Source organism: Olleya sp. KJ81-1, from assembly GCF_055808135.1.
Genome location: NZ_CM147854.1, coordinates 1,853,981 through 1,911,651, shown reverse-complemented (window position 1 = coordinate 1,911,651; position 57,671 = coordinate 1,853,981). Strand labels below are relative to the sequence as shown.

General features: G+C 31.8%; 46 protein-coding genes, 1 tRNA gene and 2 pseudogenes (2 of these 49 running past the window's edge). 34 read left to right on the top strand and 15 right to left on the bottom strand.

What is annotated here, in order from left to right; translation table 11 throughout:
- The 6 genes from mrdA to AC0L3M_RS09130 all read right to left on the bottom strand — a co-directional run.
- Positions 1-1,633, bottom strand: partial view of a penicillin-binding protein 2 gene (gene mrdA, locus AC0L3M_RS09155; protein ID WP_292942759.1) — the 5' portion only. 317 nt of this gene lie to the left of the window's left edge; the window shows 1,633 of its 1,950 coding nt (coding positions 1-1,633); the start codon lies at positions 1,631-1,633; the stop codon falls past the left edge of the window.
- Complete coding sequence (locus AC0L3M_RS09150) at positions 1,630-2,136, bottom strand: rod shape-determining protein MreD (protein WP_145003330.1); 507 nt, start codon at positions 2,134-2,136, stop codon at positions 1,630-1,632. Before AC0L3M_RS09150 ends, mrdA begins: the two co-directional genes overlap by 4 nt.
- The gene (gene mreC, locus AC0L3M_RS09145; protein WP_473430537.1) at positions 2,129-2,944 is read right to left on the bottom strand and encodes a rod shape-determining protein MreC; all 816 of its coding nucleotides are present in this window, start codon (positions 2,942-2,944) and stop codon (positions 2,129-2,131) included. The genes AC0L3M_RS09150 and mreC overlap by 8 nt, the downstream gene beginning before the upstream one ends.
- Positions 2,945-2,957: 13 nt before the next feature.
- Entirely contained in the window at positions 2,958-3,986 is a 1,029-nt protein-coding gene (locus AC0L3M_RS09140; RefSeq protein WP_028283484.1) for a rod shape-determining protein, read from the bottom strand.
- 245 nt (positions 3,987-4,231) lie between these two features.
- Positions 4,232-5,761, bottom strand: coding sequence for a bifunctional phosphoribosylaminoimidazolecarboxamide formyltransferase/IMP cyclohydrolase (purH, locus tag AC0L3M_RS09135; RefSeq protein WP_473430536.1), 1,530 nt, complete (start codon positions 5,759-5,761; stop codon positions 4,232-4,234).
- Positions 5,762-5,860: 99 nt separating this feature from the next.
- Complete coding sequence (locus tag AC0L3M_RS09130) at positions 5,861-6,316, bottom strand: GAF domain-containing protein (RefSeq protein ID WP_145003324.1); 456 nt, start codon at positions 6,314-6,316, stop codon at positions 5,861-5,863.
- A gap of 79 nt (positions 6,317-6,395) precedes the next feature.
- Here AC0L3M_RS09130 and xrtF point away from each other — a divergent pair, with 79 nt between their 5' ends.
- From xrtF to AC0L3M_RS09115, 3 genes are all read left to right on the top strand, one after another.
- Complete coding sequence (gene xrtF, locus AC0L3M_RS09125; RefSeq protein WP_473430535.1) at positions 6,396-6,938, top strand: exosortase family protein XrtF; 543 nt, start codon at positions 6,396-6,398, stop codon at positions 6,936-6,938.
- The gene (locus tag AC0L3M_RS09120) at positions 6,939-7,367 is read left to right on the top strand and encodes an exosortase F system-associated membrane protein (RefSeq protein ID WP_473430534.1); all 429 of its coding nucleotides are present in this window, start codon (positions 6,939-6,941) and stop codon (positions 7,365-7,367) included.
- A 198-nt stretch (positions 7,368-7,565) separates the two neighbouring features.
- Entirely contained in the window at positions 7,566-11,519 is a 3,954-nt protein-coding gene (locus AC0L3M_RS09115) for a LamG-like jellyroll fold domain-containing protein (protein ID WP_473430533.1), read from the top strand.
- A 77-nt stretch (positions 11,520-11,596) separates the two neighbouring features.
- Here the strand turns inward: AC0L3M_RS09115 and groL are convergent, their stop codons facing one another.
- The 8 genes and pseudogenes from groL to miaB form a co-directional block, all read right to left on the bottom strand.
- Positions 11,597-13,228, bottom strand: coding sequence for a chaperonin GroEL (gene groL / locus AC0L3M_RS09110; RefSeq protein WP_145003312.1), 1,632 nt, complete (start codon positions 13,226-13,228; stop codon positions 11,597-11,599).
- A gap of 117 nt (positions 13,229-13,345) precedes the next feature.
- Complete coding sequence (locus AC0L3M_RS09105; protein WP_028283491.1) at positions 13,346-13,624, bottom strand: co-chaperone GroES; 279 nt, start codon at positions 13,622-13,624, stop codon at positions 13,346-13,348.
- 142 nt (positions 13,625-13,766) lie between these two features.
- Complete coding sequence (secG, locus tag AC0L3M_RS09100) at positions 13,767-14,123, bottom strand: preprotein translocase subunit SecG (RefSeq protein ID WP_145003309.1); 357 nt, start codon at positions 14,121-14,123, stop codon at positions 13,767-13,769.
- A gap of 13 nt (positions 14,124-14,136) precedes the next feature.
- The gene (locus AC0L3M_RS09095) at positions 14,137-15,057 is read right to left on the bottom strand and encodes a hypothetical protein (protein ID WP_473430532.1); all 921 of its coding nucleotides are present in this window, start codon (positions 15,055-15,057) and stop codon (positions 14,137-14,139) included.
- A 4-nt stretch (positions 15,058-15,061) separates the two neighbouring features.
- A pseudogene (locus tag AC0L3M_RS09090) lies at positions 15,062-15,567 on the bottom strand (LptE family protein).
- Positions 15,568-15,597: 30 nt separating this feature from the next.
- On the bottom strand, positions 15,598-16,866 hold the full coding sequence (locus AC0L3M_RS09085; RefSeq protein WP_292942796.1) for a sigma-54 interaction domain-containing protein: 1,269 nt from the start codon (positions 16,864-16,866) through the stop codon (positions 15,598-15,600).
- Positions 16,867-16,875: 9 nt separating this feature from the next.
- Positions 16,876-17,799 (bottom strand): hypothetical protein, encoded by a 924-nt coding sequence (locus tag AC0L3M_RS09080; RefSeq protein ID WP_473430531.1) that lies wholly within the window; start codon positions 17,797-17,799, stop codon positions 16,876-16,878.
- A gap of 26 nt (positions 17,800-17,825) precedes the next feature.
- Positions 17,826-19,270 (bottom strand): annotated as a pseudogene (miaB, locus tag AC0L3M_RS09075) (tRNA (N6-isopentenyl adenosine(37)-C2)-methylthiotransferase MiaB).
- 154 nt (positions 19,271-19,424) lie between these two features.
- Between miaB and topA the strand changes: the two are divergent.
- The 7 genes from topA (at position 19,425) to AC0L3M_RS09040 (ending at position 29,054) form a co-directional block, all read left to right on the top strand.
- Positions 19,425-21,953 (top strand): type I DNA topoisomerase, encoded by a 2,529-nt coding sequence (gene topA, locus AC0L3M_RS09070; RefSeq protein WP_473430530.1) that lies wholly within the window; start codon positions 19,425-19,427, stop codon positions 21,951-21,953.
- A 9-nt stretch (positions 21,954-21,962) separates the two neighbouring features.
- Complete coding sequence (locus tag AC0L3M_RS09065; RefSeq protein WP_292942808.1) at positions 21,963-23,129, top strand: formimidoylglutamase; 1,167 nt, start codon at positions 21,963-21,965, stop codon at positions 23,127-23,129.
- Positions 23,130-23,296: 167 nt separating this feature from the next.
- Complete coding sequence (gene porK / locus AC0L3M_RS09060; RefSeq protein WP_445933623.1) at positions 23,297-24,658, top strand: T9SS ring complex lipoprotein PorK/GldK; 1,362 nt, start codon at positions 23,297-23,299, stop codon at positions 24,656-24,658.
- Between the two features lie 61 nt (positions 24,659-24,719).
- Complete coding sequence (porL, locus tag AC0L3M_RS09055; RefSeq protein WP_145003282.1) at positions 24,720-25,352, top strand: type IX secretion system motor protein PorL/GldL; 633 nt, start codon at positions 24,720-24,722, stop codon at positions 25,350-25,352.
- Between the two features lie 48 nt (positions 25,353-25,400).
- Positions 25,401-26,966 (top strand): type IX secretion system motor protein PorM/GldM, encoded by a 1,566-nt coding sequence (gene porM, locus AC0L3M_RS09050; RefSeq protein WP_145003279.1) that lies wholly within the window; start codon positions 25,401-25,403, stop codon positions 26,964-26,966.
- 43 nt (positions 26,967-27,009) lie between these two features.
- On the top strand, positions 27,010-27,909 hold the full coding sequence (porN, locus tag AC0L3M_RS09045; protein WP_145003276.1) for a type IX secretion system ring subunit PorN/GldN: 900 nt from the start codon (positions 27,010-27,012) through the stop codon (positions 27,907-27,909).
- Between the two features lie 104 nt (positions 27,910-28,013).
- On the top strand, positions 28,014-29,054 hold the full coding sequence (locus AC0L3M_RS09040) for an NAD(P)/FAD-dependent oxidoreductase (protein WP_473430529.1): 1,041 nt from the start codon (positions 28,014-28,016) through the stop codon (positions 29,052-29,054).
- A gap of 6 nt (positions 29,055-29,060) precedes the next feature.
- Here AC0L3M_RS09040 and AC0L3M_RS09035 read toward each other — a convergent pair whose 3' ends face one another.
- Complete coding sequence (locus AC0L3M_RS09035; protein WP_292942819.1) at positions 29,061-29,459, bottom strand: DUF983 domain-containing protein; 399 nt, start codon at positions 29,457-29,459, stop codon at positions 29,061-29,063.
- A 107-nt stretch (positions 29,460-29,566) separates the two neighbouring features.
- On the opposite strand from AC0L3M_RS09035, the gene AC0L3M_RS09030 reads away from it, so the two are divergent.
- From AC0L3M_RS09030 to AC0L3M_RS08915, 24 genes are all read left to right on the top strand, one after another.
- Entirely contained in the window at positions 29,567-31,471 is a 1,905-nt protein-coding gene (locus AC0L3M_RS09030; protein ID WP_339809175.1) for an ABC-F family ATP-binding cassette domain-containing protein, read from the top strand.
- A gap of 79 nt (positions 31,472-31,550) precedes the next feature.
- Positions 31,551-32,687, top strand: a complete 1,137-nt coding sequence (locus tag AC0L3M_RS09025; RefSeq protein WP_473430528.1) for an efflux RND transporter periplasmic adaptor subunit — start codon at positions 31,551-31,553, stop codon at positions 32,685-32,687.
- Positions 32,687-35,884, top strand: coding sequence for an efflux RND transporter permease subunit (locus AC0L3M_RS09020; protein WP_473430527.1), 3,198 nt, complete (start codon positions 32,687-32,689; stop codon positions 35,882-35,884). Before AC0L3M_RS09025 ends, AC0L3M_RS09020 begins: the two co-directional genes overlap by 1 nt.
- Positions 35,874-37,190: a TolC family protein gene (locus AC0L3M_RS09015; protein WP_342862643.1), complete on the top strand. Its 1,317-nt coding sequence runs from the start codon at positions 35,874-35,876 to the stop codon at positions 37,188-37,190. The genes AC0L3M_RS09020 and AC0L3M_RS09015 overlap by 11 nt, the downstream gene beginning before the upstream one ends.
- 185 nt (positions 37,191-37,375) lie before the next feature.
- Entirely contained in the window at positions 37,376-38,191 is an 816-nt protein-coding gene (locus AC0L3M_RS09010; RefSeq protein WP_473430526.1) for a leucine-rich repeat domain-containing protein, read from the top strand.
- A 71-nt stretch (positions 38,192-38,262) separates the two neighbouring features.
- Positions 38,263-38,445 (top strand): CPXCG motif-containing cysteine-rich protein, encoded by a 183-nt coding sequence (locus AC0L3M_RS09005; protein ID WP_473430525.1) that lies wholly within the window; start codon positions 38,263-38,265, stop codon positions 38,443-38,445.
- A 119-nt stretch (positions 38,446-38,564) separates the two neighbouring features.
- Positions 38,565-38,637 (top strand) — tRNA-Met (locus tag AC0L3M_RS09000).
- A 53-nt stretch (positions 38,638-38,690) separates the two neighbouring features.
- Positions 38,691-40,040 (top strand): tyrosine-type recombinase/integrase, encoded by a 1,350-nt coding sequence (locus AC0L3M_RS08995; protein WP_473430524.1) that lies wholly within the window; start codon positions 38,691-38,693, stop codon positions 40,038-40,040.
- On the top strand, positions 40,041-40,997 hold the full coding sequence (locus AC0L3M_RS08990) for a hypothetical protein (RefSeq protein WP_473430523.1): 957 nt from the start codon (positions 40,041-40,043) through the stop codon (positions 40,995-40,997).
- 195 nt (positions 40,998-41,192) lie between these two features.
- Positions 41,193-41,423, top strand: a complete 231-nt coding sequence (locus tag AC0L3M_RS08985) for a hypothetical protein (protein ID WP_473430522.1) — start codon at positions 41,193-41,195, stop codon at positions 41,421-41,423.
- Positions 41,413-42,450, top strand: a complete 1,038-nt coding sequence (locus AC0L3M_RS08980) for an AAA family ATPase (protein ID WP_473430521.1) — start codon at positions 41,413-41,415, stop codon at positions 42,448-42,450. The genes AC0L3M_RS08985 and AC0L3M_RS08980 overlap by 11 nt, the downstream gene beginning before the upstream one ends.
- Positions 42,451-42,453: 3 nt before the next feature.
- Positions 42,454-42,660 carry a hypothetical protein gene (locus AC0L3M_RS08975; RefSeq protein ID WP_473430520.1) on the top strand — a complete coding sequence of 69 codons (207 nt, stop codon included), beginning with the start codon at positions 42,454-42,456 and terminating at the stop codon, positions 42,658-42,660.
- 56 nt (positions 42,661-42,716) lie between these two features.
- Positions 42,717-43,580 (top strand): DUF6371 domain-containing protein, encoded by an 864-nt coding sequence (locus AC0L3M_RS08970; protein WP_473430519.1) that lies wholly within the window; start codon positions 42,717-42,719, stop codon positions 43,578-43,580.
- A gap of 1,931 nt (positions 43,581-45,511) precedes the next feature.
- The gene (locus AC0L3M_RS08965; RefSeq protein ID WP_473430518.1) at positions 45,512-46,639 is read left to right on the top strand and encodes a hypothetical protein; all 1,128 of its coding nucleotides are present in this window, start codon (positions 45,512-45,514) and stop codon (positions 46,637-46,639) included.
- Between the two features lie 23 nt (positions 46,640-46,662).
- Positions 46,663-47,520 (top strand): sensor histidine kinase, encoded by an 858-nt coding sequence (locus tag AC0L3M_RS08960; RefSeq protein WP_473430517.1) that lies wholly within the window; start codon positions 46,663-46,665, stop codon positions 47,518-47,520.
- Between the two features lie 113 nt (positions 47,521-47,633).
- On the top strand, positions 47,634-48,251 hold the full coding sequence (locus tag AC0L3M_RS08955; protein ID WP_473430516.1) for a LytR/AlgR family response regulator transcription factor: 618 nt from the start codon (positions 47,634-47,636) through the stop codon (positions 48,249-48,251).
- Positions 48,252-48,262: 11 nt separating this feature from the next.
- Positions 48,263-48,379 carry a hypothetical protein gene (locus tag AC0L3M_RS08950; protein WP_473430515.1) on the top strand — a complete coding sequence of 39 codons (117 nt, stop codon included), beginning with the start codon at positions 48,263-48,265 and terminating at the stop codon, positions 48,377-48,379.
- A 278-nt stretch (positions 48,380-48,657) separates the two neighbouring features.
- On the top strand, positions 48,658-50,625 hold the full coding sequence (locus tag AC0L3M_RS08945; RefSeq protein ID WP_473430514.1) for a T9SS type A sorting domain-containing protein: 1,968 nt from the start codon (positions 48,658-48,660) through the stop codon (positions 50,623-50,625).
- A 121-nt stretch (positions 50,626-50,746) separates the two neighbouring features.
- Entirely contained in the window at positions 50,747-52,900 is a 2,154-nt protein-coding gene (locus AC0L3M_RS08940; RefSeq protein ID WP_473430513.1) for a hypothetical protein, read from the top strand.
- A gap of 81 nt (positions 52,901-52,981) precedes the next feature.
- Entirely contained in the window at positions 52,982-55,549 is a 2,568-nt protein-coding gene (locus tag AC0L3M_RS08935; RefSeq protein ID WP_473430512.1) for a hypothetical protein, read from the top strand.
- 11 nt (positions 55,550-55,560) lie between these two features.
- Entirely contained in the window at positions 55,561-56,055 is a 495-nt protein-coding gene (locus AC0L3M_RS08930; protein WP_473430511.1) for a hypothetical protein, read from the top strand.
- Positions 56,056-56,394: 339 nt separating this feature from the next.
- On the top strand, positions 56,395-56,616 hold the full coding sequence (locus AC0L3M_RS08925) for a hypothetical protein (RefSeq protein WP_473430510.1): 222 nt from the start codon (positions 56,395-56,397) through the stop codon (positions 56,614-56,616).
- The gene (locus AC0L3M_RS08920; RefSeq protein WP_473430509.1) at positions 56,585-57,028 is read left to right on the top strand and encodes a hypothetical protein; all 444 of its coding nucleotides are present in this window, start codon (positions 56,585-56,587) and stop codon (positions 57,026-57,028) included. Before AC0L3M_RS08925 ends, AC0L3M_RS08920 begins: the two co-directional genes overlap by 32 nt.
- A 443-nt stretch (positions 57,029-57,471) precedes the next feature.
- Positions 57,472-57,671: the 5' end (the start) of a sensor histidine kinase gene (locus AC0L3M_RS08915; RefSeq protein WP_473430508.1), read on the top strand. Its footprint extends 730 nt past the window's final position; the window shows 200 of its 930 coding nt (coding positions 1-200); it begins with the start codon at positions 57,472-57,474; the stop codon falls past the right edge of the window.

The window sequence follows — 57,671 nt, the reverse complement described above, 5'->3', positions numbered from 1 at the left end:
ATATGGAATGATCGGTAAGCTGAGTTTTTACGCCATCAATTTTCGCATAATTTTCCGCAGTCCCAGTTTTCCCGCAAATTTCTATACCTTCCACTTGAAGACTTGCTGCTGTACCCTTGTTATAAACATCAAACATACCTTGTACAACAGGCTCAAAATGTTTTCTGTCAATGGTAGTATATCTTGGTGTTCTATACTTTTCGTCAATTGGTTCTCCTTCAATTTCTTTAATAATATGAGGCGTTATAAAATAGCCACGATTAGCTATTGCTGCAACCATATTTGCAAGTTGTATAGGTGTTGCTTCGACTTCACCTTGACCAATTGCGTTAGAGGTCATAAAGGTAGAGCTCCATCTATTTTTGCCATACCATTTGTCGTAAAATTTACTATCAGGAATGCGTCCTTTTCTACCAACAACTAAATCATATCCAAGGTAATCACCTAAACCAAAACTTTTAGCATGGTTACTCCATGCGTCCATTCCTGTGGCTGCATTTGGGTATTTTTCTACGATACGTCTGTAGACATTCACAAAATAAGCATTACAAGATTCGTAGATCCCTAAATTCATATCAACAGGACTTCTATGACTGTGGCATCCATGTAATTTTCTACCGTTATAATAATAACCCATTCTGCAGCTAAATTGTTCGGTTGGGTTAACAACACCTTCCTGCAATCCTATAAGTGCGTTAATAACTTTAAAAGGAGAACCTGGTGCATATTGTGCCTGTAATCCTCTATCAAAAGTTGGATTAGCTATGGAGTCATTATAAAGTTTTGTAAAGTTTTTTGATCGATCTCTACCGACCAATATATTAGGGTCGTAACTAGGTCCAGACACTAAAGCTAAAATTTCGCCTGTTTTAGGATCTAAGGCAATAATACCTCCTCTTTTATTAGTCATTAATAACTCGCCATAGGCTTGTAAAGTAGCATCAATAGTTATTTTTATGTCTTTACCTGCTTCTGGTAACGTGTCATGGATACCGTCTTGGTAAGGTCCAAGGTTTCTATTAAATCTGTCTTTTTGTATAAATTTAATTCCCTTTTGTCCACGTAAAGTCGTCTCGTAAGAAGCTTCAACACCTTGTTTACCAATTAAGTCTCCAGATTGGTAATAGCTGTCGTTTTGTATGTTTCTATTGTTAACTTCTCCAATGTCTCCTAAAACATTGGCTCCAATAGCTGTTTCGTATTTTCTTAAATTTCTTTTTTGAATATAAAACCCTTCGTACTTGCGCATTTTTTCTTGTAATACAGCATAGTCCTCTTTGGATAAATGCGATACAAATACGTATGGTAATCGTGGCGAATATCTATAAGCTTTATTATATTTTTCAATAAAAGTTTGCTTGTCTATTTTTAAAAGATTGCAAAACTCAATAGTATCTAAAGGTTTAACCTCTCTTGGAATTACCATGACATCGTATGATGGTTGGTTGGATACTAAAAGTTTACCATTTCTGTCATATACAAAACCACGCTTAGGATAGTCAAAAACTTTTCTAATCGCATTATCTTCGTATAAATTTGTAGAGGTTGCTTTGTATACTTGTAAGTAAAACAAGCGTCCAGTAAAAACAAGGCCTACAATTATTACAGAAAGAAGAAGAAATAATTTTCTCATTTAGATTTTGTGCTAAATATAGAAGTTATCAAAATACATAGCGTTATTGTGAATATACTAGAGAATAACGTGTGTTGAAGGACTAAAATTATTTTTGATATGTTAAATATTTCGAATAAAAAATAAGTAAAATGATGAATAAATGTTAGTATCGTTATATACGTTAGTCTTTGACCAAAATCAATGTTATTAAATTTTAGGGCTTGATGCTCATAAACTGCTCCAAAACTAAACTTTAAAACTGCAGGTCTTATAAAAGCAACTACCAAAGCAGCTGTAGCATTTACTCCACCAGAATCCATAAAAATATCAATTATTAGACCCATTAAAAAACTAATAAATAAAAACAAAATGCGATTGTTTTTAACAGGATATAAAACGATAAAAAGGATATAGATGTAAGGGTTTATATAACCTAAAAAGTTTATTTTACTAAATAAAAGTACTTGCAGTAATATAAGAACAACAAATCTTACAGTATGTATAGATAGTAGGTTATTCATTAGATTGAAGTAAATTATTAATTAGTTTTTTATCCTTATTTTCTATCACACTAACATGCTCAAGATTAGTCATGTCATTAAATAATAGTACTTCTACTTCGTAGTAATTTTTGGTAGCATCTAGTTTAAAACCTTCAACTTGACCTACTAAAATTCCTTTAGGAAAAATGGAAGAGCGTCCAGAGGTTATAATAGTATCACCTTTGTTAAGTTTTGCATTTTTTTGAATATCTGATAACTGAATATATCTTGGTGATTTACCATTCCAGCTTAAAGTACCAAACTGATTTGATTTTTTTAACTGACCGCTAATTTTATTAGTCGTGTTTAAAATTGATACTACAGTTGCATATTTACTATTAGTATTACCAATAATACCAATAATACCTTTAGACGAAATTACCCCTAAATCTGGTTTGATACTGTCTTTACTACCTTTATTGATAGTTATAAAATTGTTTTGTAACGCGTAGCTATTTTTAATAATCTTTGCGGTTGTAAACTTATATTTAGTGTTGTAGGAGTTCGAGTCTATAAAGGTCTCAGACTTTTCCGCTTGATTATTTAATATAGATCGTAAACGTGTATTTTCCTCATGCAGTTTGTCATTTTCTTCCTTTAAATGAAAATAACTACTAACCGAGTTTCCTATATTATAAACACCACCAGTTACATTATTAGCCGAGTTTATAAACTTACTTTTATGATAAGAATGCGATTGTATTGTCAGTCCTACTGAAACGCAAAGCAACAACAAGAAAAACAAAAACGATTTGTTTCTAAGTATAAAATTTACAATTTGTTGCATTCAGTTTCTGTTACTACTTTATCAATACACTTTTGTATTTCGGAATATTTTTAAGTGTGATTCCTGTACCTCTAACAACAGCACGCAAAGGGTCTTCTGCAATATAAACAGGTAAATCTGTTTTTTGCGACAGACGCTTATCTAAACCACGTAACATAGATCCACCACCAGCAAGATAAATACCAGTATTGTATATATCAGCAGCTAACTCTGGAGGAGTTTGAGATAAAGTCTCCATAACAGCATCCTCAATACGTAAAATGGATTTGTCTAAAGCCTTAGCAATCTCTCTATAACTAATTTGTACTTGCTTAGGTTTACCAGTTAAAAGGTCACGTCCTTGAACGCTCATATCCTCTGGCGGAAGGTCTAAATCCTCAGTAGCAGCACCAATTTGTATTTTAATTTTTTCAGCAGTACGCTCTCCAACATATAAGTTATGTTGTGTGCGCATGTAATAAATAATATCGTTAGTAAAAACATCACCTGCAATTTTTACAGATTTGTCACAAACAATACCTCCTAAAGCAATGACTGCAATTTCAGTAGTACCACCACCAATATCCACAATCATATTCCCTTTTGGTTGCATAATATCTACACCAATACCAATAGCAGCAGCCATAGGCTCATGTATTAAGTAAACTTCTTTACCATTTACACGTTCGGCACTTTCTTTTACCGCACGCATTTCTACCTCAGTAATTCCAGACGGAATACAAATAACCATACGTAAAGCAGGCGTAAATAATTTCTTTTTTAACGCAGGAATATTTTTAATAAACAAACTTATCATTTGCTCAGACGCATCAAAATCTGCAATTACACCATCTTTTAAAGGCCTAATAGTTTTAATGTTTTCATGCGTTTTACCTTGCATCATGTTGGCTTCTTGTCCAACAGCAATGATTTTTCCGCTAATACGGTCACGTGCAACTATGGAAGGAGCATCGACAACGACTTTGTCGTTATGAATAATTAAAGTGTTGGCAGTACCTAAATCTATAGCGATTTCTTCTGTCAGGAAATCAAAAAATCCCATGTGTTATTTGTAATTATAAGGCGTTATTAAAAAGATGCAGTAAAAGTAATAAAAGTATGGTAATATAAGGATTTAATACCTTACAAATTTTATTAATCGTCACACAATTAGAAGATACGATAAAAAACAAGTTTTGGACGTTTAACGCTTTCGCGGAAATTGAGCCAAATGGTATAAAAAAAGCTTCAGTGTTTAAACTGAAGCTTTTAGCTATTTGATATGCTTTCGTTTTAAAATAAAACTAATTAATGTTTAAAATGACGTGTACCAGTCATAACCATTGCAATATTATTTTCATTACAATAATCAATGCTTAATTGATCCTTGATAGATCCTCCAGGTTGGATTACACTAGTGATTCCTGCGTTACCAGCTATTTCTACACAATCCGGAAACGGAAAAAATGCATCACTAGCCATGACGCTATCTTTTAAATCAAAGTTAAAAGACATAGCTTTGTGTATGGCTTGATTTAAAGCATCAACACGACTAGTTTGACCAGTTCCGCTAGCACATAATTGTCTGTTTTTTACTAAAACAATAGTATTTGATTTTGTGTGCTTACATATTTTTGATGCAAAAATTAAATCATCAATAGCATCGCTAGAAGGTTTGCTATTTGTTACATAAGTTAAATCTTCAATTTGGTCTGTTTTATTATTTTTATCTTGTACTAAAACTCCGTTTAGACAAGTTCTAACTGTTGTTGGAGCAAAATCAGTGTCTTTTAAAACAAGTAAGATTCTGTTTTTCTTACCTTTTAAAATTGCTTCAGCTTCCGCAGTAAAAGAAGGTGCAATTACAACTTCACAAAATAATTTATGAATCTCTGAAGCACAAGCCTCATCAATTTCAGTATTACTAATTAAAACACCACCAAAAGCAGATACTGGATCACCAGCTAATGCATCTAAATACGCATTTAATACTGTGTCACGTTGTGCAAATCCACATGCGTTGTTGTGTTTTAGTACAGCAAATGTAGGTTGTTCACCTTTAAATTCTTGAATTAAATTTACTGCAGCATCTACGTCTAAAAGGTTATTATAGCTTAATTCTTTACCATGTAGTTGTGTAAAAAGTGCATCAAAGTCTCCGTAAAAAAATCCTTTTTGGTGTGGGTTTTCTCCGTAACGTAATACTTTACCGTTTGTTTCACTTAATTTTAAAGCAGGAATAGTTTGGTCTGCATTAAAGTAGTTAAATATTGCAGAGTCGTAATGCGATGACACGTTAAATGCTTTGGCAGCAAATGCTTTTCTGTCAGCTTCAGATAAATCTCCTTTTTTCTCAGTAATTAATTCTAAAAATTCAGCATAATCGTCTACAGAAGATACGCAAATGACGTCTGCATAGTTTTTAGCAGCAGCACGAATTAAAGAAATCCCTCCAATATCAATTTTTTCGATAATATCTTGGTTAGAAGCACCAGAAGCTACTGTTTTTTCAAAAGGATATAAATCAACTATAACGACATCTATTTGTGGAATGTCAAAGTCTTTCATTTCTTTAACATCACCATCATGGTTTTGTCTATTTAAAATTCCTCCAAATACTTTAGGATGTAATGTCTTTACGCGACCACCTAAAATAGAAGGGTATGATGTCACATCCTCTACAGGAACGACGTCAATACCAAGGTTTTTAATAAAAGTTTCGGTTCCACCAGTAGAGTAGATGGTTACACCTTGTTTATTTAGCTCTTTAACGATAGGTTCTAATCCATCTTTGCTAAATACTGAGATTAATGCAGATTTAATTGTTTTGTTGCTCATTATAGTTGTGTTAATAAGCAAGCAAATTTAGGTAAAAGGAAATTGTTTTAGTTGAAAAACTTGAGTGGTTTTTCAACTAAAACAAGTAGTTATTAACATCTAAAGTATTTCTGAAACTTTACTACAAACAAACTCTAAAAAGCGCTCGTCAGCTTCTGTAAAAGGATCAGGTGTATTGGAGTCGATGTCTATCTGTCCTATATTTTCTCCATTTACAAAAATAGGAACAACAATTTCTGCTTTAACAGTTATACTACAAGCAATGTAATTGTCTTGTGCTGCAACATCAGGTACTACAAAATTTTGATTACTAACTGCGACTTGACCACAAATACCTTTACCAAAAGGGATAATGGTATGGTCTGTTGGTGCACCAACGTATGGTCCTAGTTTAAGTTCGTTTTTATCTCCATTTTTAAAGTAAAAACCTACCCAATTATAATAGGAAACGTTGTCATCTAGTAGTTGGCAAATTTGTAATAATTTTTCGTCTCTAGTATTATTTGTATTGGAAACAATAGTTTCAATTTGAGGTTTTAAAGTTTCGAAAGCCATTTATTTGAAAATTTTGGTAAAAGTATTTAAAAAGACGTAATTTTAACCATTATAAAAACTTAAAATTTATTCTTTTTTATTGAAAGATTTAATTGTAAAATATCGACTAGTAATCAAGTTTATACTTACTTTTTTGTTGGTATACGGATTTTTATCTCTGGCATATAACTTTTATTTAGACGTCTCAAAAGGTAGTTTGTATTATCCCGATTACATTACTAATTTGGTCGCTAACCAATCTAAAAACTTACTAGAAAATTTTGGATATTCAACACAAGTTATTCCGCATCCAAATGAACCATCTATGAAGTTAATACTGGAAGGTAAGTATTTGGCTAGGGTAATAGAGGGTTGCAATGGTATGAGTATAATTATTCTATTTGTTTCGTTTATTGTCGCTTTTTCAGGAAAAATTAAAGTAACAATTTTGTATTTATTATCAGGTAGTGTCTTATTGTATGTAGTTAATCTTTTACGCATCGTTATATTGTCTATTGGATTATACCATTATCCTTGGCGTAAGGAAGAGTTACATACAGTTATTTTTCCTGCTATAATTTATGGAATGGTTTTTTTACTGTGGATGTTTTGGGTTAATCGGTTTTCCAATATCAATAAGTAGATGAAAAAATGGTATAAATATGGTATTGTAGCTTTTTTGTTTATCCTTTTGGCATTAATAAGATGGTTTGAGAATGAGTTGTTTTATGATCCATATTTATCATTTTTCCATAATGATTATCTATACATGGATTCTCCAAGACAAGAGGTATTTAAGTTAGTGGTTAATACCTCGTTTAGATATTTTTTAAATACTTTAATTTCTCTGCTTATATTATATGTTTTTTTTAAGGAAAAAAGTTTAATAACATTTGCTAGTATAATTTATTTAGTGTCGTTTATAGTTTTGATAATGTGTTATTTGTATTTTGTTTTAGATCCAAAACAAGAAAACTATTATATCTTTTTTAACCTTCGTCGTTTTTTAATACAACCTATTATTCTTTTATTGCTATTTCCTGCTTTTTATTACAATAAATTACGTCAATAATTTAAGGTTACAGTACTCTAATGTGCTTGTATCCAGTGTTTTTTATCGTTAGAATAATCATTTTCTTACATTTGGTCGGTTATAGGTGTCTTTTGGCGATTAAATGGTTTCAGTCTAAGTCGGTAAACCTACTTTTGCTTTAGTATCATTTACTTTGCCCGAGTAATGATATATCCCTCAAATTTAAAATCTTAACCTATGAAGAAAACTACTTTGTTTTTCAGTGCGCTTTTGTGTGCGATGTTATTTTTGTCTTTTACAGCCCAAGCTCAAGAATCAGATTTTGACAGTGACGGAATTGTTGATCGATTAGATGTCGATGATGATAACGACGGAATTAGAGATACTGTTGAGTGTCCCACTATTCCTGGAGCTGCTAATGCACAAGGTGATAAAATTTCTTGGGAATTAAATAATATTCAAGTCTACACAATTGGAGCCAATACAAATGGTTTAGGTTATCAAGAGTCTGGTTTTCAAAAAGAAGTATATGATAGAGGTCAGCCTTTAACGGTATTAAATGGTGCTTCGGATTATTCTTTTACGCAAACTACAGCAGGTACAGCTACAACTACTTTAGGGACATTTGCAAATGGTACGTTAGATTTTGAACATAATTACATTTACAGACCTACACCAATTCACCAATTTAGAACAACTACATCTACAGGATTTACCTCAGGAAGTGGACCCTCAAATGGTTTGTATGTTTATCCAGAAGTAGGATCTCAAACTGGAGATTACTATACTGTAAATATTAATTTTACTGAACCTGTAGCTTCTTTTAGTTTTGATTTTGTTGATATATACGATACTAATGCAGATGCTGCAGTAATGAATTATGAAGTTTATGCAGACGGAAACTTAATAGCATATTTTAGTAATGCGTATATTGGAGATGATGCTACAGGAAACATTAATCTATATGATGCTAACGGTACTTTTAGAGGATCTGTTTTAGCAGGACAAGATATTGAAAATACGATAGGATTTGTAACGCATGAACTTGTTAGTCATGTTGCTATAAAGCATATTGCAATTTCTGGTGGTTTAGCAACAGCAACGCATGATCCTCATGGTTTAGACGGATTAGCATACAGTTTTTTATGTCAACCACAATTTGATATAGATGTTGATAATGATGGTATTCCTGACAATGTTGAAGCACAGCCAACGTCAGGATATATAGCTCCAAGTGGAGTTGTAAATACAAGTGGAGCGAATAGCGGTTTGTATAATAATTATGGTTCTGGATTTACACCTGTTAATACAGATGGGACAGATTTACCAGATTATTTAGATACAGATACTGATAATGACGGAATTTTAGATATTAACGAAAACGGTCAGGCTAGCTCATTATCTAACATTGATACTGATAAAGATGGTTTAGATAATAATTTTGATTTTGTAACTGTAGGATACGACTCTAATGACGAAGTGACTACAGGAGATATTCCAAACCTTGTGTCTTCTTTTGGAGATTTTGATAATGATGCAGCAACTGGAGGTGATTTAGATTATAGAGATAGCAATACGGCTATTATTGGGTCTAATACCATAGATTTTGATGGTGTTGATGATTATTTAGATGCGCCTAATTTTATTAGTAATTGGACAGAAGCTACAATGATGGCTTGGGTTAAAATTGAAGGGAATAATACTGCGTTGCCTAACCTATTTAGCATAGTAGGACAAGAAAATATGCGTTTATACATAAGTAATGGTAGAGTGCCTAACTTTATAGTGTACACACAGGATCAAGTTACTGTGTCTGATGATTTTCCAAATAATAGTTTTACTGTAGAGCCAGATACTGCATTAAACTTAAAAATACAAAGTGATGTTTGGTATCATATTGCAGGTGTTTTTGATGCAGCAACGTCTTCTATTAAACTATACGTTAATGGTGAGTTAGTTGGTACTGAAACAGATCCATTATTAAATTCAGAGTTACTAACTAAAAATTTTAATGGAACTTCTCATACTTATTCAAATAGACCTTTTACTGTTGGAAGATATCCAACCAATACTAGTCTAGCAGGTTTTGGACATTTAGATGGTAATATTGATGAGGTTAGAGTCTTTAAAAAAGCGTTAACTACAGATCAATTACAGAGTATGATTTATCAAGAAATTGAAAATAACTCTGGAACAATACAAGGAGCAATTATTGAAAAAGATATTATTGATTTTACAACGTCAGCACCAATACAATGGACTGCATTAGAAGCATATTATCCAATGACAAATATTGTTAATGGTTTAGCTTATGACGAATCTAACGCATTACGTCATTTAAAATTAAATAATATCACAACAGTACAGGAGCAAACAGCGCCTATGCCTTATCAGTCATCTGATAATGGAGCTTGGACAAATGAAAGCACTTGGTTACATGGTGATGTTTGGGATATCGAAAATTTACCAAATAAAGATTGGTCAATAGTTCATATTAAAAACCGAGTGACTACAAATGCGTCACACACACATTTAGGTTTAATAATAGATAATAACCAAAGACTTGTAGTTAATGGTGATAATGAAATTAAAAACACTTGGTATCTAGAATTGAATGGAGTTTTAAATTTGAAAAATGAATCTCAGTTAGTGCAAACTAGATTAAGTGAATTAAAGGTAACAAGTTCTGGTAAGATAATAAGACGTCAGCAAGGGACTAATAATGTTTACAGATATAACTATTGGAGTTCTCCTGTAGGCGTACAAAGTACAGTAGCTAATAATACAGATTTCTCTTTAAATATGTTAAGTGATGCTAATGGAGCAATACAGTTTACTACAGGTTATACACCTCCAGTTACTACTCCTGCAACTTTAAGTACGTATTGGTTATATACTTATAAAAACGGATTTAATTATTATCAATGGACTCCATTGGATGAAAACTCTGGTATTGAAGCAGGAGTAGGTTATTCACAAAAAGGAACAGGAGTAGGGACTACTGATTTTGAATATTTTTTCGAAGGAAAACCAAATAATGGAGATATTTTAATTAGTGTAAATGATGCAGGTGGACCTGGATCTGTTGGAGGAACTTCTAAAACACAGTATTTATTAGGTAATCCATATCCATCTGCTATCGATGCAAATGCTTTTATAGATGATAATGAGGGTTTAATTAATGGAGCAGTCTACCTTTGGGAACAATGGGCTGGTAATAGCCATATTTTAAATCAATATGAAGGTGGTTATGCTATTTTAAATAAATTAACAGGAGTTAGAGCATATCAATTTGTAGGTTTAGATGGTGCAGATACAGGTGTGCAAAGCGGAACTAAAACTCCAAAGCGTTACATTCCAGTTGCTCAGGGTTTTATGGCTGAAATTGTAGGAAGTGGAAATGTAGAATTTAACAACGATCAACGTGTGTTTAAAACGGAAGTTTCTGGTGAATCTCAATTTTTAAGATCTAGCTCAAATACAACGCAAAATAATGATGCTTCAGAAATGCAAATTATGAGATTAGAATTTGAAACATCTAATCATTTAATTAGAGAATTAGTTTTAGGATTTGGGGATAATACTGGAGATGATGTTTTTGATTACGGTTATGATGCTAGAGCAAATGATTTTTTTGCAAATGATTTATTGTCTACATTAAATAACGAAAAATATGCTATTCAAGCATATTCCACAATTCAATCTGATAAAGAAGTAGCATTAGTTTTAAATAGTGATGCAACTGTAACTTATTCTATTAGAATGACTGAGGTAGAAAACATTGATGATGATCAAGTAATCTATTTATATGATACTTTAGAAGGTGTGTATCACGATTTAAGAACAGGAGATTATAACTTTAGTGCAACAGCTGGAGAAGATGCTACTCGTTTTAAAATTGTATTTAACTCAGGTGAATCTTTATCAAACGAAGACTTTGAAGCTGCTAACGATATTTCAATTTTTGTAAATAATAATCTAAGCCAACTACATATTAAAGGTTTGAGTCAAGATATAAAAGGTTTAAACTTAATTAATATGCTAGGTCAAAACGTAATGAAAATGACTAACGTAAGTGCAAACCAAGTAAGTTCTGGAGTTAAGCTTAGTAACTTAAGTACTGGAGTTTACATTGTAGATGTTACTTTAAAAGATGGAAGAACATTATCTAAAAAAGTTACGATTAACTAATTTAGATTTAAATATATAAAAAAGCCTCAACATTTGTTGAGGCTTTTTTTGTATTTTAATAATAGGTTTAGAATGTATTACATCATTCCTGGCATACCTCCACCCATAGGCATTCCGCCTCCAGCGCTTTCTTCTTTAATATCAATTAAAGCGCACTCAGTAGTTAAGATCATTCCAGCAACAGAAGCAGCATTTTCTAATGCAATTCTTGTTACTTTTTTAGGATCTATAATACCAGCTTTAAGCATGTCTACGTAAGTTTCTGTCTTAGCATCGTATCCAAAGTCTTTTTTACCTTCCATAACCTTAGAAACAACAACGCTACCTTCTCCACCAGCATTTTCAACTATAGTACGTAAAGGCGCTTCAATAGCACGCGCTACAATTTGTATTCCTGTAGTTTCGTCTAAGTTTTCAGTAGTAATCTTTTCTAGAACAGATTTTGCTCTAACTAAAGCAACACCACCTCCAGCAACAATACCTTCTTCCACAGCAGCACGAGTTGCGTGTAAAGCATCATCTACACGGTCTTTTTTCTCTTTCATTTCAACTTCACTAGCTGCACCAACATAAAGTACTGCAACACCACCTGCTAACTTAGCTAGACGTTCTTGTAGTTTCTCTTTATCGTAGTCACTAGTTGTTGTTTCAATCTGAGCTTTAATTTGATTAACTCTGTTTTTAATTAAGCTTTTGTCTCCAGCTCCATTAACAACAGTTGTGTTGTCTTTGTCAATTGTAACACGTTCTGCAGTACCTAACATTTCTAAAGTAGTATTTTCAAGAGTAAAACCTCTCTCTTCAGATACCACTGTTCCACCTGTTAAAATAGCAATATCTTCTAACATTGCTTTTCTGCGGTCTCCAAACCCTGGAGCTTTAACTGCAGCAATTTTAAGAGAGCCACGTAATTTATTAACTACTAAAGTCGCTAAAGCTTCTCCATCAACATCTTCTGCAATAATTAATAAAGGTTTACCTGATTGAGCAACTGGCTCTAATACTGGTAATAAATCCTTCATTGTAGATACTTTTTTATCGTATAATAAAATGTATGGATTTTCTAAATCAGTAATCATTTTGTCACTGTTAGTCACAAAATAAGGAGATAAATAACCTCTGTCAAACTGCATACCTTCTACAATATCGACGTACGTTTCCGTTCCTTTAGCTTCTTCTACAGTGATAACACCTTCTTTTCCAACTTTGCCAAATGCTTTAGCAATTAAATCTCCAATAACATCATCGTTATTTGCAGATATAGAGGCAACTTGTTTTATTTTTTCAGAAGAGTTTCCTACTTCTTTAGATTGTTTACCTAAATCAGTTACTATAGCTTCTACTGCTTTGTCAATTCCACGTTTTAAATCCATTGGATTGGCACCTGCAGCAACGTTTTTTAAACCTTCTTTTACTATAGCTTGTGCTAATACAGTAGCGGTAGTTGTTCCGTCTCCTGCTAAATCATTAGTTTTTGAAGCTACTTCTTTTACCATTTGAGCTCCCATGTTTTCTAATGGGTCTTCTAATTCTATTTCTTTAGCAACACTTACTCCATCTTTAGTAACGACAGGAGCACCAAAAGATCGGCTAATAATAACGTTTCTTCCTTTTGGTCCTAAAGTAACTTTTACTGCATTTGCTAATGCATCTACACCACGCTTTAATCCATCACGTGCTTCTACATCAAATTTTATATCTTTTGCCATTTTTATTTTATTTTACTTATAGTTTGAAGAATTATCTATGAACTATAAGATTGATTAATTGTAATAATTTTGTTTTGAAAACATTTAAGAACGCTTTGTCCTAAATTTTAAGCTATATTAGATAATAGCCATAATGTCTTCTTCACGCATCATTAAATACTCTTTTCCGTCTAATTTGATTTCAGATCCTGAATATTTTCCATAAAGTACTGTGTCTCCAACTTTAACCGTTAAAGGTTCGTCTTTTTTACCGTTTCCAATAGCAACGATAGTTCCTTTATGTTGTTTTTCTTGAGCTGTGTCTGGTATGTATAAACCAGAAGCTGTTTGTGTTTCCGCAGGAAGTGCTTCAACTAGCACACGGTCTGCAAGTGGTTTAATGTTTAATTTACTCATAATATATATGTTTAATTAATTAGAATATTTGTGCTTAACAATAAGCTAAAAATGTGCCAATAGAAGACAACTGACAAACTTGCAGAAACAAAAAATGCCAACTGATTAAGTTGGCATTTTAAAGTATATTTTTGAAAAAGGATTATTCTCCAGCTTCAGGTGTAATTTCTTTTGTTGCTTCATCTGCAGTTGGAGCAGGAGTAGTAGGTGTTGGTAACTCTATATTGTCACTTTCTAAAATTTTAGATTCTCCAGCAGTTCCATTTCTGTCAATACCTAAGCTAGAAGCTAAGATTAATGCTAATAAGATAGTTGCTAATGTCCAAGTACTTTTGTCTAAAAAGTCTGTTGTTTTTTTGACACCACCTAATTGTTGTGTTCCACCACCTCCAAAAGAAGAAGATAATCCTCCACCTTTAGGGTTTTGTACCATTATTACGACTACTAGTAGAAATGCTACTATCACGATTAGGACTAAAAAGATTGCAAATGTGCTCATTATAATATGTTATTTATTCTTGTAATTTTTCTATTGCTTTAATTTGGTCTGCAAAGAAACCACTTTTTTCTGGATATTTCAAACTTAAAATTTTATAAGATTGAATCGCTTTTTTATAGTTTTTTTGTTCCACGTAAATACGTGCTAAAGTTTCGGTCATTAATGACTCTGGTTGAATCATTTGTTCTTTAGCTATATTGTGGTTTGTAATGTTTGATTTTTTTGCTTCTAACTTTGGGTTTTTAGTAATAAACTTATCAATTAACTCAAACTTTTTAGCACGCTCAATTTCATTTATATCATTACTCTTTTCTGTTTCAGCGGTAGCATTAGTTGTTTTTTTATCAACTGTTTCTCTTTCAATGGGCTTGTATTGCGCTAAATTTAACCATTCGTTAAAACTATGTGTTTCTGATTTTTCAAATTGTAGAGGCGTTCCTATTTTAAGGATAGCTTCTGCTTTTTCAGTATCGTTATTAGTTTTGACGGTATCTAAATTGCTGTCTTCAAATTTATTATTTTCAGTTTTTGGCTGAAATAATTCTGGATTTATAGTATGTCTAGCGTCTTCAATATGTTGATTAAGCGCAGCGTCATGGCTTGTTATATTGCTTGCAGAAATGTCTTCTGTAACGACTTCTATGCTATTGATGTAGTCTAAATTGTGTTTTATATATTCTGAAACTTCATTTTGATTAAAAGTTTCAGAGGTAATAAAGTCAAATAAAATACTTCGGTCTGTGGTGTAAGCAGCTGTAGTTTTTAACGCTTGATTGTATTTAAAACTTTCTTTGTTTTTTAAACCTTTAAGGTAAATGGCTCTAGCCGATTGAAAATACGGAAACTCTTTAATAATACTATCAAGCAGGTCTGTCTGATCCGTATTTATTAGCTGAGGTTGTTGAAGTATTTTGGATAATTCTTGGCTAGTCATTTGTTTACCAATTAGCAAGTGATGCGTTAAAAATATCTTGTGTTAGACGTTCAAAAATTTCTTCAAAAGCAGTGGTTTTTATTGCGCCTGATAATAGCTCGCTACCTGTATAATCATAGTAAAAAGAGAATTTTTTTCAAAATCATTTTCGTCATCTTTTTTATTATAATATCTAACATTTACACCAATAGTTAATCTGTTTTGTGCTGCAGTACTGTTTGCTGTTGCAGTAGTTGGAGAAATACGATATTCTGTAATTTCGCCTTCGTACACTAAATCTCCATTTGAGTTAACTAGGCTTAAACTGGTTTGATTTAGTATTAAGTCTTGTAAAGCTATGGTGAAATCTCTTTCTAATCCTGGCTCTACCAAAGGTGCGTTATTTTGAAAATAATTAACCTGAAACGTTTTAGCATCTCCTAGGTCTTGTACACCTGTAAATGAATATGCACCACAACCAAACACGGTTGCAATAATGGTTAGTAATAAAATATATTTAAGTGGTTTCATGTAATTATTGTTTTGCTTTAAAACGTTAGATTATAAATCAAATTGTTTGATTTTACGATAAAGTGTACGTTCGCTAATACCTAACTCTTCTGCAGCCAGTTTGCGTTTTCCGTTGTGACGCTCTAAAGATTTTTTTATTAATTCTAGTTCTTTGTCATGCAATGACAAGGTTTCTTCTTCTTCAATTTCTTCTGCAAAGTGGTATTTATCTTGAGCAGTATCTATAGGATTAGAATTAGAAATCCCAGAATTTTGTGCTATAGATAATACTTCCATGTCTTCTACATGCTCATCAAACTCGGCTTCACTTTCATTTTCGCCATAAATTTTCTGAATTAATGTTTCATTGTTTTTCTGAACATCTTTTGCGTTACCGGTTTTCATTAATTCCATGGTCAGCTTTTTTAAGTCGTTTAAATCGGCTTTCATGTCAAATAATACTTTGTATAGTATCTCACGCTCGCTACTAAAATCACCTTCAGACTTGGCATTATTAATAACTGCTGGAAGATTATTTCCGCTTGGCAAATAACTATCTAAAACTTGTGCTGTAATGGTCCTGTTTTGTTCTAAAACAGAAACTTGTTCTGCAACATTACGCAGTTGTCTTATATTTCCGCTCCAGCGATATTTTAATAATAAATTTATGGCATCATCCGATAACTTGATGGTTGGCATTTTATATTTTAATGCAAAATCACTAGCAAATTTGCGGAATAATATATGGATGTCTTCTTGTCGCTCTCGTAAAGGCGGAAGATTGATGTCTACTGTACTTAAACGGTAAAATAGGTCTTCTCTAAATTTTTCTTTTTTAATAGCATCAAACATATTTACGTTTGTTGCTGCAACAATCCTTACATTGGTTTTTTGTACTTTACTGGATCCAACTTTTATAAACTCACCATTTTCTAAAACACGTAAAAGACGTACTTGTGTAGTTAGGGGTAACTCTCCAACTTCATCTAAAAAAATGGTTCCTCCATCTGCAACTTCAAAATAGCCACTTCTAGTAGCAGTAGCACCTGTAAAGGCACCTTTTTCGTGTCCAAAAAGCTCGCTATCTATTGTTCCTTCTGGAATGGCTCCACAGTTAACTGCAATATATTTACCGTGTTTACGATGCGATAATTGATGGATTATTTTTGGAATACTCTCTTTTCCAACACCACTTTCTCCTGTTACTAAAACAGAAATATCTGTTGGAGCGACTTGAATTGCTTTTTCAATAGCGCGATTTAATGTCGGGCTATTTCCAATAATTCCGAAACGTTGTTTTATTGATTGTATAGATTCCATTTAAACTTTTTAGTTAGTGTAATTAAAATTTTCTTCTTGTACTAAGCTTATGCCATCTAAAGAGAACACACCTGTTCTACTTGTAATTCGGTTTGCGGTATTGTAAGTCATCATAAATGTAACTGTGTTTCCTTCTGCTGTAACAGAATTCCAGTTATTTGTACTATGAAACTGAACTATGATTGGTCCAGCCTCTTCAGTATAATCATCATCTAAAATAGATAACCAATATTGATCACTAAATCCTGCTTTTAAAGGATTGGTAAAGTTGTCGTAACCATAGGTTGTGTTGTTGTCATTTTCTCCAGAAGAAATTACAGATATGCAGTTTCCGTTAGCATTATAAGTTAAAATTTCTTGCTGGATGCTAAAACCGTCTTCAAACGATATTTTTTCAATTAATCTACCTGAAGCATCTTTTTTGTATTGCGTCTCTACTGGATTTCCTGCCTGTGTTTTAGTTATAGTGTTTCCTGATGTTGTAAAGTTATAGGTGTAATCTTCTGTGTCGTCTTCAAAGTCATCATATGCAATTTGAGAAATATTGTCTGAAGAATAGCTAATATTAGTTTGGTTGATTTGAGTAGATCCTTCAAAGTTTTTAACTGTAATAATTTTTCCAGAAGCGTCTCTAGTAAGCGTTCCGCTGGCTACTATTGGAAAACCAAAAGCAACAGTTTCGACATCTAAATCTGATACCTTATTATTGTCATTAAAAGTAAAATCTGTATTTATGGTTATTGGTCCTAAAAAAGGGACTTCTGTATCAACATCCCAAGTGTAGCTTGATAATTGTAAATCATCACTACCTGTTCCTTCTGTTGGGTCAGGCTCGCCTGTAATTGTGTCGTCTGCAGCAAAGCCTTCTAAAGGTTCGTTTTGACAAGAGGTTATAAAGCCAAGTGTTACTAGTAATATAATTATTTTTTTCATGATATGTTATAATAAGGTCAATTCGATTAATTGTTTGCGCTGTTTACAGCTTTACCAATAAGTGTAGCTTTAGTACAATCTGTTACAGTTACGTTTACTAAATCTCCAATTTTATAATGTTCTTTTGGAAAAACAACAACAATGTTTTGTTGTGTACGACCAGACCATTCTTGGTTTGATTTTTTTGATTCTCTTTCTACTAAAACTTCAACTGTTGTGTTTAAAAACTGTCTAGTTCTATATTCACTATGTATTAATTGTAGTGCTATGATTTCTCTTAGACGTCTACTTTTTGTTTCTTCAGGTATATCGTCTTCAAATTTACGTTCCGCTAAAGTCCCAGGACGCTCAGAGTAGGTAAACATGTATCCAAAGTTATATTTTACATATTCCATCAAGCTTAATGTGTCTTGATGGTCCTGCTCAGTTTCGGTTGGAAAACCTGAAATCATATCTTGACTAATCGCACAATTCGGAATTATTCTTTTAATATTATCTATTAAGGTAAAATATTCTTCTCGTGTATGTAAGCGATTCATTGCTTTTAATATACGATTACTTCCGCTTTGTACAGGTAAATGTATGTGATTACATATATTATCGTATTTAGCCATGGTTTTAATAACCTCAAGATGCATGTCTTGTGGGTTAGATGTGCTAAATCTAATACGCATAGTAGGTTGTGCTTTTGCGCATAGCTCTAGTAGCTTAGCAAAATCTGTAGCAGTCGCTTTTTCAAAATCTGTAGCTTTTTCAAAATCTTTTTTCATTCCGCCTCCATACCAAAGGTAGCTATCTACATTTTGTCCTAGTAATGTAATTTCTTTATAGCCTTTGCCCCAAAGATCATTTACTTCTTCAATAATACTTTGTGGATCACGACTACGCTCTCTTCCTCTTGTAAAAGGGACAACACAAAACGTACACATATTATCACAACCTCTAGTTATTGATACATAAGCGGTAACACCATTACTGTTTAATCTTACAGGACTAATGTCTCCATAGGTTTCTTCTTTAGACAGGATTACATTTATCGCATCGCGTCCTTCATCTACTTCAGCTATTAAATTAGGTAGGTCTTTATAGGCATCAGGTCCTACAACTAGATCAACTATTTTTTCTTCTTCTAAAAACTTACTTTTTAAACGTTCTGCCATACAGCCTAACACACCCACTTTCATTTTAGGGTTGATGTCTCTTTTTATAGCATTATACTTTTGTAAACGTTTACGTACTGTTTGTTCTGCTTTATCACGTATAGAGCAGGTGTTAACCAATACTAAGTCTGCTTCTTCTAAAACTTGTGTCGTATTAAATCCTTCGTTTTGAAGGATAGAAGCAACAATCTCACTATCACTAAAATTCATAGAGCAGCCATAACTTTCTATAAAAAGTTTTTTACTATTCTCTTTTTTTCAGGGATAACTAATGTCTCTCCTTGTTTGTTTTCGTCTATTGTCTTTTCCATAAATATATTGAAATCACTCATCTCCAATAAGCACGCAAAGATAGGATTATTTTAAAATTATGACAATCTGACAGACCTTTAATTTTAGCTAAAAGTTATAAAATTAGGATGATAAATTTTTTTGATATACCTTTGCACTCACAAAAATCGAAGAATGGCGAAGAATTTAGTAATAGTAGAGTCACCAGCAAAAGCAAAAACAATAGAGAAATTTTTAGGAAAAGACTTTAAAGTCGAATCCAGTTTTGGGCATATTGCTGACTTACCATCTAAGGAATTAGGAGTAGATGTAGACGGAGATTTTGATCCAAAATATGAAGTATCTTCAGATAAAAAGTCGCTAGTTAAAAAATTAAAAGATTTAGCTAAAAAAGCCGAAATGGTATGGCTAGCTAGTGATGAAGATAGGGAAGGAGAGGCTATTGCATGGCATTTAGCCGAGTCTTTAAACCTAGATAAAGATAAAACAAAACGAATCGTTTTTCATGAGATTACAAAAACTGCAATTCAAAAAGCGGTTGAAAATCCAAGACAAATAGATTATGATTTAGTAGATGCACAACAAGCACGTCGTGTATTAGATAGAATTGTAGGTTACGAGCTATCTCCAGTTTTATGGCGTAAAGTAAAAGGAGGGTTGTCTGCAGGTCGTGTACAATCAGTATCTGTTAGATTAATTGTTGAGCGTGAACGCGAAATACAAGATTTTACACCAGAAGCATCTTATAGGATTGATGCCGAGTTTTCAAACGAAGCAGGTCAATCTTTTAAAGCTAAACTACCAAAAACGTTTGGTACTAAAAAAGAAGCATTTGACTTTTTAGAAAGTAATGCTGCTGCTAACTTTAAGGTCGCAGACTTAACTAAAAAGCCAGCAAAAAAATCTCCAGCAGCACCATTTACAACGTCAACCTTACAGCAAGAAGCATCTCGTAAATTATATTTTTCTGTAAGTAAGACTATGACTATGGCTCAGCGTTTATACGAAGCTGGTTTGATTACTTATATGAGAACAGATAGTGTAAACTTATCTGACGAAGCTAGAAAAGGTGCAGAAAAAGAAATAATTGAGGCTTACGGTAAAGAATACGCTAAAGAACGTAACTTTAAAGGTAAATCCAAAGGTGCTCAAGAAGCTCACGAAGCGATTAGACCAACCGACTTTAAAACGCATAGTGTAGATATTGATTATGATCAGGCTAGATTATACGATTTAATTTGGAAACGTGCTATTGCATCACAAATGAGTGAAGCACAATTAGAACGTACAAATGTTAAAATTGAAGCAGATACACATGACCAAACCTTTACAGCAAATGGAGAGGTAATTAAATTTGAAGGGTTTTTAAAAGTATATTTAGAAGGTACTGATGATGAGGATTTAGAGCAAGAAGGTATGCTTCCAGCAATGAAAACCAATGAGACGCTTTTAAATAAATATATATCAGCTACTGAGCGTTATAGTCGTGCACCATATAGATATACTGAAGCTTCTTTGGTTAAGAAGTTAGAAGAGTTAGGTATTGGACGACCATCTACATATGCGCCAACCATTTCTACTATTCAAAATAGGAATTATGTAGAAAAAGGAGCAATTGATGGTGTTGAGCGTGAGTACACACAGTTAATGTTAGAAGAAGGTAGTGTAAAGGATAATACGTTAACAGAAAAAGTAGGTTCAGATAAAGGAAAGCTTGTGCCAACAGATATTGGTATGATAGTTACAGACTTTTTAGTAAATCACTTTGAAAGTATTTTGGACTATAATTTTACTGCAAAAGTAGAAAGTCAATTTGATGATATAGCCGAAGGTAAAGAAGACTGGAAAAAAATGATGAAAACCTTCTATAAGAAATTTCACCCAGTTGTCGTTGATGTACAAGAAAATGCAGATAGAGAATCCGGAGAGCGTATCTTAGGTAAAGACCCTAAAACAGGTAAGCAAGTAAGCGTACGTTTAGGTAAGTTTGGTCCAATGGTACAAATGGGAACTGTAGACGACGAAGAAAAACCAACCTTTGCTAGTTTAAGTCCAGATCAACAATTAGGTAGTATAACCTATGAAGAAGCAATGGATTTATTTAAATTGCCAAGAACTTTAGGTAAGTATGAAGATGAAACTGTAGAAGTAAATAATGGTCGTTTTGGTCCTTATGTAAAATACGGTGAAAAATTTGTATCCTTAGCTCCTGGTCAAGATCCATTAAATATAGAGATTGAAGATGCAATAGAACTTATTAAAGAAAAAGAAATTGCAGACGCTCCTGTGTATAATTATAAAGGACACGGAGTAACAAAAGGAAAAGGACGTTTTGGACCTTTCATTAAATGGAATGGGTTATTTATAAATGTCAATAAAAAATACGATTGGGATAACTTAACTAATGAAGAAATTGAAGAATTAGTTGATGCTAAAATTCAAAAAGAAATAGATAAAGTTGTTCATAATTGGGAAGATGAAGGCATACGTGTAGAAAAAGCACGTTGGGGAAGACATAATATTTTAAAAGGAAAAATTAAAATAGAGCTTCCTAAGACGGTAGACGTTGCAGCTTTAACCTTGGATGAGGTTAAAGATATGATTGAAAAGAAAGCGCCTAAAAAGAAAGCAGCAGCTAAGAAGAAAGCGCCAGCAAAGAAAAAAACAACTACTAAGAAAAAAACAACAGCTAAAAAGAAATAGTATTACATAATGAATTTTAATTTTCTTACTCCAGTCCCAGATACTGTTTTAGCGCATAATCAATTATTATCGCCTTTAAGTTTAGGTCAAAAAATTAAAATTCATTCTGAGCAGCATGGACTGCCAGATCTTAATAATGTCAAAATTGCAATTGTAGGCGTTCTTGAAAATCGAAACGATGTTAATTACATTGGAGAAGATTTTAATTTGAATGAAATAAGAAAATCATTCTACACTTTATACCCTGGAAGTTGGAGTTCGTCGATTGCAGATATTGGCGATATTCAAAAAGGAGATACTGTTGATGACACTTATTTCGCCTTAAAAGAAACATTAATTACTTTAATAGAAAATAAGATTATCCCAGTAATAATAGGTGGTAGTCAAGATTTGTCCTACGTAAACTATCGTGCTTATGATAGTTTAATGCCAATGGTTAACATTGTAAATGTGGATAAATCTTTTGATTTAGGAGATTCTTCTAAACCAATAAAAAATACTAGCTTCGTCGGGAAAATTATTTTAGACGAGCCTTATAATCTTTTTAATTACGCCATTATAGGTTATCAAACTTACTTTAATAGTCAAGAAGAGATAGATTTAATGGAGCGTTTATATTTTGAACCTTATCGCTTAGGAGAAATATCTAATGATCTTACATTGGTAGAACCAGTAATGCGTGATGCTAATATAGTTACAGTAGACTTAGGAGCCTTAAAAGCATCTGAGGTAAGTCAAAAACAAAAAGTATCGCCAAACGGTTTGGATGGGAAAGAAATTTGCGCAGTAGCAAGATATGCAGGAATCAGCAATAAAGTATCTTCATTTGGTATTTACGAGTATAAACCTTCTCAAGATGACGACATTACATCCATGCTAATATCTCAAATGATATGGTATTTTATAGAAGGTGTAAATTGCAGAGTTAAAGATGATGATTTTTCTAATGGTGATAATCATCAAAAATTCATTACTTTAGCGGAGTCTCACGAACTAATTTTTTATAAGAGTACAAAAACAGGACGCTGGTGGATAGAAATACCATTTTTAGCAAATGTTAATAATAAATTAAAAAAACACACGTTATTACCATGCACGCATCAAGACTATCTAGATGCTTGTAATGACAAAATACCAGAGCGTTGGTATAAGGCATTTCATAAAAATAGCGTGTAATCGATATAGACGAACAGATAAACGACAATTAATATCGTTTAAATGTTAAATTTTTACGACGAAATGTATTTTTTTGTCGAAAAAGTTGTTTTTTAAAAAATATATAAATATGTTTACGCTCTTAAAAAATTTAAGAGTATAAAATTAACCTCGAGTTTTAAATGAATATGAAGAAGTTTGTATTATTAACAGCGGTTTTCGCACTATTAGTAAGTTGTGGATCAAAAGATAAGGGTCAGCTTGTTGGTGTCAAAGGTAAAAAATGGCACCCAGAAAAACCTTACGGTATGACATTAGTTCCTGGTGGAGCTTTTATTATGGGTAAAGCAGATGATGATTTAGCCGGAATCCAAGACGCACCTGCAAAAACAGTAACTGTAGCATCATTTTATATGGATGAGACAGAAATAACTAATAGTGAGTATCGTCAATTCGTAGAATGGGTAAGAGATTCTACAATCCGTACTAAATTAGCAATATTAGCTGATGAGGTTGGAATGACTCAAGCTGATGGTGGTATTGGAGAATTTGCTTTTAAAGATGCAGATACAACCAATTCTTCAGCTTACGAAAAATACATGCTAGATAACTATAGTGGTCTAGGAGAAACTGGTTATGAAGGTAGAAAACTAAATCACGATGTTGATTTAATTTTTGATACTGCAGACTATCCAGATGAGTATTACGTAGAGGTTATGGATACAATGTATTTACCATTAGAAGAATCTTATAACGGTCAACGTACTTGGGATGTAACTAAATTTAAGTTCCAGTATACTTATATGGATATAGCCAAAGCTGCAAAAAATAAAAACTTACGTCGTAAAGATGTAATCGTTAGAGAAGAGGTTGAAATCTATCCAGATACTACATCTTGGATTAGAGATTTTGCATATTCTTATAACGAGCCTATGCACAATGACTACTTCTGGCATGATGCTTACAGTGATTATCCTGTAGTAGGTGTGTCTTGGCAACAAGCTAAAGCATTTTGTGAGTGGAGAACAAAACACCATAATGATGCAAGAAGAGAAAGAAAAATGCATAACGTAGCACGTTATAGATTACCGTCAGAAGCACAATGGGAGTATGCTGCAAGAGGTGGTCTTCAAGCTGCAACTTTTCCTTGGGGAGGACCTTATGCTAAAAATGATAGAGGATGTTTCATGGCTAACTTTAAACCATTACGTGGTGATTACGCAGCAGATCAATCTTTATATACTGTAGAGGCTGATGCTTATGAGCCTAATGACTTTAACTTATATAATATGGCTGGAAACGTTTCAGAATGGGTAGACTCATCTTACGATCCTTCTTCATATGAATATGCTTCAACAATAAACCCAAGTGTAAATGATGCTAATAACAAACGTAAAGTTGTTCGTGGTGGTTCTTGGAAAGATGTTGCATATTACCTGCAAGTAAGTTCAAGAGATTATGAATATGCAGATTCTGCAAGAAGTTATATTGGTTTCAGAACTGTGCAAGATTACATGGGAACAGACGTAACTGCTAACGCAAGACAATAATTAAACTAAACAACTAAATACTTAACAACTAAAACTTAACAACTAAAAAAACTTAGAAATTATGGCACAAAAGAAATTATCAACAATGAATATGGTTTATGGTATTGGAGCAGCAATTGTAATTATTGGAGCTTTATTTAAAATACAACACTGGCCTTATGGATCTCTTATTTTAACAATAGGAATGATTGTTGAAGCAATCGTATTTACTTTATCTGCTTTTGAAAAGCAAGGTGGTGAATTAGATTGGGCATTAGTATACCCAGAATTAGCAGGTGGACAAGCAACAACTAAAAAAGCTGCTAAAGAAGAGCCAAAAGATGCTGAAGGATTATTATCTAAAAAATTAGACAACTTATTAAGAGAAGCTAAAATTGATGGTGAATTAATGAGTAGCTTAGGTGCAAGCATTAAAAACTTTGAAGGTGCTGCTAAAGGGATTTCTCCAACAGTAGATTCTATGGCTGCAACTAAAAAGTATGGTGAAGAAATGTCATTAGCTGCTGCACAAATGGAGTCTTTAAACAGTCTTTATAAAGTACAAATGGAAAGTGCAAGTCGCCAAGCTTCAATCAATGAAGAAGCTGTTGAAAATGCAACTAAATTAAAAGAGCAAATGCAATCTTTAGCATCTAACTTATCTTCTTTAAACGGAGTATATGGTGGTATGTTATCTGCAATGAACAAAAACTAATTAGTGATTAATATCAACTAATATTAATAAATAATAAACTAATTAGAAATGGCAGGAGGAAAACAGTCCGCAAGACAAAAGATGATTAACTTGATGTACTTAGTATTTATTGCAATGATTGCAATGACTATGTCAAAAGAAGTGCTATCTGCATTCGGGTTAATGGATAAGAAATTTGATAGAGCTAATGAGTTAGCTATCGCATCAAATAATGGTATTTTAACGCAGTTAAAAACACAGGCTGAAGAAAAGCCTGATGAATTTGATTCAGCAAATAAATTAGCTAACCAAATTAGTGCAATATCTGATGATTTTTATAAATTCTTAGGAACTGTAAAAACTAATGATATTGTTAAAAATGGTGGTTATGAGTTAGAAGCAAATGGTGATTTACCTTATGAAGAAATGGATAAAGGTGATAAACTTGATGAGCTTTGGTTTACTGGAGACAGATTAACAAAAAGAGGACAAGAGGTTTTAGACAGAATAGAGAAGTATAAGGCAGATATCAAAGCTGTATTACCTAAAGAAGGTAAATGGCAGCCTGTAGTTCAAAGTTTTGAAGATCGTTTTAGTACTGCACCTGTTAAAGATAATGATGGTGTTGAGAAAAAATGGTTAGACTACCACTTCCAAGGTTTTCCAGCTATTGCATCTTACACTAAGTTAACTGCAATGCAAAATGATGTTAAAGCTACTGAGACTAATATCTACAACGGATTTTTAGGAAACTTAGTTAGTAACGCTACATCTTTAAAAAATTATACAGCGATTGTTTTAGCTGATAAATCTGCGTTTTTTGCTGGAGAGAAATTTCAAGGAAAAGTAGTATTAGGTAAATATGCAAACGTTGCACCAACTAAGATGAGTGTAGCAGGTAAAGAAGTTGATTTGTCTAAAGCAATCGATTCAACTGGAGCAGCAACATTAGATTTTAATGTTGGAAACGTTGGAGAGCATGATATTGACGGTAAATTTACTTTCGTAGAAGATGGTAAAGAATTAGAAATCCCTATTATTGGAAACTACGTTGTAGTGCCAAGACCAAATTCAGCAACTATATCAGCTGATAAAATGAATGTGGTTTATAGAGGTGTTTCTAATCCAATGACTATTTCTTTTGCAGGTGTACCTGATAATAAAGTTAATGCTACTGGAGCAGGATTATCTAAAGCTAGTGGTATTGGAAAATACTCAATGAATCCAGGAACAGGTAAAGAAGTTACTATTAACGTAACAGCTAAACTTGATGATGGTTCAAATGCTTCAGATAGAGCGGTCTTTAGAATTAAAGATATTCCAAAACCTACTGGAACTATTGCAGGTCAGTCTGAAGGTGGTTTACCAAGAAATAACATTGAAATTGGTACAATTAAAGCAGAATTAACTGACTTTGATTTTGATTTACCTTTATCAGTAACGTCATTTAAATTTAAAGTACCTGGTCAAGCTACTGTTAATGTTAACGGTAACAAACTTAATGGAACTGCTAAAGCTGCATTAAGAAAAGCAAGAAGAGGTGACGCAGTACAAATATTTGATATTAAGTCTAAAGCAAATTCAAGCGTTAGAATTAAGCCAGCAAGTCCAATAGCAATTGAATTAGCTAACTAATCAAACTATTTGATTAATTAAAAATTATAAAAACAATTTTCAGATGAATTACAAATCTTTATTAGCAGTCGTATTTGGTGTTGCTTTTACCGCACAAATCAATGCGCAATCTAATATTCTTAATGCTAAATCTCCAAAAGAGATTGGTGTTAGAACAGATGAACAAAAAGCGTTAGATAACGATAAGCCTCTAGAATACGGTTATGTTGATGATAGAGATGTTATGTTTGCTAAAATGACTTGGGAGAAAGTTGTATTAGATGAGCGTGTAAACTTCCCATTGTACTATCCAGTAGATACAAATAACATTGGAAGTGATAGACGTTCTTTATTTGATGTGCTTACAAAAGCTATTGACGAAGGTCAAATCGAAAATGTATACAACGATTCTTATTTTACAGGAAAACGTACTAAAAAAGAGTTAGCTCAAATTAGAACAGCTGTAGATACTATGGACATTGGATACGATCAGTTAAATGCTGATGGTTATGTAGATCCAGAGTATATTACTACAACTACTATTTCATCTTATGATGTTTCTGCTTACTTAATTAAAGGTATGTGGTATTTTGATAAGCGTCAAGGTGAATTAAAATATAGACTTTTAGGTATAGCACCAGCTGCACCAGATGTTAACTATGTTAATTCTAATGATGAAGCTAATAAAGAACCTATTCCTTTATTCTGGATTTTTTATCCAGACGCAAGAGACATTTTACATGAAGCTAAAGCATTTAATGCTAAAAACAGCGCAATGCCTTTCTCTTTTGATCACATATTAAACGCACGTCGTTTTAGTGGTATCATATTTAAAGAAGAGAATGTTTTTGGAGACCGTAAGGTTGAAGAATATATTGCAGAAAATTCATTAATGCAATTATTAGAGTCTGAAAGAATTAAAGAAAAAATCAGAAACTTTGAGTTAGACATGTGGTCTTACTAACAACAGTTTGATTTAATTAAATAAAAACGTTCACTGAAAAGTGAACGTTTTTTTTGTTTTTACTAGTTTCTATATTATTCATTCAGATATTCTATTTTTGCATTATGAAATTAGATTATATAATTGTAGGTTGTGGACTTGCTGGTATTTCGTTTTGCGAAAAGCTTAAAGCAAATAATAAATCGTTTGTAGTTTTTGAAGATAGCTCTCAGCAATCATCCATTGTTGCAGGTGGATTATATAATCCTGTAACTTTAAAAAGATTTACTCCTGTTTGGAAAAGTGAAGAGCAATTAAAAACAGCCTTACCTGTTTATAATCAATTGGAAAAAGATTTTGGTGTTGTCTTAGATTATAAGGTTCCAGTCAGACGACGTTTTACGTCTTTAGAGGAGCAAAATAATTGGTTTGAAGCATCTGATAAAGTCGGTTTAAAACCGTTTATAAATACCACACTTATAGATAATGCAAATCCTAATGTAGACGCACAGTTTAAGCTTGGAGAGGTTTTAAGTACTGGAAGATTAGACACTAAATTGTTAGTTCAAAATTATAAATCTGATTTATTATCTAAAGGTTGCTTGATTTGTCAGTCTTTTAATCATAATAGTTTAGTGTGTAAAGACAATCAAGTCGTGTATAATGATATTGAGGCTAAACACATTGTTTTTGCGGAAGGTTTTGGAATTAAGCAAAATCCATTTTTTTATGCATTACCATTAGGTGGTACAAAAGGTCAGTTATTAACTATACATGCACCAGAATTAAAATTGGATTATGTACTTAAATCCAGTGTGTTTGTAATACCACTAGGTAATGATACTTATCGTGTTGGGTCTACATACGAACAAAAAGATAAGACCAACACAATTACAACAGAGGCTAAAGATATGCTTTTAGATAAGCTTAAAACCTTTGTAAAGTGTGATTTTAAAGTGTTGACTCAAGTAGCAGGTGTTAGACCTACAGTTAAGGATAGAAAACCTTTGATAGGTAGACATAAAGATTTTAAAAACATGTACCTTTTTAATGGATTAGGCTCACGTGGAGTTATGATAGCACCTTATGTCGCTAACCAATTATACAATTTTATAGAAAGCAATGTCGCAATAGATGCTGAGATTGATTGCAGTAGGTTTTACTAAATAGTGTTATTTTTTGGTAGTAGCTTTTTCTGCTAAATTTTTGTCATAACTCATAAAAATATTAATCCAAATATTTCTTGATAATCTAACTATAACTGGGTAAAAGACAATCATCGCTGCAATAATAGCAATAAAAGCAGTATTAAGTGTACTGCCTAAAAATATGTAACTTATTACAAAAGCAGCAACAGCAAAAGCAATTCCAACACCATAACTAACGTACATCGACCCATAAAAAAAGGACGGTTCTATTTGATATTTAGTGTTACAATGACTACATCGCTCATTCATACTAAAAAGTTTATTTAGCACATATGGGTTTGGATTTGTATACATAGATTCTTGGTGACACTTTGGACAAGCACCTGTAAAAATAGAGTATAATTTAGAGCCTTTTTTAAACATAATAATTGTGTACTTTTGCAATTCAAAAAAATGGTAGTGAAGTTTAAATCTTCAACTACAAATTTAAGTTTTATTCTTTCAACATTAAGTAACATAAGTCACAATTCATGCTAAACATTCATAATTTATCCATTTCATTTCAAGGAGAATACCTTTTTGAAGACATCACATTTAAATTAGGAAATGGTGATAGAGTAGGACTTATTGGTAAAAATGGAGCTGGAAAGTCAACGATGCTTAAAATTTTGTCAAAGGAATTAGAACCAGATTCGGGTCAGATTGCGGCAGATAAAACTTTAAAAATTGGTTTCTTAAAACAGGACATAGATTTTGTTTTAGGTAGAACTGTTTTAGAAGAATCGTATCAAGCTTTTACAGAAATTAAAGAGATTGAAGCAAAAATTGAGCATATTAATACGCAATTAGCAGAGCGTACAGATTATGAAAGTGATGCGTATCATGATTTTATGGTAGAGCTGAGTGATATACAACATCAATATGAGATTTTAGGTGGTTATAATTATCAAGGTGAAACAGAAAAAATACTACAAGGTTTAGGATTTAAACGAGAAGACTTTAATAAACTAACCGATACGTTTTCTGGTGGATGGCGTATGCGTATCGAGTTGGCCAAATTACTATTACAAAATAATGATGTGCTACTTTTGGATGAGCCAACCAACCACTTGGATATCGAGTCTATTATCTGGTTAGAAGGTTTTTTAAAAAATTATCCAGGTGCTGTCGCAATTGTGTCGCACGATAAGATGTTTTTAGATAATGTAACTAATCGTACTATCGAGATTTCTTTAGGACGAATTTATGATTATCCAAAACCTTATACGCAATATTTAGTGTTGCGAGAAGAAATTAGAACACAGCAGTTAGCGTCTCAAAAAAATCAACAAAAACAGATAGAACAAACTGAAAAGTTGATTGAAAAGTTTAGAGCCAAAGCCAGTAAAGCAACTATGGCACAATCTTTAATGAAAAAGCTAGATAAGATTGATCGTATTGAGGTTGATGAAGATGATAATAGTGTAATGACCCTAAATTTTCCAGTGTCTATAACGCCAGGAAAAGTTGTGGTCGAAGCTAATAGTGTTTCAAAAAGTTATGGTGATAATCAAGTTTTAACAGGTGTTGATTTATTAATAGAGCGTGATGTTAAAACTGCTTTTGTTGGTCAAAATGGTCAAGGTAAATCAACCTTGGCTAAGATTTTGGTTGGAGACTTAAAGCATGATGGTCATCTTAAGTTAGGTCACAATGTACAAATAGGGTACTTTGCACAAAATCAAGCAGAATATTTAGACGGTAGTAAAACCGTATTAGATACTATGATTGATGCTGCTAATGAAACCAATAGAAGTAAAGTTCGTGATATTTTAGGATCTTTTTTATTTAGAGGTGAAGAAGCAGAAAAATATGTTAGAGTATTATCTGGAGGAGAGCGTAACAGGTTAGCGTTAGCTAAATTAATGTTGCAGCCATTTAATGTTTTGATAATGGATGAGCCTACTAACCACTTGGACATTAAATCTAAAAACGTATTAAAAGATGCCTTACAGCGTTTTGAAGGGACTTTAATATTAGTATCTCACGATAGGGATTTTTTAAAAGGATTAACTAATACTGTTTTTGAGTTTAAAGATGGAAACATTAAAAAGTATTTAGGAGATGTTGATTATTATTTAGAGCAACGTAATGTTGAAAATTTACGTGAAGTAGAAAAACGAACGGTTATTAAAAGTCAACCTAAAGAAACACCTAAACAATCCTACGAAGACCAGAAAAAAGTTAAGTCCTTAAATAACAAGTTAAGTAATTGCGAGTCTAAAATTAATCAATTAGAAAAAGATATTAAATCAATTGATGCTGAGTTAGCTACTAACTACGACGAAACTGTTGCTAAACCTAAGTTTTTTGAAAATTATCAAGCTAAAAAAGACCAATTAGCAAAGCTAATGCAAGATTGGGAAGATATCACGTTGCAATTGGAAGCCTTTTAGTCATTTCTTTTAGGTTTTTTTAACATTTAACGTCTAAACTATAGGCTAATTTTGTGGTCTTACCTTCAAAACCGAGTACATGCGCAAAATTATACTATCAATCTTAGGTGTTTTATTTATTATTGCTGCCATTTTTATTTCTAAATCTTTAGTAGATAATAAAAATAAACCAAAGCCTATAGCAGCTAAAGTTATTAAAACTGTATTTACAGATACGGTCAATAATACCACAATACCTATTGTAATTGCTGCAAATGGAAACTTAACAGCTAAGCAACGTGTAGAGCTTTACTCGGAAGTACAAGGTATATTTCGTAATGGTAGTTACCTTTTTAAACCAGGTCAAAACTATCGCAAAGGTCAAACCTTAATTCGTGTGGATGCTGCAGAGTATTATGCTAGTGTACAATCTTCAAAAAGTAATTTATACAACTCGATAGCTGCAATAATGCCAGATTTACGTTTGGATTTTCCAGATGTGTTCCAAAAATGGCAAAGCTATTTGACTAGTTTTGATTTAAATAAAACCACACCAAAATTACCAGAAATAACTTCTGATAAAGAAAACTACTTTATTACTGGTCGTGGCATTATTACTAATTACTACAATGTAAAAAATTTAGAGCAACGTTTGTCTAAGTATACTATAACTGCACCTTTTAATGGGATTTTAACAGAGGCTTTGGCAACAGAAGGATCTTTAATTAGAAATGGTCAAAAACTAGGAGAATTTATTAATCCTTCAGTTTATGAGATGCAAGTGGCTATTAGTAAAAGCTTTGCCAATATCTTAAAAGTAGGCGAAACTGTTAATTTAACTAATTTAGATAAAACAGAATCTTACACTGGTAAAGTGTCGCGTGTTAACGGAAGTATTGACGCAACCACACAAACAGTTACTGCTTTTATTGAAGTTGAAGATAGTAAACTTAAAGAAGGTATGTATTTAGAAGCAAATTTAAATGCTAAAAGTATAGACAACGCTATTGAGATAGACCGAAACTTACTAACAGACAACCAAGAAATATTTGTTATTAAGGACAGTTTGCTGGATGTAATGCCAGCTAAACCAATTCATTTTTCTGATACTAAAGTAGTTTTAAAAGATGTGCCTAACGGAACAGTTATTTTAAAACGTACCGTTCCAGGAGCTTATGCAGGAATGTTAGTACAGCCATTTGTTGAAAATAACAAAACAAACAATAGCGAAGAATAATGAGAAAAATAATCACTTATTTTATCAAATATCACGTAGCAGTTAATGTCTTTATTTTAGCATTTGCTGTTTTTGGTATTCTAGGATATTCGTCTTTAAAGTCTTCGTTTTTTCCTTTAGTGGAGTCTAAAATTATTAACGTTAGTATTGCGTATCCTGGAGCATCTCCTCAAGAAATTGAAGAAGGTATTGTACTTCAAATCGAAGAAAATTTAAAAGGGCTTAAAGGTGTCGATCGTGTCACCTCTGTCTCTAGAGAAAATAGCGGAACAATTACTGTCGAGATTGAAAAAGGTGAAAACCTTGACTTTATGCTACTTGAGGTAAAAAATGCAGTGGACAGAGTGCCAACCTTTCCAACAGGAATGGAACCTCTAGTAGTTTCTAAACAGGAAGAAGTCCGTCAAACTATTTCTTTCGCTTTAAGCGGAAAAGACATTCCGTTAGCCACATTAAAACAATTAGGTCGTCAGGTAGAAAATGACTTACGTGCTATTGATGGTATTTCGCAAATTGAAGTGTCTGGTTATCCTGAAGAAGAAATTGAAATTGCTGTAAATGAAGGTAGTTTATTGGCGTATAATATAACATTTAGTGATGTTGCTAATGCAGTATCAACATCTAATATATTAGTAACAGGAGGTAATATAAAAACAGATGCTGAGGAATATCTGATTAGAGCTAACAATAAACAATATTACGGAGACGAAATGTCTAACATTATTGTAAAAGCTTCAGCAGATGGTAAAGTAGTGCGTTTAAAGGATGTCGCTATTGTCAGAGATCGTTTTTCTGAAACACCAAATGCCACGTATTTTAATCAGCAATTAGCAGTTAATATTACTGTTACAAGTACAAATAATGAAGATCTTATAACCTCTGCAGATAAAGTTAAGGATTACATCATTGCGTATAATCAAAAACATAATAATGCACAATTAAATATTGTAAGGGATTTATCTATTACTTTAAATCAGCGTACAGAGTTGCTAGCAGAAAATGCAATAGTAGGTATGATTTTAGTATTAGTATTTCTATCGCTATTTTTAAATACAAGACTAGCATTTTGGGTAGCCTTTGGGTTACCAATTTCATTTTTAGGAATGTTTATTTTTGCAGGACAATTTGATGTTACCATTAACGTATTATCCTTATTTGGGATGATTATTGTTATTGGTATTTTAGTGGATGATGGTATTGTAATTGCAGAGAATATATATCAACATTACGAAAAAGGTAAGACACCAATTCAAGCAGCTGTTGATGGTACAATGGAAGTAATTCCTCCTGTGGTTTCAGCAATTATAACAACTTTATTAGCCTTTTCGCTATTCTTATTTTTAGATAGTAGGATTGGAGAGTTTTTTGGTGAAGTTTCCGTCATAGTTATTCTAACCTTAGTGGTATCATTGGTTGAAGCACTAATAATACTACCAGCTCACTTAGCACATTCAAAAGCTTTAAGACCACATATTGAAGAAGAAAACCCAACAAAAATCAAACAATTTTTTGGTAAAATGAGGTTTATTAACAAAGCAGGAGATAAATTGATGTCTTTTTTAAGAGATAAAATATACGCACCAACTTTAGACTTTGTACTTCAATTTAAAATATTGTCACTAGGGATTTTTGTAGGTCTCTTAATTTTAACTTTTGGATCTATTGGAGGAGGTATTATAGGTGTGACTCTGTTTCCAAGCATTGCTAGTGATACAGTTACGATTCAGCTAGAAATGCCTAACGGAACAAATGTTAAGGTGACAGATTCTATTATTTCTATGATAGAAGAAAAATCATTTATAGTTAATCAAGAGCTATCAGAAAAATATTTAAAAGGTACAGATAAACAATTATTTGAAAACACAATATTGACTCTAAATAGCAGTTCTAGTGCATCTTTAAGATTAAATATGCTTCCAGGAGAAGAACGTCCAGACGCCATTAAAGCGTCAATGGTTGCTAATAGATTAAGAGAATTAGTTGGACCTGTTGTTGGTACAGAACGTTTAATATTTGGATCTGGAGGAAACTTTGGTGGTAGTCCAGTATCTGTATCGTTATTAGGTAATAATATCGAAGAGCTTAAAGCGTCTAAAATAGAAATGAAAAACTATTTAGAAACCAATCCGCTACTTAAGGATATCGAGGATAATGATCCAGCTGGTATTAAAGAAATAAGATTGCAGCTTAAAGAAAGTGCTTATCTTTTAGGGTTAGATTTACGTACAGTCATGACTCAGGTACGTTCTGGATTTTTTGGTGTGCAAGCACAACGTTTTCAGCGTGGACAGGATGAGATTAGAGTTTGGGTTAGGTATGATAGACCAAACAGAAACTCGATTAACGATTTAGACGATATGCGTATTTTAACACGAACTGGAGAGCGTGTTAATTTAAAAGATATTGCTAGTTATACAATTGAAAGAGGTGATGTAGCAATTAATCACTTAGAAGGTTTAAGAGAAATTAGAGTATCTGCAGATTTAAAAGACCCTAGCACAAGTAGTACAGATATTTTGGATGATATTAAAGCTAATTTTATTCCGCAATTACAATCCAAATACCCAACAATTACAGCTTCATTTGAAGGACAAAATAGGGAAGCAACTAAATTATCAAGTTCTTTAGCGCAAGCAGGAATACCAATTTTATTGCTAATCTATATTACCATCGCTTTTACTTTTAGAAGTTACAGTCAACCTATATTACTCTTATTATTAATTCCGTTTAGTTTAACAGCTGTAGCTTGGGGACACTGGATTTTAGGATTTCCGGTTAACATTTTATCGTTATTAGGGATAATTGCGTTAATAGGTATCATGGTTAATGATGGGTTGGTGCTTATTGGTAAGTTTAATAGTAACTTAAAAGAGGGTATGACGTTTGATGTAGCAATTTCTGAAGCTGGAAAATCACGTTTCAGGGCTATTTTTCTAACGTCTTTAACTACAATTGCAGGATTAGCACCTTTACTATTAGAAAAAAGTAGACAAGCACAATTTTTAAAACCTATGGCAATCTCTATATCTTTTGGTATAGCATATGCAACTGTTTTGACCTTATTAGTATTGCCTTTATTTTTATCGTTTAGTAATACTATTAAGCAAAAAGCTAAATGGTTGTACACAGGTAATGAGGTAACTAAAGAAGAAGTAGAACGTGCTATTAAAGAACAAAATGAAGAAAATGAGCATTAATTACAATCTAGTTATAGCAATATTTTGTTGTGTTACCATAGGTAAAGCGCAAGATGTTTTAACACAAGAACAAGCTGTAAAATTAGCTTTAGAAAATAACTACGGAATTAAAATAGCGAATAACGCAGTAAGAGTTGCCGAAAATAATACAAGCATTTTAAATTCTGGTTTTTTACCTACACTTACAGGTAATGCAGGAGCAACTTATAATTTAGATAACACCGAAGCTGAATTTTCAAACGGAACATCAACCGTTTTAAATGGAGCAGAAAGTGATAGGTATAATGCTTCAGTGAGCTTAAATTATACACTATTTGATGGTTTAGGTAGACGTTATAATTATAAAAGCTTAAAAGAACAATATCAACTATCAGATTTGCAAGCCAGAGAGACTATTGAAAATACAATTACACAGTTGTTTTCTGTATATTATAGCGTCGCACAACTTACAGAAAATTTAGATGCCTTATCAGAAACATTGAATGTTTCAAAGGATAGATTAGTACGTGCACAATACCAATTTGATTACGGTCAAAATACTAAATTAGGTGTTTTAAATGCCGAAGTGGATATAAATAACGACAGTATAAATATAATCTCTGCTACGCAACAATTAAAAAATGCAAAGCGTGACTTAAATGTTGTGTTAGGTAATGCTTTAGAATCGGATTTTTCTGTTAGTACAGCAGTAGACTTTACTTTACAGTTTCAAAAAGATAGCTTATTTGAAAAAGCAAAAACTAGAAATGTAGCTTTACTTCAAACAGATAAAAATATTGCAATAAGCCAATTGGATATTAAATCAAGTAAATCAGGCTACTTGCCAACAGTAGGCTTAAATGGAACTTACGGTTGGAATAAAAACAATAATAATGCAGCATCTTTTGTAGCAGTTAGTACAAATACAGGCTTATCTGGAGGTTTAAATTTAACATGGAATTTGTTTGATGGAGGCGGAACAATAACTAGAGTGAAAAATGCTAAAGTTAATCTAGAGACGCAACAACTTCAAAAACAAAACATCCTGATAGGTATTGAAAGAGATTTTGAAAATGCTTGGGAAGATTTCTACAATAAGCTAAATATATATACAATACAACAACAAAATATTATAACTTCAGAAAGTAATTTTGAACGTACTCAAGAGCAATTTAAAATTGGTCAAGTTAATTCAATCGAGTTTAGACAAGCTCAGCTTAACTTACTTAATGCGGAATTAAGTAGAAATCAAGCAAAATACGAAGCTAAATTAGCAGAATTACAATTGCTACAATTAAGTGGTGAATTGTTGAATGTGAAGTTTTAAAGTTTTTATTTTCAATCGTTTAAAACGGTTTAAAATTTTAGTGAACGACGAGATATTGACTTTAATTGTGTAAAATGGAGTTAAATTTCGAATTAAATGTTAATGTTTAGTGCATTTAATCGAAATAATTTGTCATTTAACCTCTTTTGTGTTAAGTTTGATGTAGTTAATCCTAAATCATTAACATGAAAACGATAAAATTAACTTTAGTAATGTTTCTTTTTGCTTGTGTAGCATTCGCAAGTGTATCAAATTCTGAGAAAGAAGCTTTAATAGCACTTTATAATAATACTAATGGACCAGAGTGGAATACTACTTGGGATCTTGATGCCTCAATAGATACTTGGCATGGCGTTACAATTTTAGATTCTAAAATTTTAAGTTTAAATTTGTCATTTAATAATCTACAAGGATCTATACCTTCAGAAATAGCACAATTAAGCAACTTACAAGTATTAAATCTAAGTTTTAATAAGTTATCCGGAGATTTGCCAGAAACTATGTCTAGCATGCAAAGCTTGTATTCTTTACAATTGTTTTTAAATCAATTTGATGGAGAAATTCCTAACTGGATTGGTAGCCTTTCTAATTTAGAATCTTTAGCATTATACAGTAATCAATTTACTGGAGAAATTCCACAGTCAATTACAAGTCTAACTAAATTACGTAACTTAGAGTTAGGAAGTAACTTTTTAAGTGGAACAATACCTTTTGATATTAGTAACTTAAAATCATTAAAAAAATTAAGCTTATTAGATAACCAGTTAGAAGGTCAAATTCCAGAAAGCATTGCCGAATTGTCAAACCTTGAAGAGTTAGTGTTATCAAGCAATAAGTTGTCTGGAACGTTACCTTTTGAGTTATCTCAATTATCTAATTTAAAATTAGTTATGGTAAGTGATAATTTACTAAATAACGATTATCTTACAGTAGTGGATGACTCGCCAAACAAAATGGCATTATTTTTAGAAGACTCAGAAGTTGTTTTAAACCAAGAATAACTTCCTGTTAAAATATATTTAAAATAGTCAACCTTTGGTTGGCTATTTTTATTTTTGATAAAAAGTAAGTTATGTTTGAGCACTATTTTCAATGTCCATATTGCTGGGAAACCATATCAATGTTACTAGATCCAAGTGTAACTAAGCAAACTTATGTAGAGGATTGCGAGGTGTGTTGCAATCCAATTCAAATTTCTACACAATTTGAGGAGGCTGAACTTATTGGTTTTGAAGCCCTTAATATTGAGCAATAAAAAAAGTTGAAATAATGCTTGTAATATGCAAAAAGGGTTGTATATTTGCAGTCCGAAACGATTAGGTCGACATTATGAATCGAAAGTTAAAAGCTAAGATAATCTTCGGAAATACAAATCGCGGGATAGAGCAGTAGGTAGCTCGTCGGGCTCATAACCCGAAGGTCACTGGTTCGAGTCCAGTTCCCGCTACTAAGCTTCATGCTAATAAAATCAACGGATTGTGTCTCACAATCCGTTTTTTTATGTCTTCAATTTTCTTACTTTTACAAAAAGTACACGAAAACGTACACGATTCTTCAATGAAATTAGATTATTCTGAACCCAAACTATTTACGGGAGGAGTAGATATTACTCAGTGGTCAAAGCTTTCTAAGTCTAAGCAAAAGGAAGCGCTAAGTAGAGACTGGTATGTATACTATTCTTTTAGAGATCCCAAAACAGGGCGTTTAAAAAGACAGACAAATATAAAAGGCGGAGTCAATAGGACAAAAGATAAACGAACACGCTACCATATTTTAAAGGTTATGAAGGCTAGCTTAGAGATTATTTTAAGTGAAGGGTATAATCCTTACAAAGGTAATCTGTCATTGGTAGAGTATTTAAAACAAAATTTTACAGGTAAAAAAAATGTTGAAACCAATTTGCCTAAAGAAGATATTACTGTTCAGCCTATAGAAGTTGAAGTAGTATTTGTTATGTCTATAAAAGATGCATTTACTTTAGCCCTAGATACTAAGTCGAAAATTTTAAACAGTAGTTCATTTCCTAAGTTTAAAAGTAGAGTGTCTCAGTTTAATAAGTGGTTAATTGATAGGCAGTATGATTTAGACGCATGTATTACAACTTTAGGCAAAAAAGATGCAATACTTTATTTAAATCATGTATTACAAAGAACTAGTCCAAGAAATAGAAACAATTCAAGAACTGATATTGCTTCATTGTTTCAAGTTTTAGAAGATAATGATGTAATACAAGAAAATTTTGTAAAGAAGATAAATGTTTTAAAAGCAGTACCTGAGCGAAATAAAACCTACACACCACAACAGCAAAAGGATATATATAATTATATGAAAATTAATGATCCTATTTTGTATTTGTTTGTGCAATTTGTGTCTTACAATTTTTTGCGTCCAATAGAAGTGTGTAGACTTAAGGTTGGAGATTTAGATTTGTTGGATAAAAAAGTATATGTCAGAGCTAAAAATCAGCCCGTAAAAATTAAAATAATACCAGATATTCTTATAAAGGAGCTCCCTGATTTGGCTAATTTAAATAAAGAAGCGTTGCTTTTTACTCCTGATGCTATTGGTTCGTTTTGGAACACTGAAGAGTCTAATAGAAGGGACTATTTTACAAAAAGATTTAAAAAAATTAAAGACCATTTTAGTTTAGGTAAAGATTATGGTCTTTATAGTTTTAGGCATACATTTATAACTAAGTTGTACAAGGAGATGGCTAAAACTGCTACACCGTTTGAAGTCAAAAGTAAATTACAATTAATAACTGGTCACACAACTATGAAAGCTTTAGAGTTGTATCTGAGAGATATTGATGCTGTGTTGCCAGAGGACTATTCAAAATTATTAAAATAAATGAAATTAAAATATTTTGGTTTTATAGATAGTGAAACATTTATCAATATAACTTATGAGGAGCGTCTTGAGTTTTTAATAAAGCACAATTTGGTTAGAAGTAGACATCGATTAAAGCCAGATAAACTTGTCGAACCTGATGTTCATGGTGATATAAAAATGGTTATAGAATTGTCGAATGATAATCAGGATTATATCTATTCACAGGAATTATGCTCTGATTTACGAAATTTTCTATTATCTCATTATACATTGTATTTAGGAGCCGAACTTTATCAATTTCAAAAACAAATAGAAAATGAAATTTTCGGGTTAAATATCACTGAACAAAAGAAGATAGGATTAAAATATTTTAATCAATATTTTTTTAAGTGTTGCGATGAGTCTGATCAAAGAACGGTTATTGTCAATGGTAAAAGGGAGTTGGAGTCTAGGTTTGAAACTATTGAACGGAAAAGGAAGGCTTTAGCTAATTGTTTTACAGAAGAAATAGAGATTATGGGACAATACCTAATAGGTAATTCCAATTGTTTTAACAAAAAGGTGTTTAATGAGACGGATTCTATTAAGGATATATTTATTCTCGAGAATAATTATGAAATTCTAAAATTTCTTAATGAAAAATTTGAATTTGAAGTAAATATAAAAATCTTTAACAGTAAATTAATTTATCTTCAATTTGAAAATAAATTTAATTCTGAAAAAGTTGTGCAGTTTATTGGAAGTATATTTTCAAATGAACAATTTAGAGATCGCAAGTATGGATTGGCTTTGTTTGAATGCTTAAAAAAGGAGCTCGTGGTAATCCAGTTTTCAGCCAACGAATTTAAAGATTTATGTAACAATTTTTTTGATTGTAATTTTAAAGATTTAAAACTTGGATATGCTGGTAATAGTCATTATGATAAAGTAAATATGTTCCAAAAAAAATGGCAAAATTTTATTCTTCAGCATTAAGTTTTTTGAATTTCTCCAAAACTTTAAAAAATTCTCTGTGATTTCTCCGTGATTCCTCCGGAGCCTTCTCTTTTACTCCGCATGAATGTTCCACATCTTGCACTTAGTTAAATCTTATTAGCTATGTGTATAACAATTTACATTATTTAATAAGCATTTGACTTAAAACTAATGTTTAATTAAATATTGTAAAAGATGAAAACAACAATTAATTTAAGGATTGATTCAAAGCGAAAAGAACAATTAGAAACTATAGCTTTAGAGAGAGCTATTCCTGTTTCTGCTTTAGTTAGAGAAATTCTCGTAGACTATATCGAGGGAAGCTTCTACTTTGAATCTGATTTTCCAGTCATAGAGAAATCTAATAATGACTATTCTAGATATACTATGTATGTAAATGGTAAACTAGTAAAGTATGATAGATAGATCAAAGATAGATGTTATTGCTAATGATTTACGTTCAAACGAAAATACGTTAGCCAACAAAAGTGCTGTTCAAGGCTGTTTAGTTGTTAAGAGGGTAAATAAATGGATAGATGATGCTAAACATCGTCCAATACCAAATATGCTTTTTAGCGAATTGTGGTACGAAAATGAGTTAGCTATCTTATTTGCAGATACTAATATTGGAAAGTCAATATTAGCTATGCAAATAGCTGATAGCCTTAGTAGAGGAGAAGCGATATCTAATTTTGAATTAGAAGCCAAGCCCAAAAAAGTACTTTACTTAGATTTTGAATTGTCAGACAAGCAGTTAGAGAATCGCTGTTCAGATAATTATAAAGATCATTATAGATTTCACGATAACTTTTTACGAGGAGAGTTGAATGCTGAGTTGGAATTACCAGCAAATATAAAGTCTATTGAAGATTATTTATGCGAAACACTAGAATTATATGTTACTAAAAATAATGTAGAGGTTTTAATAGTTGATAATCTAACATATTTAAATAATGATAATGAAAAAGCTAAATATGCACTTCATCTAATGAAACAATTAAAAAAGCTAACAAAGTCATTTAATATTTCAATTTTAGTACTGTCACATACTCCTAAACGTGATGATTCCAAACCGATAACGAAAAATGATTTAGCTGGAAGTAAAATGCTAATGAACTTTTGTGATAGTTCTTTTGCTATTGGAGCTAGTTCACAAAACCATTCTTATCGATATATAAAACAAATAAAACAACGTAATACTGAACATGTGTATCACAGTGATAATATCATTTTATGTGAAATTAAAAAAGAATCTAATTTTTTAAAATTCCAGTTTTTGAATTTTGATTCAGAATCAAATCATTTGAAATCTTTCGATTCTAAATCAATTGAGGATAGGGATGCTAAAATGATTGAACTAATTGAAGAAGGTTTATCTAATGTTCAAATTGGGAAAGAAATAGGTATTCATGAGGCTACCGTAAGACAAAGAAAGGCAAAATTAGGGTTGTAAATAATGAATGCTAATGACGTATATAATATTGCTAAAGCTCTTCAGAAAGATGAGTTTATAAAGCTATATGATATGCTCAAAAGTGATGTTGATGACCAAGACAAGGATCTAATAAAGAAAAATAAGAAAAAGCAATTGCCAAAATTTACTATAGAAGATGGAATTAAATATCTTATTAATAATCACATAAAAAACAAAAATATCTTATAAAATAAACCTCGTATAGTTCGTACTCAAAATACTATACGACTTATACGAATCTTCTTATGATCAAACAATATAAGTATGTATTAGACAATTCAAGTAAAAAATTTATTTGCCCTAATTGTAACAAAAATACATTTGTAAAATTTATTAATACCGAAACTAAATTATATTTAAATCAGATTGATGGTCGATGCGACAGAGAAAGTAAGTGTGGTTATTTTAAAAAACCAGAGCACAATGTTATCACTGAGTTTAAAGCTAGTTGTAATACAATAAGCAGTAAGCCATCGTATCACAAATTAAATGTTTTGCGCAAGTATGGCAATAACTTTAAGCAAAACAATTTTATCACCTATTTATTAAAACATTTCGCACCATTAGAGGTAAAACAAGCAATTAGGAAATATTTTTTAGCAACAACAAATCATTGGGGAGGTGCTGCAGTATTCTGGCAAGTAGATCAATTCATGCAGGTTAAAGCAGGCAAAATAATGTTGTACAATTGTAATACAGGTAAACGTGTCAAAAAACCGTATAATCATATTAGTTGGATGCATAAAAAACTAAAAATAAACGAGTTTGTATTACAACAATGTTTGTTTGGGTTGCATAACCTATGCGATTACGCAATTAGTGATACAATCTGTTTAGTAGAATCAGAGAAAACAGCTGTAATAATGAGTATTATTATGCCATCTAATTTATGGTTAGCTACTGGCAGTAAGGCAAATTTTAAAGAAGAACTATTGCTGCCAGTTAAAGACTATAATGTTATTGCTTATCCAGACAAATCTGAATTTAAAAATTGGCAATCAAAAGCTGAAATTTTAAACAAATTAGGATACAAAATTGTTTGTAGTAATATTTTAGAAAATTTTATTTTAGAGGAAGGTGGTGACTTGGTGGATTTGTTAATGTGCTAAAACATGTTGATAATTGTAATAAGGTTATATTTAATTACAAATATTGTAACAATCTTGTTCTTAACTTAACCGCCAACTACTTTTTTAAAATTCAATGTACTAAAATGTATTAATTTCAATATTGTGAACTAAATGATTAACATACCATTTATGTTATTACAAAATGATAAAATTTGATTTTAATTATTTTTTATGTTTTCTTAGAAATAAGTTCGAATAATATTAAATTTATAATTTTTAATAAACTAGATAGCTATTTAACTTGGCTAGTATTCATAGGACTAAAACAGTAGATAGTTATAATAAAATGTTGAGTATTAGAATTGCGGCTGAAATACTAATTCCAATAATTATACATTTGGTTATACTCAGGCTAATCAACCAACAATGCTTGGTTGTATCTCGTTTTATTTTCATTAGATAGTCAAGTTTATTTGATTATTTTTATTTTAAATTAGTTATAATTCATGACTGAGTTTAGTTGTTTCTTGATTCTCTTTTGGCCAGTATTAGATCAAGCATAAAAAATTTAGCTAGTAGTATTAGTAATTGTTTGATAAACATTTTCATAGTTATTGTTTTAAAGTATTATGGCTTTTTAGTCAACTGATTTTTCAACATACTTTACTGAAAGTATTTAACTATTAAAGCCAGCTGGAAGTATCAGTTATTTCAGAGCTGCATGAGTAAATTAGGTTATATTTAACGTTAAGAGGTTGTGTTTTTATTGTTTTTGAGCTTATTATTATTTAGGGAAAATGAAGAGTTCAATTTTTTATGCTAAATAAGTATTTTCGTAATTGACTTTGTCGTTATTGACTAAAGTAATCCTATTTAAGTGCGTTTTTTGTATGGGTCAATTTTGAAGGTTTTAAGCCGATAACGATGTACTTTGTTATTTTTAAAATAGATGTATAGATAATTTTTTTTAAATAACTAAACTTCTCAGTTAATCTATAACTCCATATGTCACTATTCATATCATTAAAAACTTGTCCTAATTTAGTTTTTACATCATTTTTGTTTAAACCTTTTAAATCGTCGTACATTTTTTCTATTTATTTCAACCAGTGTCATCAAATTATTTTAATAGCGCAATAGTGTTATTTATTCTAATTTATGTAACGTTTTTATGTCGTTCAAAAGGCAGGATGGTTCTGACTTTAGTAATTTTTGCGTTGGATTTAATCTTTAGGTTAAAAAAAGTTTGTTAATATTTTAGTTAATCTTTATGACGTACATAATAAAATTCTTGAAATCTTTCTATCAATATTTTATTTATGATAAATTAAATTAATTATGTGATTACTAAAAAAATAATCAATAAGTGTATTATATATAAGATAAATGATGTCTTTGTTATGTGTAGTATATGTTTCGTTAGCTATTGATTTTAACTGTGTTCTTGAATGCAATTCAGATATTAGTTTTGGTTAGTTTTATATTTTAAGCGTAAACAACTATTGTTTTAAAACGTTTATTTATAATATTTACCAATTATTACTTTGTCTTGTGGAGAGTTTTAAAGTCAACCTAAATTTGGTCCAAGTTTTGAAGGTTTGAACTTACTTCATAATGATTAATAGCATTTTACTTTTTTAATAGTTCTATCAATTATTGTTGGGGCACCTCAAATTTCAATTTGGGGTGTTTTTGTTCCTAAGTGCTAGTAAAACGGTTTATATTCCCAGTTATATTGATAAGTGACCATATATAACTTTGGATGTTTGAATTGGCTTAATAAAATTTATAATTGTCAACCATAGTGATAAGTATGTTAAGTATGCTTCATTCAGGCACAGAAAGCGAGCTTAAATTAGCTCGCTTTTCTCTTTACGTGCTAGGCTAGTTTTTGGTAGTTATTAATTCAATTTGTGATTGATTTTATTTAGATATGTCTAAGTTGTTCTTTTTTTAAAATTCTTAACTGGATGTTTCATAAATATAAATATGCACTTTTTATCTTTCTTGTATGCATTGCTAAGACTTACAGTCAGGAGTCTTTTGTGTATAAGGACTTTAACAACATCAACCTGGATAATTTAAATTTAGAAGGTCCTGTGGGGTACCTAATGATGAAGGCGCATCTTACAGTTGATTTAGATTCAACTTTGTTATACATTGATCAGGCAGAGAAATTAGCTTTTAAAACAAAAGATACTTTACTTATTCCATATATTAATTATCACCTAGGCTATGCACACTATAACAAACAAAATTTTGATTTATCAGAAATGTATCTAAACAAATGTATTTCTATTGCTAGTATTTATAAATTACGTGGAATGCAGTTTGAAAGTTACAATCTTTTAGGACTAATTAAAAAAGATCAAAGATTGTTTGGCTTGTCCTTGGATTATTTTAAAAAAGCATTAGAATTTGCGCCAACCACATATGATAAATTATATTTAAAAATTAATATTTCAGGTATATATCTAGATACCAATAAAGAAGGTATGGCTAAATTGTATTTAGATGAAGTTCTAGATTTTAACAATAACAACAAAAATGTTTTAGAACCGTATTGGATGGCTTATGCCTTTTTAAATTATTCAAAAGTAGTGAAAGGTTTTCGGGACAAGAGCAAGTATATCAGTTTGGCTATAACCCAAGCTGAGAAAGAAAAAGATATGCATGTCCTACTTCAAGCTAACATAGTATTGTCTGATATCTACTTAGAGTTTAACAAGTATAAACAGGCATTAGTAATAGCACACCAAAATTTAAAATTAGCTTTACAGTATAATTATATAGATTCAGTGGTAAGAATAGAATTAATCCTAGCACAGTTATATTATAAATTAAACCAACATGAGACGTCTTTAAGTTATTTAGATAGTATAAGAAATAAAACAGATGTAGAGTGGATGAATTTTCAAATTAATGAATTAAATTATGAAAATTTATACAAAATAGGTGAATATAAAAAGGCTTTTTTGTCTGCTAAAAAACACATCAAATTTTTAGACTCTATATTACTTAATAAACAAGATAAGACTTATGCAGAATATGCAAAAAAGTATCAAACCGAAAAAAAATACAAGAAAATCTGTCGTTAATTAAAGATAATCAAATTAAATCATTGGTTATAAGTAAAGAAAAAATCAAACGTTATTTAATTTCTATTTTATGCTTATTATTAGTTTTAATAATTTTTGTATTTTATTTTCGATATCAAAATAAAAAGAGTATAACAGAGGTTTTAAAAACTAAAAATGACATAATTACTAAGCAAAACCAAAAACTAGAAATAGCCAATAAGACCAAGCAAAAACTTTTCTCTATTGTTGCCCATGATTTAATAAACCCTTTTAATGCACTTTTAGGATATGCGGACGTATTAAAGGCAGATTATTTAAGCCTAAGTGATCAGGAACGTCAAGCTATGATAGCTATAATAGCTAAGTATGCCAATCAGAATTATAATTTGACAAATAGGTTATTAACATGGTCGCGCACGCAGCAAAATAGATTAACAATAAATAAGGTGACATTAAATGCTAAAAAAACGATAATTGAAGCGATAGCGCCTTATAAGTTGTTAGCGTATCAAAAAAATATTAAAACGGTATTAAATATCAATTCTGTAGTAACAATTTGGGCAGATAAAGATAGTTTAATTACTACAATAACTAACTTATATTGTAACGCCATAAAATTTACAAATTTTGATGGTCTTATTACAATTGATGTGCACAATCGGGACAATGCTACAATAATTAAAGTAATAGACAATGGTGTGGGGATGACTCAAAAACAGCTTAATAATATATTTAGTCTTTTAATTAAAACAACTTCAAGAGGTACTAATATGGAGAAAGGTAGTGGGTTTGGATTGCTTATCTGTAATGAATTGACAGTGTTACAAAATGGTAAATTAAGAGTGCATAGTGTTATTAATGAAGGTACAGAAATAACTATAGAACTGCCAAGAGTATAACTAGCAACCGACTATTAGCAGATAGCTACAGTTATTTTAATTTAATTGATTTATTGAAAAAAAGATTAAATTAGGGTTTACTAACCCTAACTAAAAAAAATAAAATATTTTTTATGCAAAATCTTAGTGTGTTAATTGTAGATGATGAATCAGATAATATCGAGTTATTAAAAATTTATTTAAAAAAATATTGTAAATCAGTTGACACTATTTATGCCGAGACGACTGTTGAAGGCGCAATAGAGAGTTATTGCGAGCATTATCCTGATGTATTGTTGTTAGATATAGAGTTAGGTAATGATGTAACTAGTTTTAATATATTAGAAGCATTACCTAGCCTTTTAGCTGAGGTTATTTTTATTACTTCACATACAGAATACGCAATTAAGGCCATTAATAAAGTAAAGCCAGCTGCTTACTTAATTAAGCCAATTAAACCAACAGATTTAATCATGGCAATGGATAAGGTAGTTGCTGCCATTTTTAATAAAAAATCACAAAGCATTTTAAAAGATCCAAATGGTAATAAATATTTAAATTTTGTAGCAATACCTTCTTCCAATAAAATAGAGGTAATACATACAGAAGACATTGTTTATTTGCAAGCCAATGGAAGGTACACGACCTTTTTCTTATTGGATGGTACTCAAAAAGTAGCAAGTCGTAATCTGGGTGAATATGAAAAGCAATTGGATCCTAATCTTTTTTTAGGATTCATCATGGTTATATAGTAAATCTTAATATGGTATTAAATATTAATAAATCTGCCGGTAATTATTGTGAGCTTTCAAACAAACAATCACTACCCATCGCTAAGCGCAGGCAGGAACAATTACACAGGTTTTTAAAAATTAAGTAAAAAGTGTAGTGTAAGGCTTTGTTAAGATAATTTGATTATTTATTAATTATTTCCAAATCAACGACGCCATGCTTTAAATAGTGTTTTGCTACAGTTGGTATACTACTGTTTTAGTTAATCAAATAGGTGTTTGACCACTTGCTTCTTTATTTGACCACTTATTACTTAAGCAGCTGTTTCTCTTAAATTTAGTGACACATTTGTAAAGCTTTTCTGTTCAAAAAAATCCCGTTTGTTAGGATAAGCTCTTATATATAATGTTTAACCTAAATTTTTTTATGAAAAAAAACAACCCTAAAACGTACTTGAAAAAGTATCTTTTATTTCTGTTGTTGCTCACAGTTTTTGGGACAATTTCGGCCCAAGAATTACACGTAAATGATGGAGGTATTTGGTATCTAAAAGCAAGTACAGACTTTACAACTAGTAACACTATTATTACACAACACGCTAACGGTGTGTTTGCTGTGCAAGGTGGTGTTACTTGGGCGGAAGCTACAGAGTATGTTGATGGTAAGGTAACAGTAATTGGTTCAGGTATTACCACAGCAAATGTTGGTGATGTTAACCAGTCTACTATTACTATTACAACTGTAGCTGATGACGAAATTGTGTGCGACTATACAAAGTCTGCACCTTCTGGTAGTTTAGCTCCAGAGTTATTCGCTTATGTTTTAAGTGATACAGAGTTTTGGACAGTTACCAAAAATTCTGGAACATCAACGGACGTAGCTGTTACGGGCTTAACTGAAGATGCTGCTGCTACTTATGGTGGTAATGCATCCAGTACACCAATTATAGTGCGCTATAATGGAACAAACTGGGTAGCCTATTCTGGCTCTACAGGTTTTGGTGATTTTGCTTATGCATCCATAGATGTAACAGATACTGATGGTGATGGTATTTATGACACTGCAGATGCTGATGTTGATGGCGATGGTAGTACAGATTCTGGTGTTATTGACTCTGATGGAGATGGTATTACTGATGTTGCTGAAACAGCAAACGGTACAGATCCTAATAACATTGATTCCGATAACGATGGTATTCCTGACGGAGCAGACACAGATTCTGGTGCTTCAGTAGATGCTACTGATACGGATAGTGATGGTATTACTGACGGAGCAGATGTGGATAATACAACAGCATCGCCAGCAACAGATACTGATGGTGATGGTATTATTAATTTAGTAGATCCATTTGATAACGCAGACCCATTAGATACAGATGGTGATGGTATACCAGATGTTGCCGATGTAGATCCAACTGGCAATGGTACGCCTCTTAACGGTCAAGATTCAGATGGCGATGGTATCCATGATGCTGCCGATGCTGATGATGATGGTACTGTTGGTACAGATGCAGGAGAATCTGACACCGATGGTGATGGTATTGCAGATGCGTTTGACCCAACTGACAATGCAGATACTGATGGTGATGGTATTTATGACACTGCAGATGCTGATGTGGATGGCGATGGTAGTACAGATTCTGGTGCTGTTGACTCTGATGGAGATGGTATTACTGACGTTGCTGAAATAGCAAACGGTACAGATCCTAATAACATTGATTCTGATAACGATGGTATTCCTGATGGAGCAGACACAGATTCTGGTGCTTCAGTGGATGCTACTGATACGGATAGTGATGGTATTACTGACGGAGCAGATGTGGATAATACAACAGCATCGCCAGCAACAGATACTGATGGTGATGGTATTATTAATTTAGTAGATCCATTTGATAATACAGACCCAGTAGATACAGATGGTGATGGTATTCCAGATGTTGCTGATGTAGATCCAACTGGTAATGGTACACCTCTTAACGGTCAAGATTCAGATGGTGATGGTATTGCAGATGCTGCCGATGCTGATGATGATGGTACTGTTGGTACAGATGCAGGAGAATCTGACACCGATGGTGATGGTATTGCAGATGCGTTTGACCCAACAGATAATACACTAGGTATAGCAACATTTTCTACAACAGACTTTGCACTTTACCCTAACCCAGTTAAAGCAACAGCTCTTAGTATTAACTTTAATCTACCAGCTAATGTACACCAGTTATCTGTTAACATGTACGATATAACTGGTAAAATAGTAAAGCAATACAATAACGTAGCAGTTCAAGCTGGTGTAAATAGCATTAATAAACCACAAGTAGCTAAAGGTTTATACTTAATGCAGTTCTCATTTAATAATGGTGAGCAGCATGTAACTAAACGTGTTATTATAGAGTAGTAATGCACTTTAATTGCAATAGTGCATTATAGTAAATTTAGAATGTACTAAAATTAAAATTTTAGTAAAAATATAAGTTGTTGGTATTGAAAATACCGCTAATTAAATAAACAAAATAAAAATGAAAAAATTATTATTAAGTGCTGCATTTATAGCAGCAAGTTTTACAGGTTTTGCTCAGGTTGGTGTAGGGACAACTTCACCGGAAGGAGCACTAGATGTAGTAAGTACAGATAACGGATTTTTAATGCCACGTATGGCGGATGAAGCTGCTGTAACGACTCCTGTTGAAGGTATGCAAGTATATAATACAACTACTAAAAAAGTTATGTTGTATGATGGTACGCAGTGGGTAGAGGTTTCTGGTGCAAGTGGCAAATTTGTAGATGGGACAGACCCTTTAGATGCTGTTTTTACAGGTGGTAACGTAGGTATCGGTACCACTGCACCAAATAATACTTTGGCTGTATATGGTACAAAATCTTTAAAGTTCACCCGCAACGATAGTGGCAATGGAAGTACTTCAAAGAATATTATAAATATAGTTAGATCCTATGAGGGAGGTCCAGGAGCTGACGGAATAGGAGCTCATGTCGATTTTTACGCTGAAACGACTACAGAAGGTGCTACTGAACCTATCGGTCAAATAAGGTTTCAAACGACTGATGCAACGACAGGTTCGGTTGATAGTAATCTTTCACTAAGAGTATATCGCGACGGGGTTGTTAATACGCCAATATACGCAGCTAATACTGGAAGCGTAGGTATTGGTACAATCGCGCCAAACGCTTCATCCGTTTTAGATGTTACAAGCACAACAAAAGGGCTTTTAATACCTAGAATGACAACAACACAACGTACAGCTATAGTTTCTCCTGCAGAAGGACTAGAAGTATACGACACAACTACCAAAACCTCTTGGTACTATAATGGTACAATCTGGGTAGAGGATATAGTGGTAGATAATGTAACTTTTACAGAAAACGTGTATTTTGATGGTACAGACGCAAATACTCAAACAAGTGGTTTTGATGATGTAAGGTACTGGAGCATAAATGCAACAGAAGATGGTTGTGAAGTTAATGCTTCTTTTAGTGCAGATCCTGTATTAGCTGCCGATCAAAATTTGCTATATATCGGACAAAGTAATTGCGATTTAGATGGAGATGGCTCTGAGGTTTCATATTGGATTTATGATGGTGCTCAATACATACCGTATGCTAGACCTGCTTCTACTCCTTTTTATCTTAGTGGTACTACCTTAGATGCTGGTGGTGATAAAACTAGTTCTATTCAAAGAAATGGTAGTATTGTTCTTACAGATTTTGATAATCCAACTGGTTTAAGTGTTCAAAATAATAAAACGTGGTCTAATGGTAATTTACAAACTGTTGAAGGTGTTCGTGTATCTCTGTTTCCTAACTTTACCTCTGCGGATGCTAGCCCAAGTAAAAGAGCAATTGGTATGACAACTAACATAAAGTCAAGTGACGACGGTAGTGCAACTATAACTTATTTAAGAGGGGCTAATACAACTGTACTTAGAGAAGACGCTTCTGCAACAATGAGCTCCATGATTGGTAATTATAATTTTGTTGGTCATGGTGCTAATGTATCTGGTAATACAAATAGTATACAAGTTTTTGCTGCAGTTCCACGTGTTCTTAGTGGTACAGCAACAAATGTTAGCGATTTTGTTGGTTATGCTATGCCATTAACTCAAAGAGGGAATGTTACAAACCATTATGGATTGTACATTAATGGTGACTATAAAACAAACTATTTTGAAGGTAATGTTGGTATTGGTACAAACACACCAGATGCAAAATTACAAGTAAATGGTAAAACATTATTGGCTGGTTCGTCTAAATTTTCTAGATTAGGTTCTCCTGTGTATGCAGATATAGTGACTAATGATGATGAAAGTTTAAATGTTTTTACAGATGATAACACGAGTTGGTTAGTGGCAGAGCAAGATGAAAATACTGGTGTAAATGGAAATATGGCATTTGTAATCGATAATGATGGTACAGCTACACCTAAATTTGATTTTTATAATAAGTCAGATTTTGTAACACCTTTGTTAACTATAAGATCAAATTCTCGTAATGTTGGTATTAATACTAACGCACCTACATCTAAATTACATGTGGTTGGTTTAGTTGGTTACGCAACAGATGCAGCAGCTGGTACAGCTGGTTTAACTGCTGGTGCTTTTTACCAAACGTTAGGGCATGCAACACTTCCTGATGGTGTTATTATGGTTAAACAATAATAGATTTAACAACTAATATATTTTTAAAACCTGCCCACGTACTGGGCGGGTTTTTTTAATGTAATTTAAAAAATCATAAATTTGAAACATAAAATAAAGTTTTTCTGGTTTTTTTGTATTGGACTTTTATGTGCTAAAACTTATTCACAAACAATACCAACCCAATCTCAAATACAAATAATACGAGATACAGCAATAGCCTATAATTTTGCAAACCCTTGGCCAGACCCTAATACTAATTGTGCAGGGACATCTGCTTATTGTTTATCTAGCTATACCTTAAATCAAAACACATCTGTAGCAGATCAATATATACTTAATTTACCTATAGATGCTTTTAGAGATGGCAGTGACTGTTATTTCTGGAACTTAAGTTTTGTAAGAATCTATGCAGACCCTATTCTTTTTCAAAGATTGTCTTCAGCAGCACAATCTAGTTTACAAGATAAAATGCTAAATTGTTTAAATTATCATTCTAAAATGAGTTATTTAAATGCTGGTGTTTGGCAAATTGTTGGTAGCGAAAACCATAATTTAGTGAAAAAATCTACTGCGTATTTAATTTCTCAAAAATTAATGGAAAATCCAGCTAACCACACAATGGTCTTGGATGATGGTTTTACATTAGCAACGCATTACAATGCCTATCGTACTTTTTTTAAATCCTATTTTAAAGAGCACGCACGCCAAGGTTTAAATGTTGAGATAAACTCGCATACGTATGTAAAGTATAGTTTGGCATGTTATTTAAACATATATGATTTAACTACAGATGATTTGGTAAAAAGGCAAGCAAAAAACTTTTTAGATTTGTATACAGCAGAAAACGCGGTTACTTATTTGAAAAACGCAAATGATGTTGGTGGTGCAGCTACAAGACAATATAAAGATTCTGGTATACCAAAAGGAAAAGGTAAGGCCTCTTATAACGCGGCTTTAGGTTGGAGTGCAAGTACTATTTCTAATCATCCAACGGACGTATTAGTGGCATATTCTTCATATTATCCTTCATCTATCATAAATACAATTGCTTTTGCAGATAAACCTAATTTTTTAGCAGAATTTTTAAGTTGGGGCACAAAACTAACACCTCTTTTTACAGGTGTCTATAATGTTGGTTTTAATACACAAGATAAAGGAGATGTTGTGCGTTTTTCATACTTTACAAACAGTTATGCGCATGGTACTACTTGCTATAACCCTACTCAAGTGTTTACTGCTGTAGCAGAACAAAATAGAGCAATGGGTATTACTTTTAATGAGCCCACAGTTACCAGGATTACAGTGCATGGTGTGGGTACAGCGCAAGGTAAAGAAACTGGCTACAATGAAATAAACGGTATGTCTGGCACCAATTGTAGTGTCATTTGGAGGAATATAGATAGCAGAAACAATGTAGGTACCAGAATTTATATTTCTAATGGAGATTTAATAAATAATAAAGTTGAATACAACGGATGGACGTTTAGTGAAACAGCATCGGCTTATGTTGGGTATAAAGTGGTGCAAGGGTCATTATCAGAAACTAGTGTAACGCTAGGTAAAATGTATACGTTATCGGATATGAATAGTCCAATTATAATTGAAACTGCACAGAAAACAGATTTTTCAAATTTTCAAGCTTTTAAAGATGCCATAGTTGGTAATGCGATACAAACTTTATCAGATGGTACAATTAAATATTTTTCTGAAGCTAATGAAAATTTTGAGGTAAAACCTAATAGTTATGTTATTCCTAAAAAAAATAATAGTGCTATCAATTTTAACTTACCTAACACTTTTAATTCGCCATACTTAAATGGCATGGGAGACTCCTATATTGCAACAGTTTCTTATCCTGGTTTCCAAGATTTAAAAATTAATTTTAATGATATAAATATAGATCTAGAAGCAGAATGTTTAGAAAATCCAAATTGGAATCTTACTTCTTCAAGTAATGCTTCTGCGAACGGAGCAGTATCACCAAATGCATCAATTGTAAATCCCTTTCTTGAAGAGAATATTTTAAATTTTGATTTTGAAATTAAACATGCAGGTGAGTATTCCATATTTGCAAGAGGCTTGTTTCCAGATGGTAGTTCAGATTCTTTTTTTGTAAATATTGATAATGGAACTTACCAAACTTGGCATACAGGTAATGCTCCAAATCATAAATGGTCTTATTTAAATCTGGGTAACAATAATTATACTGCTAATTTTGACGTTGGGTATCATCGTATTTCTATTGCTAAAAGAGAGTCTGGAGCTATGCTTGATAAAATAAGAATTTCAGAAAATAATAATTTGCCAACAGAGATAGGATTGGAGGACACAAATTGTTTAAATTCAATTATCACACATGCTACCGTGTGTAGTGTTTTGCCAAATACAAATGCGGCAACACAATTTACTAGTGTTGGTATTACCACTCAGTCGCCATTAAGAATGGGTTGGCCTAATGATGTGCCAAATAGTTTTCTTACTATGGAGTCTAAAAATAAAGGATTTGTAATTACTAGACTTACTAATACCCAAGTAACAACGTTAACTAATAAACCAGCACCAAATGGAGCACTGGAAGGGATGTTGATATATAATACTACAGAACAAAAATTTCAGCTATTTGATGGTAATTCTTGGAAAAATATAAAATTGGGATGCAACAATTAAAACTAATACAAATGAAATTTACTAGTTTAATATTATTTTTTTGGAGTGTTTCACTTTCTGCTCAAATAGGTATAGGTACTACAAACGTAAACGAGTCTACAATCTTAAACTTTTCGGAGAATACAACAAAAGGTATAATATTACCTATTGTAGAAGCATTACCAAGTGCGCCAGCTAATGGTACTATTTTAATGGATAAAAATGATTTAATAGTAAAAATGTTTGAAAACAATAAATGGATTGCAATGTCTACAGAAGGTGATGTGTCAAACACACAATTTAATACAAGTAACGAAAATATGACAGCAATAGGTGTCACAATAGGAGATACGGCAACTACAGATGGTGTTTTAGTGCTAGAATCTACTACAAAAGCCTTAGTATTACCTAAAGTTGAATCTCCAGAAATTAATGTAAAAAGTCCTCCAGCTGGTTATATGTGTTATGACACTAATAGTAAGAGCGTGGCTATATTTAATGGTAATGTGTGGAGTTTTTTAAATTAAAAACTGATCATTTATAAGCGTTTTATTTTATATGTTCAAGGTTTTGTTTATTGTTACCTTTTTTTACGTTTAACGAAGTATATACAATTAGAGTGTTACTAATTTGTACAAATACTTACTTGTTTCTAGGCTCTTCATGTAAGCCAATTAATGTATATTACTTTTACTAGTTTAATTTTTAATCAACTTTTATTTTAAAATATCCAATTGCAACTATTTTATTATTGCTAATAAGGATTTTTCTATTTTTAATACTTTGTTTACGTTCAATTTTGTTACATTTAGTATTCTAATTATTGTCACAGTATATTTAATTTAGACTATTTCTTATAAATGAAAATGAACATACAAATTGTAATGCTTTTTTTTGTGATTTTTAATCTAAATGCGCAAAAATCAGATTTATATTATAAAAACATAGAGAGCTATGAAGGGCTTTCTAGTTTGACAAAATTTGGTGAAATTGGAGCACTTTTAGACAAAACAAGTTCAGCTGAAACACGAGATGAAAAAATACGTTATTTAGATAATGCATTACATCTTTCTAGAGAAAAAAGATAGTACCTTATTGCCCTATATATATTATAAGTATGCTGCTTTTAATATTGATTTTAATGATCAAGTGGCAATTGCATATTTTAATAAAATACTAGCTATCACGCAATGGAATAATTTAAACTACTTGCGTTCTGTTGTTTACATACATTTGGCTATTATAAATCAAGAAATAAATAATTTTGATAAGTCAATTGTATATTATGAAGAAGTAATTAAGCAATCGCAATTTATTCAGTTAAAAAACATGTGTAAAACAAATATTCTAATTATACATGTAGACAATGGTAAGTTAGAACTAGCCAAAATATATATTGATGAACTCTTAGAGTTTCAAAAAGACAACAAGGTTAATGGGTTGGATAATAACACATTAAGCATATTGTATTTATATAGTTCAAAATTAAAAAAACTTTAAGTGAGAAATTAATAACAATAAACAAATCTATTGCGCTAAATTTAGAAGACGATTCAGAGTTTTTTAACCTGTCTGCTGCTTACTACTATAGAGCTCTAATTTATAATGATTTTAACAAAAATAATCTAGCAATTAATGATTTGCATACCTCATTAAAAATAATGAAGGACAATAGTAATTATTTTCATTCTTTAAAAGGAAATGTCTATAATAAACTAGCTTATATCTCTCTTAAAGAGAATCTTGCATCAAAAGCAATAGTTTACGCAGATAGCTCTAATATGCTAATGAAAAAAATCAGATTGATATAAAAAAATCTAACGATTCTATTTTTTATAAATCATATGCAATTATAGGTAACTATAAAAAAGCTTATAATTATTCTGAAAAATATATTCTCTCTCAAGACTCCTTAATGGCTTCACGAAAAGATAGCCTATACATTGCCTACGGCAAAAAATACCAAACTGAAAAAAATACAAGAGAACGAGCTCTTAAAAAAAGACAATGTAATTAAAGATTTAGAGGTAAAAAAACAAACTACTAACCGTAATTATTTATTGTTGTTTTCTGCTTTGGGTTTAATAACTTTAGGTGTAACCTACAACCGTTTTAGATTAAAAAGAAAAACTGCAAATGCATT

Coding starts and splice junctions, on each gene's coding strand:
- AC0L3M_RS09150 (WP_145003330.1), bottom strand. CDS start 2,136: ATGAATAACCTACTATCTATACATACTGTAAGATTTGTTGTTCTTATA.
- mreC (WP_473430537.1), bottom strand. CDS start 2,944: ATGCAACAAATTGTAAATTTTATACTTAGAAACAAATCGTTTTTGTTT.
- AC0L3M_RS09140 (WP_028283484.1), bottom strand. CDS start 3,986: ATGGGATTTTTTGATTTCCTGACAGAAGAAATCGCTATAGATTTAGGT.
- purH (WP_473430536.1), bottom strand. CDS start 5,761: ATGAGCAACAAAACAATTAAATCTGCATTAATCTCAGTATTTAGCAAA.
- AC0L3M_RS09130 (WP_145003324.1), bottom strand. CDS start 6,316: ATGGCTTTCGAAACTTTAAAACCTCAAATTGAAACTATTGTTTCCAAT.
- AC0L3M_RS09120 (WP_473430534.1), top strand. CDS start 6,939: ATGAAAAAATGGTATAAATATGGTATTGTAGCTTTTTTGTTTATCCTT.
- AC0L3M_RS09115 (WP_473430533.1), top strand. CDS start 7,566: ATGAAGAAAACTACTTTGTTTTTCAGTGCGCTTTTGTGTGCGATGTTA.
- groL (WP_145003312.1), bottom strand. CDS start 13,228: ATGGCAAAAGATATAAAATTTGATGTAGAAGCACGTGATGGATTAAAG.
- AC0L3M_RS09105 (WP_028283491.1), bottom strand. CDS start 13,624: ATGAGTAAATTAAACATTAAACCACTTGCAGACCGTGTGCTAGTTGAA.
- secG (WP_145003309.1), bottom strand. CDS start 14,123: ATGAGCACATTTGCAATCTTTTTAGTCCTAATCGTGATAGTAGCATTT.
- AC0L3M_RS09095 (WP_473430532.1), bottom strand. CDS start 15,057: ATGACTAGCCAAGAATTATCCAAAATACTTCAACAACCTCAGCTAATA.
- AC0L3M_RS09085 (WP_292942796.1), bottom strand. CDS start 16,866: ATGGAATCTATACAATCAATAAAACAACGTTTCGGAATTATTGGAAAT.
- AC0L3M_RS09080 (WP_473430531.1), bottom strand. CDS start 17,799: ATGAAAAAAATAATTATATTACTAGTAACACTTGGCTTTATAACCTCT.
- topA (WP_473430530.1), top strand. CDS start 19,425: ATGGCGAAGAATTTAGTAATAGTAGAGTCACCAGCAAAAGCAAAAACA.
- AC0L3M_RS09065 (WP_292942808.1), top strand. CDS start 21,963: ATGAATTTTAATTTTCTTACTCCAGTCCCAGATACTGTTTTAGCGCAT.
- porK (WP_445933623.1), top strand. CDS start 23,297: ATGAAGAAGTTTGTATTATTAACAGCGGTTTTCGCACTATTAGTAAGT.
- porL (WP_145003282.1), top strand. CDS start 24,720: ATGGCACAAAAGAAATTATCAACAATGAATATGGTTTATGGTATTGGA.
- porM (WP_145003279.1), top strand. CDS start 25,401: ATGGCAGGAGGAAAACAGTCCGCAAGACAAAAGATGATTAACTTGATG.
- porN (WP_145003276.1), top strand. CDS start 27,010: ATGAATTACAAATCTTTATTAGCAGTCGTATTTGGTGTTGCTTTTACC.
- AC0L3M_RS09040 (WP_473430529.1), top strand. CDS start 28,014: ATGAAATTAGATTATATAATTGTAGGTTGTGGACTTGCTGGTATTTCG.
- AC0L3M_RS09035 (WP_292942819.1), bottom strand. CDS start 29,459: ATGTTTAAAAAAGGCTCTAAATTATACTCTATTTTTACAGGTGCTTGT.
- AC0L3M_RS09030 (WP_339809175.1), top strand. CDS start 29,567: ATGCTAAACATTCATAATTTATCCATTTCATTTCAAGGAGAATACCTT.
- AC0L3M_RS09025 (WP_473430528.1), top strand. CDS start 31,551: ATGCGCAAAATTATACTATCAATCTTAGGTGTTTTATTTATTATTGCT.
- AC0L3M_RS09020 (WP_473430527.1), top strand. CDS start 32,687: ATGAGAAAAATAATCACTTATTTTATCAAATATCACGTAGCAGTTAAT.
- AC0L3M_RS09015 (WP_342862643.1), top strand. CDS start 35,874: ATGAGCATTAATTACAATCTAGTTATAGCAATATTTTGTTGTGTTACC.
- AC0L3M_RS09010 (WP_473430526.1), top strand. CDS start 37,376: ATGAAAACGATAAAATTAACTTTAGTAATGTTTCTTTTTGCTTGTGTA.
- AC0L3M_RS09005 (WP_473430525.1), top strand. CDS start 38,263: ATGTTTGAGCACTATTTTCAATGTCCATATTGCTGGGAAACCATATCA.
- AC0L3M_RS08995 (WP_473430524.1), top strand. CDS start 38,691: ATGTCTTCAATTTTCTTACTTTTACAAAAAGTACACGAAAACGTACAC.
- AC0L3M_RS08990 (WP_473430523.1), top strand. CDS start 40,041: ATGAAATTAAAATATTTTGGTTTTATAGATAGTGAAACATTTATCAAT.
- AC0L3M_RS08985 (WP_473430522.1), top strand. CDS start 41,193: ATGAAAACAACAATTAATTTAAGGATTGATTCAAAGCGAAAAGAACAA.
- AC0L3M_RS08980 (WP_473430521.1), top strand. CDS start 41,413: ATGATAGATAGATCAAAGATAGATGTTATTGCTAATGATTTACGTTCA.
- AC0L3M_RS08975 (WP_473430520.1), top strand. CDS start 42,454: ATGAATGCTAATGACGTATATAATATTGCTAAAGCTCTTCAGAAAGAT.
- AC0L3M_RS08970 (WP_473430519.1), top strand. CDS start 42,717: ATGATCAAACAATATAAGTATGTATTAGACAATTCAAGTAAAAAATTT.
- AC0L3M_RS08965 (WP_473430518.1), top strand. CDS start 45,512: ATGTTTCATAAATATAAATATGCACTTTTTATCTTTCTTGTATGCATT.
- AC0L3M_RS08955 (WP_473430516.1), top strand. CDS start 47,634: ATGCAAAATCTTAGTGTGTTAATTGTAGATGATGAATCAGATAATATC.
- AC0L3M_RS08950 (WP_473430515.1), top strand. CDS start 48,263: ATGGTATTAAATATTAATAAATCTGCCGGTAATTATTGTGAGCTTTCA.
- AC0L3M_RS08945 (WP_473430514.1), top strand. CDS start 48,658: ATGAAAAAAAACAACCCTAAAACGTACTTGAAAAAGTATCTTTTATTT.
- AC0L3M_RS08940 (WP_473430513.1), top strand. CDS start 50,747: ATGAAAAAATTATTATTAAGTGCTGCATTTATAGCAGCAAGTTTTACA.
- AC0L3M_RS08930 (WP_473430511.1), top strand. CDS start 55,561: ATGAAATTTACTAGTTTAATATTATTTTTTTGGAGTGTTTCACTTTCT.
- AC0L3M_RS08925 (WP_473430510.1), top strand. CDS start 56,395: ATGAACATACAAATTGTAATGCTTTTTTTTGTGATTTTTAATCTAAAT.
- AC0L3M_RS08920 (WP_473430509.1), top strand. CDS start 56,585: ATGCATTACATCTTTCTAGAGAAAAAAGATAGTACCTTATTGCCCTAT.